The organism is Arthrobacter sp. SAFR-023 (assembly GCF_051965295.1).
Taxonomy (GTDB): Bacteria; Actinomycetota; Actinomycetes; order Actinomycetales; family Micrococcaceae; genus Arthrobacter.
In genome coordinates this window covers 1-57125 of record NZ_JBQCMF010000008.1, presented here as the reverse complement: position 1 = coordinate 57125, position 57125 = coordinate 1, and the positions used below count along the sequence as shown (strand labels likewise).

The following is a 57125-nucleotide window of genomic DNA, read 5'->3' as shown; positions in this document are numbered from 1 at the left end:
GGCGTGGACCGGCGCCTCGCCGACGACGCCCCCGGTGGCAGGGTCGAAAATGGTCCGGGTCTCGCCGGGGCCGGGGGTGATGGACGCGAGGAGGGCATCGTAGGTTTCCAAGAGGTACTCCACTTCGAGTAGGACAGTGCGCTCAGCCGGTCGGCGAGGCGGGCATGCCTAAGTGTTGTCCGTCCGCCGGGCCGCTGGCTTGTCTTTGAGTGCAGGACCCTTGACTTGGGGCGAACTGTGCACGTCACTGCTCCCCCAGTACCCCCCGACGGATGAGAGTTTTGTCCAGATATCGTGGGTTGCGGGGCCTTTTGCGGTCGATATCTGGACAAAAACTCTCTGCTTGCAGGTGCAGGGTTAGACGCCGGCGGACGCCTTGGCGGCCTCAGCCGGAGCAGCCTGGCGCCGGTCGAAGATGGTGGCGCCGACCTCCTGCTCGGCCTGGTTGTTGATGCCCAGGTCGATGCCTTTGCGTTCCCGTATCACCAGGACCGCGGCCGTTGAAACGAGGGCCACGATCAGCAGGTAAACAGACACCGAGGCCGTTGTTCCGGTGGCCTGGACCAGGGCGGTGGCGATCATCGGAGCAAAGGCGCCGCCGATGATGGCGCCGAGAGCGTAGGAGATCGCCACGCCGGAGAACCTGATGGAGGCGGGGAACAGCTCGCTGTAGAGGGCTGCCTGCGGGCCGTAGGTCAGGCCGAGCCCGACGGTGAACAGGGCAAGGCCAAGGAACAGCGCCCAGATGTTCCCGGTGTTCACCAGCCAGAACAGCGGGAACACCGTGAGGATCAGGCAGGCATAGCCGATGAGGTACGTCTTCTTGCGGCCGATGCTGTCCGCCAAGTAGCCGGAGATCAGCGTGAACAAGAACCACAGGGCAGCGGAGCCGGTCACTGCGAGGAGCACTTCCGTGCGGTCCATGGCCAGTCCGGCGGGATTGGCGGCATAGCTCAGGATGTAGCCGCCGGTGGTCATGTAGCCCGCGGCGTTGTTGCCCGCGAAGACGAGCGCCGCGATGATGACCAGCAGCCAGTGCTTCTTGAAGAGTTCGACGATCGGAACGCGGGTCTGCTGCTTCTTTTGTGCGATCTCCTCGAAGACCGGGCTTTCCTCCACGCTGCGGCGGACCATGAAGCCGACGACGATCAGGACGAAGCTGAGCAGGAACGGAATGCGCCAGCCCCACTGCACAAAGGCCGCGCCGGGGGAGACCACGCCGGACATCAGGGCCAGGACACCGGAGGCCAGCAGCATGCCCAGGGGAACGCCCAGCTGGGGGAACGCACCGAACAGGCCGCGCTTGCCGCGGGGTGCATGCTCGACCGCCATCAGGACGGCACCGCCCCACTCGCCGCCGGCCGAAATGCCCTGCAGGATGCGCAGGAGCAGCAGCAGGATGGGCGCCACAATACCCGCCGTCTCGAAGGTCGGCAGCACGCCGATGAGGGTGGTGGCTGCCCCCATCATGATCAAGGTGATGACCAGCATGGCGCGGCGGCCCAGCCGGTCCCCGAAGTGTCCGGCAAGGAAGGCGCCCAGCGGACGGAACAGGAAGCTGAGTCCCACCGAGGCGAAGGAGATGAGGATGCCAATGTCATTGCCGGCGGGTTCGAAGAACAGTTTCGCGAAGACCAGGCCCGCGGCGTTGGCGTAGATGAAGAAGTCGTACCACTCGACGGTGGTTCCGATGATGGTGGCAAACGCTACGCGGCGGTTATCCCTTGCCGAGCTGCGCTGCCCGTGCTGGACAGTACTCAATGTTTTTCCTTCAGTTGGCGTAGGGGTCGGCGATGCCGATGTATTGGGTGGTGGTGTATTCGGCGATCCCTTCGGAGCCGCCTTCGCGGCCGAGGCCGGATTGTTTGACGCCGCCGAAGGGTGCCGCGGCGTTGGAGATGACGCCGGCGTTGAAGCCGACCATGCCGAATTCGATCTGTTCGGCCACGCGCAGGAGGCGGTTGAAGTCGCGGCTGTAGAGGTAGGAGGCGAGGCCGTATTCGGTGGCGTTGGCCAGGCGGATGGCGTCGTTTTCGGTTGTGAAGGTGGTGACGGGGGCGACGGGGCCGAAGATCTCCTGGCGGAGGATCGCCGCGTCGTTGGGTACATTGCCCAGCACGGTGGGCTGGTAGAAGTAGCCGGCACCCTCGACGGGGGCGCCGCCGGTGATGGCGGTGGCTCCGGCGTCGAGGGCGGCACTCACCAAAGCGTGCACGTCGTCGCGGGCGCCGGCGTCGATGAGGGGTCCGACCTGGGTTTCCGGTTGGGTGCCTCGGCCGGTGTTCAGGGCGCCCATGGCTGCGGCGAACTTGGCGGTGAACTCGGCGGCGACGGTTTCGTGGACGAGGAAGCGGTTGGCGGCGGTGCAGGCTTCGCCCATGTTCCGCATTTTGGCGGCCATGGCCCCTTCGACGGCCTTGTCCAGGTCGGCGTCCTCGAACACGATGAATGGTGCGTTGCCGCCGAGTTCCATGGAGGTGCGCAGGACGTTCTGCGCGGCGTCGGCCATCAGGCGCTTGCCCACCGGGGTGGAGCCGGTGAAGGAGACCTTGCGCAGGCGGGAATCTTTGAGCAGGGGCCCTGAGATGCCGGAGGCGGAAGAGGACGGGACCACGTTGAGGACGCCGGCGGGCAGGCCGGCGTCGAGCATGGTCTGGGCGAAGTATTGGGCGGTGAGCGGGGTGAGTTTGGCGGGTTTGAGGACCATGGTGCAGCCGGCGGCGATGGCGGGGGCGACCTTGCGGGTGGCCATGGCGAGCGGGAAGTTCCAGGGGGTGATGAGCAGGCACGGGCCGACGGGTTTGTGCTGGACGAGAATCTTGTTCTTGCCTTCGGGGGTGGTGAGATAGCGGCCGTAGTCGCGGACGGTCTCCTCGGAGAACCAGCGCAGGAATTCGGCGCCGTAGGTGACTTCGCCGCGGGCCTCCGCGAGGGGTTTGCCCATTTCCAGGGTCATCAGCAGCGCGAAGTCCTCGGCGCGTTCGGTGACCAGGTCGAAGGCGCGGCGCAGGATCTCGGCGCGGACGCGCGGTGCGGTGCGCGCCCAGGAGGCCTGGACCGCGTCGGCTGCATCGAGGGCGGCGAGGGCGTCCTCGCTGGTGGCCGAGGCGAGGGTGGCGAGCACCTCTCCGGTGGCGGGGTCGTGCACGTCGAACGTGCCGCCTTCGGACGCATCCCGCCACTGCCCGCCAATGAGAAGGCCGGTGGGCACGGACGCGAGGAGCTGAGCCTCACGTTCGGGGGAGATGGCAGGGGAGAGTACGGGCGAAGTGGTCATGGAAAGTCTCCTCAGTGAGAGCTGGCCCAACCGACTCGCAGTTGTTGTCGTTCTGGGGCGTCAAAACGACAACAAGTGCGAGTCAGTTGGGTGGGTCAGTAGCTGGTGGGGGTGTCGGCGTCGGCGTCGGCTGCCTGGATGTACTCGGCGGCGAGTGCTTCGGAGCCGCGGGCCAGGAGGGCGACGTCGGCGCCGACCAGGATGAAGGCCGCGCCGGCGTCGAGGTAGGCGCGGGCGGTCGCCGGGGCGAAGGCGTTGACGCCGGCGGGTTTGCCGGCCGCTTTGGCGGCGGCGAGGCAGTGTTCGACGGCGGCGCGCACCTCGGGGTGCTCCTGCTGGCCGAGCAGGCCCATGGAGGCGGCGAGGTCGGAGGGGCCGACGAAGATGGCGTCCACGCCGTCGATCTTCAGGATGTCCTCCACCGCCTCAACCGCCGCGGTGGATTCGATCTGCACGGTGACGCTGACGGTCTCCGACGCCCGGGCGAGGTAGTCCGGGACCCGGTTCCAGCGGGCCGCGCGGGCCAGCGCGGAGCCGACCCCGCGGACCCCGTGGGGCGGGTAGCGGGTAGCGGCCACCGCGGCCTCCGCCTCGGCCACCGAGTTGACCATCGGGACCAGCAGGTTCTGCACGCCAAGGTCCAGGTACTGCTTGATCAGCACCGTGTCGTTCACCGGCGGCCGGACCAGGGTGTGGACCGGGTAGCCGTGGATCGCCTGGAGCTGGGCCAGGATGGATTCGAGCCCGTTCGGGCTGTGTTCGGCGTCCACCAGCAGCCAGTCCAGGCCGGATCCGGCGCAGAGCTCGGCGATGAGCGGGCTGCCGGAGCAGACCCACATCCCGGCCAGCGGCCGGGCCGCTTTACCGTTTTGATTGGCGAGGGCGTCCCGGAAGGTGTCGTCTACTCGAAGCGGCATGTGACAGTCCCCAGGGGTCCGTAATCGGCGTGGACGGTGTCGCCCTTGTAGACCCAGAGCGGGCGGGTGAAGGATCCGGCGAGGATGATGTCGCCGGCCTTCATGGAGTCCCCATGTGCGGCGATCTTGTTGGCCAGCCAATGCACGCCGTTGGCCGGGTGGTCGAGGACGCCGGCGGCCACGCCGGTTTCCTCCACAGTCTGGTTCTTGTAGAGGATGGCCGAGACCCAGCGGAGGTCGACGGCGTCCGGCTTCACCGGCCGTCCGCCCACCACCATGGCACCCATGGCCGCGTTGTCGGAGATGGTGTCCACGATGGTCCGGCCCTCCATCTCGATCCTGGAATCGAGGATCTCGAGGGCCGGAACCACGTAGTCGGTGGCGTTCAGGACGTCGAAGATGGTGCAGCCGGGGCCCTTGAGCCCGTCCTTCAGGACGAACGCCAGTTCCACCTCCACCCGTGGGTGGGTGTAGCGGTCCCATTCCACGGAGCAGCCGGTTTCGAGCACCATGTCGTCAAAGATGGCGCCATAGTCCGGTTCGGTGATGCCGGTGGCGGACTGCATGGCCTTGGACGTGAGGCCGATCTTGCGCCCCACCAGGGTCCGTCCGGCGTCCTCGTTGCGGCGCCGCCACAGCTGCTGCACCGCGTAGGAATCCTCCACCGTCATGTCCGGGTAGCGGGCAGTCAGGCGGGGCACAGGGGTGCGGGTCCGGCCGGCTTCCAGCAGCTCGTCCGCAATGGCCTCGATCGTCTTCGCGTCCAGCATCGGTTAGACCTGGGCTCCCAGCTTGAAGCCCTCCACTGCCGAGGAGGTCTCGTCCTTGCGCGTGTAGGAGAACCCGTCGGCGCCCACGGTGACGGCCATTTCGGAGGCGTCGGTGCGTTCGATGACGGGCTGCGGATTGCCGTCGAGGTCCAGGACCAGGGAAGCCTCGGTGTACCAGGACGGGACGACGGGGTTGCCCCACCAGTCGCGGCGCTGGTTGTCGTGGACATCCCACGTGACGGTGGGGTTGTCCGGGTCGCCCGTGTAGTAGTCCTGGGTGTAGATCTCGATGCGGTGGCCGTCCGGGTCCAGGATGTAGAGGTAGAACGCGTTGGAGACACCGTGCCGTCCGGGGCCGCGTTCGATCCGGTCGCTGATGCGCAGGGCGCCCATCTTGTCGCAGATCTGGATGATGTTGTGCTTCTCGTGCGTGGCGAAGGCGACGTGGTGCATGCGCGGGCCGTTGCCGCCGGTGAGGGCGGTGTCGTGCACAGTCTGCTTGCGGTGCATCCACGCGGCGTAGGTGACGCCGTCGGAGTCCTTGATGTCCTCCGAAACGCGGAAGCCGAGGTCCTCCAGGTAGGCGCGGCCGCGGGGAACGTCCGGGGTGACCTGGTTGAAGTGGTCCAGGCGCACCAGTTCACCGGCGGAGTAGAGGTCATAGCGCTGGGTGAGGCGCTCCACGTGCTCGGTCTCGTAGAAAAACTCGTAGGGGAAGCCCAGCGGGTCCTCGACGCGGACGGAGTCGCCGATGCCCTTGGTGAAGCCTTCCTTGCGGCGCTCGGTGCGGCAGCCCAGTTCCTTGTAGTACGCCTCGGCGGCGTCCACCTCAGCGGGGGACTTTACCCGGTAGGCGAAGGCTGCGACGGCGGCGATGGGTCCCTGGCGGAGCACCAGGTTGTGGTGGATGAACTCCTCGAGGGAACGGAGGTAGATGGTGTTCTCGTCCTCCTCGGTGACGTGCAGGCCCAGGACGCCGACGTAGAACTCGCGCGACTTGGCGAGGTCAGTGACCACGATTTCCATGTAGGCGCAGCGGACGATGTCCGGTGCCGGGACGCTGGGGGTGGGAACGAAGTTGGTCATGATGTTCTCTCTTCTTTGAAAGGGGGGCGGGGAATGTACGACGGCGGCCGGCTGGCTTTGCTGCTTAGGCGCCGAATTTGGGGGTGTGAACGGAGCCGAGCGTGATGTGAACGGCCTGCTGGTCGGTGTAGAAGTCGATGGAGCGGTAGCCGCCCTCGTGGCCCAGGCCGGAGGCCTTGACGCCGCCGAACGGGGTGCGGAGATCGCGGACGTTGTGGCTGTTCAGCCACACCATGCCGGCTTCGACGTTCTGTGAGAAGTTGTGGGCGCGGGTCAGGTTCTGGGTCCAGATGTAGGCCGCGAGGCCGTACTTGGTGTTGTTGGCCAGGGCGAGGGCCTCGTCGTCGTTCTCAAACGGGGTAATGGCGACGACGGGCCCGAAGATTTCCTCCTGGAAGATCCGGGCGTCGGGGGAGACGTCGGCGAAGACGGTGGGGGCGATGTAGTTGCCCTCCGGCAGGTTCTCCGGGCGTCCGCCGCCGGCGAGGAGCCGGCCTTCGGACTTGCCGATCTCCACGTAGGAGGCCACCTTCTCGTAGTGCTCCGGGTGCACCAGGGCACCCACCTGGGTCTTGGGGTCGTGGGGGTCGCCGACCACGATGTTCTTGGCGCGGGCGGCGTACTTCTCGCAGAACTCGTCGTAGATGGCGCGTTCCACCAGGATGCGGGAGCCGGCGGTGCAGCGCTCGCCGTTGAGAGAGAAGACACCGAACAGGGCGGAGTCGATCGCGGCGTCCAGGTCGGCGTCGGCGAACACGACGCAGGGGGACTTGCCGCCGAGCTCCATGGAGAGGCCCTTGAGGTTGGCGGCGGCGTTGCGGAAGATCGTCTGGCCGGTGGTGGTCTCGCCGGTGAAGGAGATCAGCGGGACGTCCGGGTGCTTGACCAGGGCGTCCCCGGCTTCCTCGCCCAGGCCGTTGACCAGGTTGAAGACGCCGTCCGGCAGTCCTGCTTCCTTGAAGATGGTGGCCCAGAGCGAGGCGGAGAGCGGGGTGAACTCGGCCGGCTTGAGGACCACGGTGTTGCCGGTGGCCAGGGCCGGGGCAAGCTTCCAGGACTCGAGCATGAACGGGGTGTTCCAGGGGGTGATGAGGCCGGCGACGCCGATCGGCTTCCGGTTCACGTAGTTGATCTGCGAACCGGGGACCTTCATGGCGTCGTCGAACTGGGCCACGATCAGGTCCGCGAAGAAGCGGAAGTTCTCCGCCGCACGCAGCGCCTGGCCCTTGGCCTGGGTGATGGGCAGGCCGGTGTCGAAGGTTTCCAGCTCGGCGAGGCGGGACTCCTGGGCTTCGACGGCGTCGGCGATCCGGTTCAGGATGCGGGCGCGTTCGCGGGGCTTCATCTTCGGCCACGGGCCGCTGGTGAACGCTTCGCGGGCTGCGGCGACGGCGAGGTCGATGTCTTCCTTCTGGCCTGCCGCGGCGGTGGCGTAGTTCTGGTTGGAGACCGGGTCCAGGACGTCGAAGGTCTTGCCGCCCACGGAATCAACGAACTTGCCGTTGATGAAGTGCTGGATGTGGGTGGGCAGGTTCTCGGGAACGTAGTGAGTGGTGGTTTCCGGAGCAGTGAACGTCATTGTTGTTTTTCCTTACTGTCTAGAGCAACGCGGGGTCAGTTACCTCCCGATGCGGGGCCGTTATTGGGCGCTAAGTGACCCCGCGTTGGTTTGGGAGAGGTACGCGTCCAGGGTGGCGCTGCGGTGGAGCCGTGCTGCTTTTTCGATGGTGTCGGCGTCGGCACCGGTTTCAATGAGCCGGAGCAAGGCCTCGTGTTCGTCCACGGACAGGTGGGCCCGGCCGGGAACAAAGCGGAACGTTGAGGACCGCAGTGATGCCAGCCGGTTCCAGCCGCGGTGGACCAGGTCAAGGATGTGCGGGTTGGGGCAGTGCTCGAACAGGACGCTGTGAAAGTCCTGGTTGAGCCGCGTGAAGCGGACGGGGTCGAAGTGCTGCAGGCACTCGCGCATCTCGGCGTTCACGGCGCGGGCCCGGGCAATGTCCGCCTCACCGATCAGCGGTGCGGACAGCGCGGTGGCCGCACCCTCCACGATGCTCAGGGTCTGCATCGTGTAGAGGTACTCGGTGGGGTCGATGCCCGCCACGGTGGCCCCGACGTTGCGTTCGAACTTCACCAGGCCTTCGGCCTCGAGCCGGCGGATCGCTTCCCGGACCGGGACCACGCTGAAGCCGAGGTCCTTGGCGATGGCGGCCAGGACCAGCCGGTAACCGGGGGTGTAGGTGCCTTCCACGATCCGCGCCTTGATGGCCTGGTAGGCCTGCTCGGACTTGCTGCCGGCAGCGATGGCGGTGCTCTCCGGGATGTTCTCGGCAGCGGGTGCGGTGGCCGTTTCAGTCATTCGCTGTGCCTGCTTCCCACTGCTTCCCACTCTTCGTACCGACTGCGCCATTCAGCGTTCAGCGGGTAGAGCCCGTCCACGCTGTGGCCCTGCTGCACCATTTCGGCGATGAAGACCTCTTCGCGTTCCTGGGCGATCGAGTCGTCGGCGACTTCCTCGGCGATGGCCGGCGGGATCACCAGGATGCCGTCGGAGTCCGCGACGATGATGTCGCCGGGCTGCACTGTGGTGCCGCCGCAGGCGATGGTGATGTCCGTGTCCCACGGGATGTGGCGGCGGCCCAGCACGGCGGGGTGTGGGTTGGAGTAGTAGGTGGGCAGCTCCATGGCGGCCACGGCGGAGAAGTCGCGGACCCCGCCGTCGGTGATGATGGCGGCAGCGCCGCGGACCTGGGCGCGCAGGGCGAGGATGTCACCGATGGTCCCGGTGCCCTTCTCCCCGCGGGCCTCCATGACCAGGATCTCGCCCTCGTTCACTGAATCGATGGCGCGCTTCTGGGCATTAAAACCGCCGCCGTGCGTCTTGAAGAGGTCTTCGCGGTTGGGCACATAGCGCAGGGTCCGGGCCAGGCCCACCACCTTTCGGTCCGGGCGGGTGGCGGTCAGCCCGTCGATGCTGACGTTGTTAAGCCCGCGCTTGCGCAGCTGGGAGGACAGCGTGGCGGTGCAGACGCTCTCCAGCTTCGCCTTCAGCTCCGGGCTCAGGACGGAGGCGGCAGCCACTGAGGACGCCGAGGGAAGCCCTGCCGCCTCCCGCGAGCCGTACGCCTCTTCCCGCTGCAGGTCATCGGCCTTGGGTTGGGCACCAAACTCAGCGAACGCCGTCGTACCTTCCGTGACTGTGGTGGTGAGGCGGCCGGTGCTCAGCGCACCGTCAGTGGTGCCCACTTCGACCTCCAGCACGTCGCCGGGTACCGCGACGGAGGCGCCGGCGGGCGTGCCCGTGAGAATAATGTCCCCCTCCTCGAGGGTGAGGAGCTGGGACAGGTCCGCCACGAGGCGGGCGAACGGGAAGAGCAGGTCTTCGGTGGTGTCGTCCTGTACCAGGTCGCCGTTGTGCCAGGTGCGGATGCGCAGTTTGGCGGGGTCGACGGCGTCTGCCGGGATGAGTGCCGGGCCCACCGGGGTGAAACCGTCGCCGCCCTTCGACCGGAGGTTGGAGCCCTTGTCCGCATAGCGGAGGTCGTACACGCCCAGGTCGTTGCTGGCCGTGACCGCCGCGACGTGGCTCCAGGCGTCCTCGACGTCGACGCGGCGGGCCGCCTTGCCGATGACGATGGCGATCTCGCCCTCGTAGCCAAGGAGCTCGCAGCCGGCCGGACGTTCGACGGCGGTGCCGGTCAGGGACAGCGACGACGACGGCTTCAGGAAGTACGAGGGCTGCGCCGGAGTGCGGCCGCGCTGGGCTGCGCGGCTGGGGTAGTTGATGTGCACCGCGATCACCTTGCGTGCTGCTGCCAGGGTGTCGTCGTTGACCTGCTCCAAAGCGTTCTCCTCATCAGGTACGAAATCGTATACGAAACATACTGGACCGTGAGGACCGCTTCGTCAACCCCCGTTTTCGGGAGAGGGAAAGCTGCTTGTAACCCGGGTCGGATGTGACGTACAGTACTGAAGCATAACCACCGTTTCTATTATCGAACCATCTGTTCCAATATAGAACACGCAATCGGCGCAAGCCAGCCACACAGTGAAGTGAGGAAAGCCCGTGCAGTTCCACCACCACGGTTACGTTTCCGGTGACCCGCGCATCCAGCCGGCCGCCGGCGTCGGCATCAACCGCCCCGAAGAGCTGCCTGACGAGGTCGACGTGCTCATCGTGGGCTCCGGCCCTGCGGGCATGCTCGCAGCGGCCCAGCTCTCCCAGTTCCCGGACATCACCACGCGCATCGTGGAGCGTCGCGGCGGACGCCTGGCGATCGGCCAGGCCGACGGCATCCAGGCCCGCAGCGTCGAGACCTTCCAGGCCTTCGGCTTCGCCGAGGAGATCACCGCAGAGGCCTACCGGATCACCGAGATGGCGTTCTGGAAGCCGAGCCCGGAGAACCCGCAGCACATCTACCGCGCCGCCCGCGCGGTGGACGACGAAATGGGCATCAGCGAATTTCCGCACCTCATCGTCAACCAGGCCCGCGTGCTGGACTACTTTGCCCGCGTCATGGCCTATTCACCGGCCCGGATGACGCCCGACTATGGCTACGAGTTCAGCAGCCTTCATGTCGCGGATTCGGGCGAGTACCCCGTCACCGTGACCCTGCTCCACACCGCCGGCGAGCTGGCAGGCCAGGAGCGCGTCGTGCGGGCCAAGTACGTGGTGGGTGCTGACGGCGCCCGCAGCAAGGTCCGCGAATCAATCGGTTGCACGCTCGCCGGAGACCAGGCCAACCACGCCTGGGGCGTCATGGATGTCCTTGCGTCCACCGACTTCCCGGACATCCGCACCAAGTGCGCCATCCAGTCCCACGACGGCGGCAGCATCCTGCTGATCCCGCGCGAGGGCGGCCACCTGTTCCGGATGTACGTCGACCTCGGCGTCGTGCCCGAGAACGACAACGGCGCCATCCGCAAGACCACCATCGAGCAGATCATCGCTCACGCGAACCAGATCCTGCAGCCCTACACCCTCGACGTCCGCAACGTCGCCTGGCACAGCGTGTACGAGGTGGGCCACCGCCTCACCGACAGGTTCGACGACGTCCTGCCCGCCGAGCGGGACACCCGCACGCCGCGCGTGTTCATCACCGGCGATGCCTGCCACACGCACAGCGCGAAGGCGGGCCAGGGTATGAATGTGTCCATGCAGGACGGCTTCAACATCGGCTGGAAGCTCGGCCACGTGCTCGAGGGCCGCAGCCCGGAGTCGCTGCTCGCCACGTACTCCGCGGAGCGCCAGGTGGTCGCGAAGAACCTCATCGATTTCGACAAGGAATGGTCCACCCTCATGGCCAAGAAGCCCGAGGAGTTCGACGACCCCTCGGAGCTCGAGGACTTCTACGTGCGCACCGCGGAATTCCCGGCGGGCTTCATGACCGAATACGCGCCGTCAATGATCGTGGCAGAGGCCAAGCACCAGGAACTTGCAACCGGCTTCACGGTGGGCAAGCGCTTCAAATCCGCGCCCGTGCAGCGCGTCTGCGACACCAACCCGCTGCAGCTAGGCCACCAGGCAAAGGCAGACGGGCGCTGGCGGATCTACGTGTTCGCCGACCCCGCCGAGGCTGGCGCGCCGTCGCCGACCACCGACCTCGCGCAGTGGCTGGAGAACTCACCGGAGTCCCCGCTCGCGGCTACGCCGGAAGGCGCCGACGCCGATGCGTGGTTCGATGTGAAGGTCATCTACCAGCAGGACCACAGGGGCATCGACATCAACGCCGTCCCGTCCGTGTTCAAGCCGGAGGTCGGGCCGTTCAGGCTCACCTACCTCGAGAAGGTCTACGGCACCGACCCGAACGCCGACATCTTCGAGCTGCGCGGCCTTGACCGCGGCGGCGTCGTGGTGGTGGTGCGTCCGGACCAGTACGTGGCGAACGTCCTGCCGCTGACCGCGACGGCGGAGCTCGGGGCCTTCTTTGCGCCGCTGCTGCCGGCCCGCCAGCCCGAGCCGCCTAAGTCGGAGCCGCTGCAGTCCGCCGGCTCGGGGCTCGTCGCCCACCTGGTGTAAGGGCAGTCTGCCTTTCGCCCCCGGAGTCCGGATCCCTGCACGGGGGATCCGGACTCTTTTGTTTTCCGCCGGTCACCGACCAGTGCGCTGAAGCACAACAACTGATCGCTGCCAGACAAGCCCCGGCAGTCCGGGACTGCCAAGCTGGATTCAGCGGTGCGAGGCCATTGCCAGCACCCCTCCAACGCTCATGACCGTTAAGAAGGATCCAATGAGTATTTCAAATTCCGAGTCCCGGACTGCAGAAGCAAATCCGCGCAAGGAGCAGTCCACCGCCCTCCGCGCGGGCAGCATCGGCGTCCTGGGCATTCTCTTTTTCGTTCTTTCAGCCCAGGCTCCGCTGACCGGCATCGTCGGCGCTGCACCCCTGGCGGCTGCACTCGGCAATGGCGCCGGGGCACCGGGCGCCTACCTCGTGGTGGGCATCGTCATTGTCATCTTTGCCGTCGGGTTCGTCGCCATGAGCCGGAAGGTGCAGGCCAACGGCGCCTTTTACGCCTACATCACCGCCGCCTTCGGCAGAAAGACCGGCACAGGCGCGGCCTGGCTGGCACTCCTGGCGTACAGCACGGTGCAGGCCGCCATGTACGGACTCTATGGTGCTGCCTTCTCCGGCCTGCTGGGTTCCGCCGGCGTGACCGTTCCATGGTGGCTTCTTGCCGTTGCCACCATGGCAGGCGTGCAGGTTCTTGGGTCGATGAACATCGAACTCGGCGCCCGCGTCCTGGCTGTCCTCGTGGGCCTGGAGGTGGCGATTCTGCTGCTGTTCGGTCTCACCGTCCTGCTGAGGGGCGGAGGCCCCGAAGGCCTCAACATGGCAGCCTCATTTTCCCCCGAAGCGATCGCAAGCGGCGCCCCGGGAGTGGCCATCATGTTCGCCGTGGCGTCCATGTTCGGCTTCGAGTCGACTGCCATCTACTCAGCCGAGGCCAAGGATCCCCACCGGACGGTGGCCCGGGCAACGTACCTCTCCGTGGGCATCATCGCCGTGTTTTTCGCCTTCATCACCTGGATGCTGGTGAGCTTCTACGGGCCCTCGCACGTCATCGACGCCGCCGGAGCTGCCCTCGAGTCAGGGGACGCCACCTCGTTCGTCATTGGCCCCCTGGTTGAGCTGTTCGGGCCCTGGGCCGGCGTGACCGCCGGAATCCTCCTGGTGACGTCCCTGCTCGCAGGCATCATCGCCTTCCACAACGGGATCAACCGCTACCTCCACTCGCTGGCCCTGCGTGGTTCCCTGCCCGCCGTCCTGGCGCGGACCAACAGGCACCGCGCCCCTGCAAACGCCGCCTGGGTCCAGACGAGCGTCGCCGTGCTGCTCGTGGCACCGTTCGCGGTGCTGGGAATGGACCCGGTCCTGACGCTCTTCTCGTGGTTCAGCGGGCTGGCTGTTGCGGCGCTGCTGGTGCTGTACATGCTCTGCTCCCTGGCCGTTGTCGCGTTCTTCCGGCGCGAACGGGTGCCGGGGCAACTCTGGCAGACCCTCATCGCACCGGCGCTCGCGTCGCTGCTGCTGGCATGGGTCCTCTACCTGGTGGTCAGCAACTTCACCTCCCTCATCGGCGGCAGTGCCGAAACAGCCCTCGGGCTGCTGGTTGCCGTCCCGGTGATGTTCGTGGCCGGGTTGCTGGCGGAAATCGTAGTGGAGAAGCGGGCAGGGACCTTAGAGCCGGAGTTCGCCGGGTAGCGGGCGTTCGACGGCGGCAGCACCCGTTCCGCTGCGGCGGCCTCGCCCCGCGAGGCCGCCCGCCAGCAGCAGAAGTGCGGCAAGGCCGGCCCCTGCGGCGGCGGCCGCCGCTAACCCGGCCGGCCACTGCCCGCTAATCCCCAGGAACGCCGGCACCGTTGCCGAGGCCTGGCTGGTGAGCACAAGGGACCAGCCGATCAGGGGTGCCATCCGCTCGAAGCCCAACGCCATGTGAAGAAAGAACAGCAGCCACAAGTAGGTCCAGCAGAGCCACAGGACGGCAAGCAGCGGATCCTCCCCGGACCACGCCGCCGCGAGCAGGATGCCGCAGGCGGCCACCATCCCGCAGAACCAGCCGAGCCCTTTGGATCCGAGCTGCAACAGGAAGTCCAGGCCCACGTAGACATACGTCAGCCCGAACAGGAACATCCCGGCGGCCCCCAGCAGGGACTGCGTCCCGCCTCCCTCGGTGACGGTCAGATGAGCAACACCCAGTATGAGCTGGGCGTTCCCGATGACCAGACTGAAGACGGCAGCGTCCCGGCGGGGGATCTGGTTCAAGGCGGCCAGCCCGTTCAGCAACAGTGCAGCTCCGGAGAGGAGCAGGCAAACATACGCCATCAGTAGCCCTTTCCGGCCTGCGGCGTTCTGGATTGAGTTCTCATTTTGTGGAATTTTTCTGTCACAATACGGAGAATAAGCGATTTCGGTGCCGCCGCCTATCAAGCGGCGGTCTTAATCGGTAAGGTTGAAAGGTCAACCATAGGCGGCTGAAAATATCCTTTTGGCCGTTGCTCGCGGATTTAAGGACAGATTCATGGATGCACGGCTGGAAGCCGTCAGGGACACGGTACTGGCGCGGAACCCCGGTGAGTCTGAGTTCCACCAGGCGGTGGTCGAGGTGTTCGAAAGCCTTGGCCCGGTCCACGACCGCCACCCCGAGTTCCTGGAAGCCGCTATCCTGGAACGGCTCTGCGAGCCCGAACGGCAGATCATCTTCCGGGTGCCGTGGACCGACGATTCAGGCCGCGTGCAGATCAACCGCGGCTTCCGCGTGGAGTTCAATTCAGCGCTCGGCCCCTACAAGGGCGGGCTCCGGTTCCACCCCTCCGTTTACCTCGGGATCGTGAAATTCCTCGGCTTCGAGCAGATTTTCAAGAACGCGCTGACCGGCATGCCCATCGGCGGCGGCAAGGGCGGTTCCGACTTCGACCCCCGCGGCCGCAGTGACGCCGAAGTCATGCGCTTCTGCCAGTCGTTCATGACCGAGCTCTACCGCCACATCGGCGAGTACACCGATGTCCCGGCCGGCGACATCGGTGTGGGCGGCCGCGAAATCGGTTACCTCTTTGGCCAGTACAAACGAATCACCAACCGCTACGAATCAGGCGTGCTGACCGGCAAGGGCATCTCCTGGGGAGGTTCCCTGGTCCGGCCCGAAGCCACCGGCTTCGGCACGGTGATCTTTACCGAGGAGATGCTCAAGACCCGGGGCTCATCCTTCGATGGGCAGCGCGTGGTGGTTTCCGGCTCCGGCAATGTGGCCATCAATGCCATCGCCAAGGCCCAGGCGCTCGGCGCCAGCGTGGTGGCCTGCTCCGACTCCTCCGGGTACGTCGTGGACGAGGCGGGGATCGACGTCGGGCTCCTCCGCCAGGTCAAGGAAGTGGAACGCGGGCGTCTCAAGGACTATGCACTGCGCCGTTCCGGCGTTTCCTATGTGGAGGCCGGCTCCGTCTGGGACGTCGATGCGACCGTTGCCCTGCCGTGCGCCACGCAGAACGAGCTCGACGGCGGTGCTGCCGCCCGGCTGGTCCGCAACGGGCTGCTCGCCGTCGGTGAAGGCGCCAACATGCCCTCCACCCGGGACGCCGTGGCGGTGTTCCAGGAGGCGGGCGTGCTGTTCGGGCCCGGCAAGGCCGCCAACGCAGGCGGCGTGGCCACATCGGCGCTGGAGATGCAGCAGAACGCGAGCCGCGACTCCTGGTCCTTCGACCACACGGAACAGCGCCTTACGGACATCATGGTGGGAATCCACCACCGCTGCGCCTCCACCGCGGACGAGTACGGTGACCCCGGCAACTACGTGCTGGGCGCAAACATCGGCGGCTTCGTCAAAGTGGCGGACGCGATGCTCGCCCAGGGTCTGATCTAGGCGGGGTCTGATTAAGGCGCCGGCTACCTAGGCGCCGCGCCGCCAGTCGCTGGGGGACTCGCCAAAGGCCTCGCGGAACGTGCGGCTGAAATGCGCCGCGTCCAGGAAGCCCCACCGCGCTGCCACGGCTCCCACTGAGGTGCCCGAGTGCAGCGGGTCCCTGAGGTCCCGGCGGACCCGATCCAGCCGGCGGCTGCGGATCCAGCTGGCAACAGTGCTGCCGGACTCGTGGAAGACGTTGTGCAGGTGGCGGGTCGAAATGAAATGTGCTGCGGCAATGCTGGCCGGCGAAAGCTGCGGGTCGGCGAGGTTCTGCTCAATGTATTCGCGGACCGACGTCGCCAGCATTGCCTGGGGCTTCATGCTGTCGGCAGCCAGATCCAGTTCCGAATGGAGCATGGTGGTCACAAGGTCCAGGGTGTTGGCAGCGAGCCGGGAACCGCTCGGCCCGCCGAGTGCCTCCAAATTGCCGGCAAGCTGCGTGATGAACGGCCCCACAATGCCCGCCAGGCTGGACTCGCCGGCCAGCCGGACGGCTGACAGCTGCCCCACACAGTCCGGCGGCAGCGACAGGGAGTCGTGCGGGAACATGACCACCACCACGCGGGCCTGCTCTTCGAACGCCAGGGTGTACGGGCGGTTGGTGTCATAGATGGCGAGGTCGCCGGGGCGGAGCACGGCCTCGCGGTTGTCCTGGATGAGGAGGCCGGTGCCCTCCAGCTGAAGGTTGAGCTTGAAATAACGCTGGTCGGACTGGGCCAGAAGCGCGGGTGTGCGGTGGACGCTGTGGCCCGAAGCCGACACCTCCACGATGCACGTGCGGTCCAACACCCTGGAGCGCATGCGGCCGCGGAACCGATCGGGCCGGGCCGTTTCGGCGGCCAGCGGCACGAAGGACTGGGCCACGAGGTGCCTCCAGTGGTCAAAGGAGGTGGCCACGCTGGAGGTGAGGGTCTGGTCCGCGGGACGGGCCGTGGTTGCTGGCATGAACATTCCTGACGCCGGTTCGCTGTCTGTTAGCGGGTCCCCAACACTGTGTCCTGGAACACAGTCATTTCAGGTTAACGGCGAAATCCCGCCCTGTCATCTTTTTTCAACACATGGCGAATAAAGATTTTGTGAAGAAGGGCGGTCGGCCCTTACCTGTTCTTGCCCCGGGCTGCCACGGCCCAGCGGTCCACGAGTCCGCCGCCGCGCACCACTGCGACATCATCCACCAGGTTCATCGCGAGGCATACGTGGTTGGGGATGACGCGCAACCTGTCGCCGATGGCCGGCAGGGTTCCGCGCTGAGGCCAGTCGACGGTTGCGTGGTGCTCCGACAGTGCGGTGATCCGGGCGTCCGGATAGTCCATCAGCCGTCCGAAGCCGCTTGCCCACGCGGGCCGGTCACTGCCGAGAACCTTGCTGCCGGCGTCAATGATGAAACGTGCCGGTCCGTCCGCGGGGGTTGCGTGGTGGCTGACCACCGTGGCCGCCACTGTCAGTGCGATGTCCTCGGCGGCGCACCGCCCCAGCTCCAGCTGCTGGGCGTCGCCAAAGACGTACACGCCAGGGCGCACCTCGGTGGCAGCCGAATTCCCGGTCAGCATCGCCGTCGGGGTGGAGCCGCCGCTGCGGCAGGTGACATCGAATCCCGCCGCCGCCAGAACCTCGGACGCCCGGTTCAGGGCGTGCTCCTCCTGCCTGGCCGCCTCGACCGGCATGCCCGGTGCGTAGCTGTGTCCCGGGAAGGTGAACACGCCGGCGACCTTCAGCCCGGCGCGCGCTGCTGCCTCTGCGACCGGTGCGACGGATTCCGGGCGGACGCCGCTCCGGTGGTGGCCGCTGTCGACTTCCACCAGGGCGCTGATGCTCCCCGCGGCACTGCCCAGGCCGGATCCCAGGGCCGTTGCTCCCTCCACGGAGTCGATGCCAACGGTGATCTGCGCAGTTTGTGACAGGCGCCGAAGCCGCTCGGACTTCTGCGGCGAAAGCCAGAGGGGGTAGGCGATGAAGAGGTTGTCGACTCCGGCAACGGCAAACACTTCGGCTTCGCCGATGGTGGCCACTGTCAGTCCGGAGGCTCCGGCTGCGATCTGGCGGGCGGCGATTTCGGGAATCTTGTGGGTTTTGGCATGCGGGCGCAGATTCAGGCCCCGCGCCCGGACGGCTGATGCCATCCGCTCAATGTTCCGGTCGAGAATGTCGACGTCGATCAAGATTTCCGGGGTATCGATTTCGTGCGGGATGGTCACTGCCGGCGTCTCCTGGTTGTTCTCGCTCAATGCTGGCCCGTCAGCAGGGCAAGGAATCCCTCGAGCTGCCCGTCCAGGCCGAGCTCCGTCTCGCCCTCCGGAAGCAGCGCGGCCGCGATCTGGGCGCCCAGCAGCATGTTGAGCAGCTGCCCGGCCAGGCTGTCGTCGTCGACGGCGGTACTCACGTCGCCGCTGTCCCGGGCCTCCCCGAGATAGCGCCGGATGGCATCCCGCCACTGCTGCATCGATTCCCGGTGGATCTGCGCCTTGCCGGGGTCGTTGATGGCCTTCTGCCAGAAGGGGATGACGATCCGGGCTTCGTTGATCCGTTCCTCATCGAGCGGGAGCACTTCGACGCAGAAGGCCCGCAGGGCCGCCAGTCCCGAAAGTCCCGCGGTGACTTCGGCGATGCGTTCGTTGGTCCGGTTGAAGACGTGGCCGAAGGCGAAGGTCAGCAGCGTGTCCTTGGTGGGAAAGTACGGTTTCAGGGCCCCGTTGGCGAAGCCCGCCTCCGTGGCGATTTCCCGCATCGTGGCGCTCTCAATGCCCATCCGGGCGATGATCCGCCAAGTCGCATCCACCAGTTCCAGGCGGCGCTCATCGTGGTCAACAATCTTTGGCACGCGGCCACTCCCAGTAAATATTTTTCGCCCAGACCCTTGTGAGCCATCTTACGTTCGCTTATTCTCTACAACTATAGAAAATAAACATCCGACCCGCCAGGGTCATGGACAAAGGCCGCTATGACGCTCTCCACCACAGAAACAGCCAGCCCGTTCCGCCTTGCCTCAGCCGCGGAGATCAGCGAGGTGCAGGGCATTCTCCGCTCGGGGGGTCTCCTTGGTCCGGAGAAGCGCATCGCCTACCTGGGCCTCCTTGACCCTGCCCGGGGAACCGGCCCTGCCCGGGGAACCGGCCCTGACGGGGGAACCGGAACAGAGGCGGACCGCCGTTTCCGGGCCTTCATCCACGATGTTTCGGGCGGCCGGCCCCAGGACGTCACCGTCTCGGTCACCAGCGGCACGGTGATCTCCGCCGTCGAACTCGACACTGCTGCCACCGGCGAACTGCCGGTCCTCGAAGAGGAGTTCGAGGTGGTGGAGCAGCTGCTGGCCACCGACGGGCGGTGGCTGAAAGCCCTTGCCGCACGGAACCTGGACGTCAGCAAGGTGCGCGTCGCACCGCTGTCCGCCGGCGTCTTCGAATACGCGGAGGAGAAGGGCCGCCGGATCCTGCGCGGGCTCGCCTTCGTGCAGGAGTTTCCGGAGGACAGCGCCTGGGCCCACCCGGTTGACGGGCTGGTGGCCTACGTGGACGTGGTCAGCAAGGAAGTCACCCAGGTGATCGACCTTGGCCCGATGCCCATCCCGACAGAGCACGGCAACTACACCGATCCCGAGCTCACGGGCCCGCTCCGTACCACCCAGAAGCCCATCAGCATCACCCAGCCCGAAGGCCCCAGCTTTACGGTGACCGGCGGCAACCACATCGAGTGGGAGAAATGGAGCCTGGACGTTGGATTCGACGTCCGCGAGGGCGTGGTGCTGCACAACATCGGCTTCCGGGACGGGGACCGGCTCCGGCCCATCATCAACCGCGCGTCGATCGCCGAGATGGTGGTCCCGTACGGTGATCCGTCCCCGATCAGGTCCTGGCAGAACTACTTCGATACGGGGGAGTACCTCGTGGGCCAGTTCGCCAACTCCCTCGAACTCGGCTGCGACTGCCTCGGCGACATCACCTACCTGAGCCCCGTCATCAGCGACGCCTTCGGCAACCCCCGCGAGATCCGCAACGGCATCTGCATGCACGAGGAGGACTGGGGCATCCTGGCCAAGCACAGCGACCTCTGGTCCGGCATCAACTACACCCGGCGGAACCGCCGCATGGTGATCTCCTTCTTCACCACCATCGGCAACTACGACTACGGCTTCTACTGGTACCTCTACCTCGACGGCACCATCGAATTCGAAGCCAAGGCCACCGGCATCGTCTTCACGTCCGCCTTCCCGGAAGGCGGCTCGGACAACATCTCCCAGTTGGCACCGGGCCTCGGGGCACCGTTCCACCAGCACATCTTCAGCGCCCGCCTCGACATGGCCATCGACGGCTTCACCAACAGGGTGGAGGAAGAGGACGTGGTCCGCCAGGCCATGGGCCCGGGCAATGAGCGCGGCAACGCGTTCTCCCGGAAGCGCACCGTGCTGACCCGTGAGTCCGAGGCCGTCCGGGAGGGTGATGCCCGGACCGGCCGGACGTGGATCATCTCCAACCCCGAATCGCGTAATCGTCTGGGCGAGCCGGTGGGCTACAAGCTGCACTCCTACAACCAGCCCACGCTGATGGCTGACCCCGAGTCCTCCATTGCCCGGCGGGCCGCGTTTGCCACCAAGGACCTGTGGGTCACCCGCTACGCCGAGGACGAGCGCTACCCGACCGGAGACTTCGTCAACCAGCATTCCGGCGGCGCGGGCCTGCCCGCCTACATCGCCCAGGACCGCGACATCGACGGCCAGGACATCGTTGTGTGGCACACCTTCGGGCTGACGCACTTCCCGCGCGCGGAGGACTGGCCCATCATGCCGGTGGACACCGTCGGCTTCAAGCTCCGCCCCGAGGGCTTCTTCGACCGCAGCCCGGTCCTGGACGTCCCGGCCAACTCCAGCCAGTCCGGCTCCCACTGCCACGGCTAGGTTCACGCCGTGACCGCACTGCAGCTGCACTCCCGCACCGTCTCTGCGGTGACCGCCGCGTCCTGCGCGGTGCACCTGTGGCTCATTGCGGGAAACCACCACGGCCCCTGGCTGGGCATCGTGATGCTCGCGATGGTCGGGGTCTGCCTGCCGTGCGCTGGGCACCTGTGGCGCGGCAGCCGGGAGCCTGCCCTGCGTCAGGTGATGGGCTGCGCCCTGGCTATGACGGCATTACATGCGGTCCTGCTGCTGGGGGCGCCAGCGTTAGCCGGGGGAGGCGCGTCCCGCCACACACATTCCGGAGCGACGGCGATGGCACCTGGCACGGGCTTGTTTGGATCGGACGCTGAAGGCCTGCTGGCCGTCGTCGTCCTGGAAATTACGACGGCGTTCCTCGCCGCGACGCTGCTCGCCCGCCTTCGCTCGGTCCCAAATCCCAAGTGAGTAGCAGCACAGGGCGTTCCCAGCGCTGGGAACGCCCTGTGCTGCTACTGAGTTGGGGGCGGAGGCTTACGGCGCCAGCCGGCGGAACTCCGAGCCGAAATGCACCAGCGGATCCGGAACCTCGGACGGTGCGGCCCCACTACCCATCGCCACCACCTCGCCCACAACAAGCAGGTGGGTGGCGGCAGAATGGACAGAAACGGTGCGCAGCTCAAAATAGGCCAGGCAGCCGTCAATGATCGCCGATCCCGTGGCCGGCCCGCGCCGGAAAGGCACCTGCGCGAGCAGTCCGTGCAGCGGCGTCCCCGGACTCGCCAGCCACGTCGCCGTGCCCTGGTGCTTGCCGGACAGCACGCTAAGTGCCCACGTCCCCGCTTCCTCCACCGCTTCACCAATGCGGGATTCCGCGAACAGGCTGACCAGCATGGTGGGCGGGTCGTAGGACACCGAGAGGAAGCCGCTGACCGTGGCAGCGTAGTCCCTGTTCCGCAGCCGGGTGGAAACCATGGCGACGCCGGCGGTGAGGTCCGAACTCAGCCTGCGGTACAGGTCCACGTCGGAATCCGACGGCGGCCCCTCGCCCAACTGCCGCGCGTCCAGCGGCCCTGAAGTTTCCATGACGCCCATCGTGCCACGTGGGGCCGCCGTTATGCCTGTTGACAATGTGGCGGATCCACTACGGCTGTGGCGCAGCCAACGCAATGGCAACCCAGCATCTGTAAGCCAATGGCCCGCCGTCGTTAACCCTGCGTTCACCTCCGACCCCAAAACTTGTTACCTGCGGCCCATAACTTCATTGAAGGTACAAAAAGTACGAATCTCCCGTACGGGCGTCTCCGGTCCGCACCGCATCAGAAACCCTGGAAGGGGTACACCCAGTGAAGGCACTCCGCTTCGGCCGCCACGCGGCAATCGCTGTCATCGCCGCTGGCGCACTCGCGCTCACCGCCTGTGGTTCAGACAACGCCACGAACACCGCCCCGGCAGGCAGCGCCTCCGCCGCCGGCACCAAGGTCACCGGCACCCTGACCGGCATCGGCTCCTCCGCGCAGGGCGCGGCCATGGACGTGTGGAAGACCAACTTCGCCTCCGCGAACCAGGGCGCCACCGTGCAGTACTCCCCGGACGGCTCCGGCGCCGGGCGCAAGGCCATCGTCGACGGTTCGGCTCAGTTCGCCGGTTCCGACGCCTACCTGAAGGACGAGGAACTGGCAGCGGCCAAGAAGGTGTGCGGGCCTGCGGGTGCCATCGAGATCCCCGTCTACATCTCGCCGATCGCCATTGCCTTCAACCTGCCGGACATCACCGAGCTGAAGCTGGACGCCCCCACCGCGGCCAAGATCTTCCGTGGCGAGATTGCCAAGTGGAACGACCCCGCCATTGTGGCCCTGAACCCGGACGCCAAGCTCCCGGACCTCGCCGTCACCCCGGTGAGCCGCTCTGACGACTCCGGCACCACCAAGAACTTCACCGAGTACCTCTCCGCCGCGGCTCCCGATGTCTGGAAGGACAAGGCCGACGGCATCTGGCCTGCATCCCTCAAGGGCGAGAACGCCAAGGGCACGTCCGGCGTCGTTAAGACCGTCACCGACACCCCGGGCGCCGTGGCCTACGCCGACGACTCCGCCGTTGGCGGCAAGCTGGGCATCGCCCAGATCAAGGTCGGTTCCGAGTTCGTCAAGATCTCCCCGGAAGCTGCTTCCAAGGCAGTCGACGCCGGCAAGCCCGTTGAAGGCCGCGCCGATACCAGCGGCGCCATCAAGCTCGACCGCACCACCACCGAGGCCGGTGCCTACCCGGTGGTCCTGGTTTCCTACCACATCGTCTGCTCCACCTACGACAAGCAGGAAACCGTGGACCTGGTCAAGGCTTTCGAGACCTACGTAGTGTCCGAAGAGGGCCAGAAGGCGGCCGCCGAGTCCGCCAAGTCGGCTCCGATCTCCGCCACGCTGGCCGAGAAGGCTGTCAAGGCCATCGAAACCATCAAGGTCAAGTCGTAACGACTCACCTATTCGCCGAGGTTCCCCGCCCAGCCGCCAGGCAGGGCGGGGAACTTAGCCGTGTAAAGCGCGGTTTCAGCACCATCCACATTTCTGCACCACCAACACCGAAGGGCCGGGTATGACCACCACCTCCCTGACCAGTTCCCGAGGCGCCGGCCGCGCCGGGGACAAAGTCTTCTCCGGAGCGGCCCTGGCGGCAGGCTGCCTGATCCTTGCCGTTCTTTTCGGCGTGGCGCTCTTCCTTGTCATCCAGGCGATTCCCGCCTTCACCGCCCCCGCCGCGGACATCCAGGGCGGGGAAGGCTTCTTCGCCTACATCTGGCCAATCGTCGTCGGCACCCTCATTGCTGCCGTCATCGCCCTGGCCATCGCCACGCCGGTGTCCGTCGGAGTTGCCCTCTTCATCTCGCACTTCGCCCCTCGCGGCCTCGCGTCCGGCCTCGGCTACGTCATTGACCTGCTCGCCGCGATCCCCTCCGTGGTTTACGGTGCCTGGGGCGCGGCCTTCCTGGCCCCCCAGATTTCGCCTGCGTACGGCTGGCTCGCCACCAACATGGGCTGGCTGCCCATCTTCCAGGGACCTGCCTCCGCCACCGGCAAAACCATCCTGACAGCCGGCATCGTGCTGTCCGTCATGGTCATCCCCATCATCACGTCGCTGTCCCGCGAGATCTTCCTGCAGACCCCCAAGCTTCACGAGGAAGCGGCCCTCGCACTGGGCGCCACGCGCTGGGAAATGATCAAGATGTCGGTGCTGCCCTTCGCGCGACCGGGCATCATCAGTGCCGTCATGCTGGGCCTCGGCCGCGCCCTGGGCGAAACCATGGCAGTGGCGCTCGTGCTGTCCTCCGGCGCACTCACCGCCAGCCTGATCCAGTCCGGCAACCAGACCATCGCCGCCGAGATCGCCCTGAACTTCCCCGAGGCCAGCGGCCTCAAGGTGAGCACCCTGATCGCCGCGGGCCTGGTCCTGTTCGTGATCACCCTCGCCGTCAACATCCTCGCCCGGTGGATCATCAGCCGGCACAAAGAATTCTCGGGAGCCAACTAAATGACCTCCACCCTGACCCCGGTCCGCAAGCGGTCAGCCCTGACCAAGGGCCAGCTGCCCAAGTACGCCCCTTACGTGGTCCTGGGCGTCGCGCTGGTCCTCGGAGCTGCCATCCTCGCCCTGATCGGCTTCAATGTCTTCGGCTGGGGAGTGGTCTCCGCCATCCTGTTCGCCGCAGGACTCGTCGCCTGGAGCGCCGCGGTTGAGGGGTCGCGCAAGGCCAGGGACAAGCTAGCCACCTGCCTCGTGGTGGGCGCATTCCTGATCGCCCTGCTGCCGCTGATCTCCGTCATTTGGACCGTCATGGTCAACGGCATCCCGGGCCTGCTCAACCCCGGCTTCCTGGGGACGTCGATGAACGGCGTCACCGGCGTGTACGACAACAGGGCGGCCGAAGGCACCGGGCCCGTTATCGGCGGCATCTACCACGCCCTCATCGGCACCCTGCAGATCACCCTGCTGGCCACCGTCATCTCCGTTCCGGTGGGCCTCCTGACGGCGATTTACCTCGTCGAGTACGGCAACGACCGGCCGCTGGCCCGCGCCATCACGTTCTTTGTGGACGTCATGACAGGCATCCCGTCCATCGTCGCCGGCCTCTTCGCTGCCGCGTTCTTCTTCGCGGTGGTGGGCCCCGGCACCAAGACCGGCGCCGTCGCCGCCGTCGCGCTGTCCGTGCTGATGATCCCGGTGGTGGTCCGCTCCAGCGAGGAAATGCTGAAGATCGTGCCCAACGAGCTCCGCGAGGCGGCCTACGCCCTCGGCGTCCGCAAGTGGCGGACCATCCTCAAGGTGGTCATTCCGACGGCGATCTCCGGCATTGCGTCCGGCGTCACCCTGGCGATCGCCCGGGTCATCGGCGAGACTGCGCCCATCCTGGTGACCGCAGGGTTTGCGACGAGCATCAACAACAACGTGTTCGGCGGATGGATGGCGTCCCTGCCCACGTTCATCTACACGCAGATCCTGAACCCCACCTCCCCGTCCAACCCCGATCCGTCGTCGCAACGGGCATGGGGTGCGGCCCTGGTCCTCATCATCCTGGTGATGCTGCTCAACCTCGGCGCCCGCCTCATTGCCCGGGTCTTCGCCCCGAAGACAGGCCGCCGCTAGTACGGACCGGCTATACCGGACCGTATTTCGGCTCGAGAAGCCGGGATCTAGACTTCATTTCATACGAGCAAGTTAAAGGAACATCATGTCCAAGCGCATCGACGTCAAAGACCTGAACGTGTACTACGGCAATTTCCTGGCCGTGGAAGACGTCAGCATCAACATCGAGGCCAAGTCCGTCACGGCTTTCATCGGTCCCTCGGGCTGCGGCAAGTCCACCTTCCTGCGCACGCTCAACCGCATGCACGAGGTGCTGCCCGGCGCACGCGTCGAAGGTGAGGTCCTGCTCGACGGCGACAACCTGTACGGACCCGGCGTGGACCCGGTGACCGTGCGCTCCCAGATCGGCATGGTGTTCCAGCGGCCCAACCCGTTCCCCACCATGTCCATCCGGGACAACGTCCTGGCCGGCGTGAAACTGAACAACCAGAAGATCTCCAAGGGCGAGGCCGATGCCCTGGTGGAGCGCTCACTCCTCGGCGCCAACCTCTGGAACGAGGTAAAGGACCGCCTGGAGAAGCCGGGCTCGGGACTGTCAGGCGGCCAGCAGCAGCGCCTCTGCATCGCCCGCGCCATTGCCGTGGAGCCGCAGGTGATCCTCATGGATGAGCCGTGTTCCGCCCTGGACCCGATCTCCACCCTGGCCGTTGAGGACCTCATCAACGAGCTCAAGGACCAGTACACCGTGGTGATCGTGACCCACAACATGCAGCAGGCGGCCCGCGTCTCGGACAAGACGGCGTTCTTCAACATCGCCGGCACCGGCAAGCCGGGCAAGCTCATCGAGTTCGCCGAGACCAGCACCATCTTCAACAACCCGAGCCAGAAGGCCACCGAGGACTACGTCTCCGGCCGCTTCGGATAGTCCCCCCGACCGGTTCTCTACACCAACGCGGGGTCATTTAGCGCCCAATTCGGACCTCCGAATGGGCGCTAAATGACCCCGCGTTGCTGTTTCAGACGCCGATCAGCGGGGAGAGCGCCAGCTCCAGGACGAAGGCGCCCGCGGCGGTGGCTGCCGGCGTCAGGACCCACAGCGACAGGATCCGGGTGACCAGCTTGCGGTGGCTGGTGGCGAACTGCTGGTTTTCCCCCGCGCCGAGCACGGCGGACGTGACCGTGTGGGTGGTGGAAACCGGCCAGTGGAGCCCGATGGCGCCAATAAACAGCAGGAGCGCACTGAAGCCCTGGGCCACCACGCCGCGCAACGGATCGATCCGGGTGAGCCGGTAGCCAATGGTGTGCGAGATGCGCCAGCCGCCGAACAGCGTGCCCACCGTGATCATCACTGCGGACAGCAGAGCCACCCACATCGGAAGCGAGCCGCCGTCGGAATAGCCGGCCGCCAGCAGTGCCAGGATGAGCACTGCGCTGACCCGCTGGCCGTCCTGCAGGCCGTGGCCAAAGGCCACGGCGCCGGCGGCGATCGACTGCGCAGCCCGGAAACGCTTGTTAACCACGCTCGGCTGGGTGTAGCGCGCGGCCCAGGTCACGGGAAAGACCAGCAGGTAGGCGGCGATGAAGGCTACAACCGGCGAGAGGGCCAAGGGGAGGATCACTTGGAAGAGGAGTGACTGGTCCACCCCGCCCACGGAGTTGCCGCCCACCACCGCGCTGGCGGTTCCGGCACCCGCAAGTCCGCCCACCAGGGCATGCGTGGAGGAGGACGGAACGCCACGCCACCACAGGAAAATACCCCAGGCACACGCGCTGGCGAGGCCGGCGGCGATGATGGTCAGGCCGCTGTTCCCGGGAGGAAGGGCCACCCAGTTCTGGCTGATCGCCACGGCCAGTCCGGCGCTGAGCAAGGCGCCTATGAGGTTGAAAAGGGCGGCAAGCAGGACGGCGATGGTGGGGGTCAGGGCACGCGTCCGCACGGCCAGGGCAACGGACGTGGACACATCCCGGAAGCCGTTGATGAAGGCAAATGCCGCGCCGAGGAGAACCACCAGGACGAAGATGAAGAGCGTCACTCAGGATTCCTTGACGATGATGCTGCCCACCTGCGTGGCGATCCGGCGCATGTCCTTAGTGACGTCGACCAGCTGGTTGGCGATGTCCCGGTTGCGGGCATACTGGGCTGATTTCATTTCCTTGAGCATGTCCGCGACCCAGACACGGTGCGTGCGTTCAGCCCGCTTGGCCAGACGAAGGACCTCGATCCAGTAGTCCTCAAGGTCGTCCAGATTGTTCAGGCGGCGCATTGCGTCAGCCGTCAGCTCGGCCTGGCGGCTGATGATTTCAAGCTGGTCGGCCGCGCGTTTCGGCAGCCGGTCCAGGTTGTAGAGCGCCACCAACTCGGCGGCGGCGTCCAGCTTTTCAATGGCTTCGTTCAGGCTCTGCGAGAGGGCATACATGTCCTCGCGGGGGAGCGGATTCACAAAGCTGGTGCGCATGTGTGTCAGGAGGGCGAAGTGCAGCTCGGCCGACTTTGCCTCGTGGTTGTGCATGTCCTCCACCAGCCGGTGGTGCTCGGAGGACGGTGCGCCGAGGATTTCCGCCATGGTGGCGCTGGCGAAAACGATCTGCCGGGCCAGCTGCGAAAGTAGGTTCAGGCCTGCGGGCTCCTGGGGAAAAAGGCGCAGCTTCATCAGTACCGGTCTCCGGAGGATCGTCAGGGCGGGACGCCGCGGGAGTTCTTGACTTGACGTCCGAGCCGCAGCTAGTCAGTACTTTACCGGCACCTGCGTTGGGGCATAAAAATGGTGCCGAACCGGATACGCCTCTCGGCGGTAGGCCGCTCTAGGCGGCTAAATGTTGAAGCCCGGGGGTTTCGCGGTTCGGCACCTATTTCAGTGTTCTACTTTGGTTGGGCCAAGTCAACATTGACAGATTGAGGCTGATGGGTCAGTCAAGCTCACCCAGCCGCCAGGCGTTGGCGGCGTGTTCCAGGTCCTCTGCGGTCTTCACGAGCAGGTGCGAGTTGCGCGTCAGCTTGCGCGCGTGGCTCTCGTTCGAATGCTCCGCGCCATCCGCCAGCGTGGCCTGGCCGAGTGCCACCACGCGGCAGAAAGCAGCAGAGCGCTCCAGCGCAACATCGAACTCTCCGTCGAAGGCCCCGGACAGGATCGCGTCCGCCATTGTCTTCATTTCATCGGCACCGGGCGGCTCGGCGGCGCCGGCCACCACATGGGAGACCTGGGCGGTGTCCTTGCCGGCCTTGAAATAGACGGAGATGCGCTCGGGATCCTGCACCGTTGCCGCGCGGAGGGCGTACAGCCGCCACAGGGCGCCGGGCAGCGAGCGAGCCGGGCTTTCCGCCCACATCTCCGCTATTGCCTCAAGGCCCTGCTCATCGGCCAGCTTCACGAGCCGCTTGGTGATGACGGGATCATCGCTGTCCCGCCCGTGGCGCACAAGGGCCTGGGCGGCCAGGTGCGCAGCTTCCGAGACGCGCGCCGGATCGGCGCCGCCTGCAAAAGGTTCGAAATCAATGGGCGCAAAAGGCTTCGGTTTGTGGTGCCGCTCCGCCCCGCCCGGGCCGCTGGTTCCTGCGTTCTGGCTCATGGTCCCACGCTACTCCTGCAGGGAACCGGAATCGAGCGTCCCTTCCAGTGTCTGCATTTCCCGGAAACGGCATCCATCGGGCACCTGAAGCCCTTGCTGGCGGCCGTCAAAAACACGTTCGACGGCGACGGCGGGGCGCCGTGCTGAAGTCGCCACCGTCTGGGGTACAGTATTAAACGTTCAGAAATGGACTGGAACTGTTTCGCGTTTGCAGGCTTTTGTGGCCCGCATTCCAGCAGGCAGTTTGGGCCTTTAGCTCAGTTGGTAGAGCATCGGACTTTTAATCCGTGGGTCGTGGGTTCGATCCCCACAGGGCCCACTCTTTTAGCGAAGAGTGGAAAGTCCCCGGCTTCCTGGCAACAGGAAGCCGGGGATTTTTTATGTGCGGGATTATCGGAAACGGATCTAGAGGAAACGGCGGCTAGCTTGCTGCCGGCAGGGCGTCCTCCGTGGCCACAATGCCTTGACGCTCCCGTGCCGGGCAGCCCAGCGTGCCCGTTTCCGCTTCCGGGAAGGCGCCGTTTGCTGCGGCCTGCGCTTCCACCCCTGCCGTCAGGTCGAGCCCGAACAGCGTTTCGAGGGCAGCCATGTACTCGTCCTGCCTGCCGGCTGCCGCCAGTTCGCGCCCCCGCGAGGTTGGCACATGCAGGAGCTGCCGCACTACCCGCCGGAGGGCGAATTCCACCGCTTCTGCTGTGGCCGTGCAGCCGTGCTGGTTCTTCACCCGCGCCACTTCATCAGCCAGTACCGACTGCATGTGGCCACGCAGCGCTATGATCGCCGGATCCAGAAGCCGCGCCTGCCGGTCCTCCTCAAACCTCATGGCGGCCTGCCGGACAAGCTCACCGGCCTGGCGGACGACGTCGGTTTGTTCACGCGGCGAGGCCAGCCGCACATGCTCCAGCGTGATGAGGTCTAGCCCGGGCAGTTCGCCTACTTTCGGCTCAAAGTCCCGGCTCAGGGCGAGATCGACGACGACGAGCGGGGCGGGAACGCCCTGCCGGAAGCTCCGAAAGTCCTCCGGGCTGAGCCTGGGGCCGCGGCCGCTGCAGCCGATTACCACATCCGCTCCGCGGACGGCAGAGGGCAGATCCTCGGCGGCCAGGCCGGTGGCGCCCCGGGCTGACGCGAAGGCCTCGGCCCGTCCGGACCAGGAAAACACGGACACCGCAGAACACGCCCTTGCCGCCAGGAGCGCAAGGGTAGAGCCGGCGTAGGCCCCGGTGCCGATGACCACCACGGACAGTCCGGAAAGGCCCTGGCGTTCGAGCTTGGATTGGGTGATGTCCAGTGCAACGGACACCATGGAGCGGCCTGCCTCACCCAGGGCCGTCAGCGAGCCAACTTCGCGGGCGGCACGGGAGGCCGCCTGGAAGAGCCGGACCAGGGCGCCGCTGGCCGCTCCCTCCTCCTGTGCGGAGGCCAGCGAGCGGCGCAGTTGGCCGGCGATTTCGCGTTCGCCCACCACTGCCGAGTCGAGGCCGGCGCCCACCGAGAAGAGATGCTCAGTCATGGCGGTGCCGGTCAGGCAGTCAAGGGCCCGCTCGAGTTCCTCGGGCGAAATACCTGAACATGTGCTGATGACGCCCAACACGCGCTTCCTGGTGATGTCCGGATCCGCGGCCGGAGCGACGTCGCAATAGACTTCGAACCGGTTGCACGTGGCGAGCACCACTGCTCCCGCAACGCCGTCCACGTCCGCAATAGCGCCGGAAGTAATACGGATGGGTCCCGAACCGAGCCGGGCCAGGAACTCCAGGCCGGATCCCCGGCCTTCCTCGCCGCCAACCGGTCCGGGACCCCCGTCACCGTACCAGGGCAAGGAACCCCGGTACGGTGTGCGGGCATGATGGGAAACCACAAGACCAAACTGCCGTTCCGTCGGGGGTAATCCTTCTATGGACCCCCCTGCACCCTGCAACAATTCGGCCCCCTTCTGCCGCAACGTTCCCCACCCTGTCCTGCCGCGGACGCTTGGTTGCCGCCCCGGGTGGTGGCCGCCGCTTAATGCCTAAGAGGCCACCGTTTGCCGGACCGGTCCCGGCAGTGGCCGCCGCTTAGAGGACACCGCTGGATTGTCGCTGGGGCCAGGCGCCGTTGCCTGGCCCCAGAGCCAAGAGACCTTGCAGAAAGGATGGGGTAACCACCTTGGGAAATTCTTGGCGGGCGGGGCGGCCTGCATTCTGCAACGATGTAGCAAAGAGGAAGGTAGCCGGGAGATATGCCCGGGGGAAAAGTGTGCCGTGAAAGGGGCTTTGCATGGCCGTGACAATGAACGAGGTTGCCCGCGCGGCCGGAGTTTCCCTGAAAACTGTGTCGAACGTGCTCAACAACTATGAGTTCATCAGGCCAGCCACACGGCAGAAAGTGCTGGACGCCATCGCCGAGCTCGGGTACGAGGCCAACTTGACGGCACGGAGCCTGCGTTCCGGGAAGTCCCGCATGCTGGGCCTGGTGGTGTCCGACCTTTCCGTGCCGTATTACGCGGAGCTTGCTTCCCGGCTGATGACGGTGGCAGCCGGCCGGGACTACCGCGTCCTGGTGGAACAGTCAGCGGCCACTGAGTCCAACGAGCTGAGTGCCCTGCAGGGATCCCTCAGCCAGCTGACGGACGGGCTCCTGTTCACTCCGTTGGTTCTCGACGCGGACGCTGTGGCCGCGGCCCGGCGCGGCACCAAGCCCCTCGTGATGCTCGGCGAACACATCGACGACCCCCGGTTCGACCAAGTCACCATGAAGAATGTGGGCGCGGCCAAGGCCATGACTGGACACCTGCTGGCGGGCGGCCGGCGTCGTATTGCGGTGATAGGTGCTTCCCCCGGGGACCGTGCCGGTTCGCCCGGCCTTCGGCTGGCCGGATACCGGGAGGCGCTGGCCGAGGCGGGAGTCCACTTTGACCCGGCCCTGATTGTCCCTGCGGAGTGGCGCCGTGACGGGGGCGCGTCCGCGGTGGCCAGGCTGCTTGAGGGCCGCCAGCCGTTCGACGCCGTCTTTGGACTCAATGACGCCCTGGCCCTGGGTGCCATGCACGAACTGCTGCTCCGCGGGGTAAGGGTGCCCGAGGACGCGGCCGTGGCCGGGTTCGACGACATCGATGAGGCGCGGTTCTCGTCCCCGTCGCTGACCACTGTTGCTCCCGGCATGAACGAGATCGCGGAGCGGTCCGTGCAGCTGCTGATCGACCGGATCGAGGGGACCGAGAAGGCCGCGGGGGGCGTGCACGCGGAAGCGGAATTCGAATTGCGAATCCGGGCCTCGGCCCCCTAGAGCCGCGGTAGGGTTTCGCATTCCGGGTTTCACAGGCTCCGCGAACGGGTACGTCACCGTCACCGGCACAGTGAAGGGAAGGTGCACCATGATTGCTCTGCTCGTTATTGACATGCAGAACGCGTACTTCGAAGCGCCGGAACTGGCAGCCCAGCAGGAGCGGCTCGTCACCTCATGCAACAGGCTGCTGGAGGGCTTCACCTCCAGCGGACACAAGGCGCTGCTGGTTGGCACCGAACACGAGCGGGACAAGTCAACGTGGACGCTGAGCATGCTCGACGACGACCAGGGCTTCATTTTCCGCGGCAGCGAGCAGGCAGAGGCTGTGCCAGGCCTGGCCACAGACGGCCTGCCCCAGCTGAGCAAAACGCGGGACAGCGCCTTTGTTGGCACCAACCTGCTGTCCCGGCTGCGGAACTGGGGCGCCGACGAAGTGGTGCTGGCCGGGGTCTCCACGCACAACTGCATCGCCCAGACCGGAGCGGACGCTTTCGCCCACAACATCCGGGTTACGTACGCGGAGGACGCCATGGCGTCGGAGGACAGCCAGGACGCCAAGGACATGCTGCGCATCCTGTCCACCACGTATCGCCAGCCGGTCCGGTCGAGCGACGAGATCCTTGCCCGGCTCAGCGGCGACCGCTAAGAGCCGGACCTGACTCTGCCGAAACGTAGTGGAAACGTAGGGGGCCTACTCTGGGTCCCACACAGACCCGCCGGCCGTCGAAGGGATCCTCATGCATCTGCTGCCCCGTGAGCAGGAAAAGCTCATGATCGTGGTCGCCGCCGACCTCGCCCGCAGGCGCCAGGGGCGCGGGCTCAAACTGAATTACCCGGAGGCCGTGGCCATCATCAGCTACGAGCTGATCGAGGGTGCCCGGGACGGCCGCACCGTGGCCGAGCTCATGAGCTACGGCACCACGCTGCTCAGCCGCGACGACGTCATGGAGGGCGTGCCGGAGATGATCCACGATGTCCAGATCGAGGCCACTTTTCCTGATGGCACGAAGCTCGTCACAGTCCACAACCCCATCCGATAGGGGTGCGCCATGATTCCCGGAGAGTACGTCCTGCGTCCTGAACCGCTGGTGATTAACGCGGGCCGCGAGGCGGTCGACGTCGTTGTCCTCAACACCGGTGACCGGCCCGTGCAGGTGGGCTCGCACTACCACTTCGCGGAGGCGAACCCGGCGCTGGAATTCGACCGCGACGCCGCCTACGGGCGGCGCCTGGACATTCCTGCCGGCACCGCAGCACGGTTCGAACCGGGCGACGGGAAGACTGTCCGGCTGATCAGGCTGGCCGGAAGCCGGGAGGTCTACGGCCTGAGCAACGCAGTGAACGGCAGCCTCGACGACGGCGCTGGCCATGCCGGCATTGACCGGGACGGGGGAGACCGATGAGTTTCGAGTTGTCCCGCAGGCAGTACGCGGACCTTTACGGCCCGACGACGGGAGATGCCATCCGTCTCGCCGACACCGATCTGTTCCTGGAGATCGAGAAGGACCTCACGAACTATGGCGAGGAAGTGGTCTTCGGCGGCGGCAAGGTCATTCGGGACGGCATGGGCCAGAACGGCCAGTCCACCCGGGACGGAGGCCCTGACGGTGGCGTGCCGGATACCGTCATCACCAACGTCGTGGTGCTGGATTACACGGGCATCTACAAGGCGGACGTGGCCCTGAAGGACGGCCACATCTTCCGGATCGGCAAGGCCGGAAACCCGCAGATTGCCGACGGCGTGGACATCATCATCGGCGCCAGTACGGAGATCATCGCGGGGGAACGCAAGATCCTTACCGCCGGGGGAGTGGACTCGCACATCCACTTTATTTCGGCGGACCAGGTGGCCACTGCCCTATGCAGCGGCGTGACCACCATGGTGGGCGGCGGCACCGGACCCGCCGAGGGCACCAAGGCCACCACCGTCACCCCGGGAAAATGGCACATCCACCGCATGCTGCAGGCAGCCGAGGGTTTTCCGGTCAACATCGGGCTCCTGGGCAAGGGGCACGCCTCCGCCGTCGAACCGTTGGCCGAGCAGATCCGCGCGGGCGCGGTGGGCCTGAAGGTCCACGAGGACTGGGGTTCCACCACGTCATCGATCGACACCTCACTAAAGGTTGCGGATGAGTATGACGTCCAGGTGGCCATCCACACTGACACGCTGAACGAATGCGGTTTCGTGGAGGACACCATCCGGGCCATCGACGGGCGCGTCATCCACACGTTCCACACCGAAGGCGCCGGAGGCGGGCACGCGCCGGACATCATCAAGATCGCCGGCCTGCCGAACGTGCTTCCCGCGTCCACGAATCCCACGCTGCCCTACACTCGGAACACCATCGAAGAGCACCTGGACATGCTCATGGTGTGCCACCACCTCAATCCGGACATCCCGGAGGATGTGGCCTTCGCAGATTCCCGCATCCGCGCCGAGACCATCGCGGCGGAGGACGTCCTGCAGGACCTCGGGGTCTTCGCCATCACGTCGTCGGACTCCCAGGCCATGGGGCGCGTGGGCGAGGTGATCACCCGTACCTGGCAGGTGGCGGACAAGATGAAGAAGCAGCGCGGCGTCCTGAAGGACCCTGCCGGGGCCGCCCACGGTGCAGCATCTGGCTCCGGCACGGAGAGCGACAACTTCCGGCTGAAGCGCTACGTGGCGAAGTACACCATCAACCCGGCCATCGCCCAGGGCATGGCTGATTCCATCGGCTCCGTTGAGGAGGGCAAGTTCGCCGACCTGGTGCTCTGGGATCCGGCGTTCTTTGGTGTGAAGCCCGAACTGGTCATCAAGGGAGGCCAAATTGCCTATGCCCTGATGGGCGACGCCAACGCCTCGATCCCCACACCCCAGCCGCGCACCATGCGGCCCATGTTCGCTGCCCACGGCAAGGCCCTGCAGCAGTCGTCCATCACCTTCCTCTCCCAGGCGGCCATCGACGCCGGCGTGCCGGAGGATCTGGGCCTGGAGAAGGTCATCCGGCCGGTCTCCGGCATCCGGACCCTGACCAAAGTGGACCTGAAGCACAACGACGCCACGCCTGACATCCAGGTGGACCCGGAAACGTACGCGGTGACCGTGGACGGGGAAGAGGTCACCTGCGAGCCGTCGGACGTACTGCCCATGGCGCAGCGGTACTTCCTCTTCTAGGAGTTCAGATGATCATCGAGAAAGTCCTCGGCAACCTGCACGACCAGCCTGCCGAATCCTACTCCGGCCTGCACCGGGAGAAGGTGGTGCTGCCGAGCGCCCAACTGGTCAAACGGATCCAGCGTGTCACCACCGACCACGGCAAGGAGATCGGCATCAGGCTTCCTGCCGGCTCGGCTGACCTCCGTGACGGCGACGTGCTGCACGTGGCTGAAACGAACATGATCGTGGTCTCCGTGCTGCCCACCGACGTCCTGGTGATCGCACCACGGAGCATCCACGAGATGGGCATAGTGGCGCATTCCCTCGGCAACCGGCACCTGCAGGCACAGTTTTTCGACGCATTGTCCGAGTACGGCGCCGAAGTCATGGTGTGCGCTTACGACCACACCGTCGAGGACTATCTCAAACACGTCGGAGTGCCCTACGACCGGCAGGAACGCGTCATGCCAGTGCCTTTCCGCCATGCCGAACACTCGCACTGACACCTATCAGCTGGCGCTTCGGCAGCTGACTGATTCCGCGCTGCCTACTGGGGCTTTTGCGCACTCGTTGGGGTTTGAGACCTATATCGAGCGGGGGGTGGTTCGGGATGAGGAGTCCTTTGGGGTGTGGCTGGCTGCGTTTTTGGGGCAGCAGCTGACTTATTCGGATGCCTTGGCGATTCGTTTTCTGTATGAGGGGGTGCCTGTGGGGGAGCTGGATGGGTTGCTTACTGCTCAGCTTTTGCCTCGGCAGGTGCGGGAGGCGAGCGTCAAGATGGGTGGGCGGCTGATTGAGATCGGTGCCGAGGTCTTTTCCTCGGGGGAGCTGGACGCATACCGGGCGCTGGTGAGCGGCGGCCGGGCTGCAGGCCATCAGCCGCTGGCGTTCGCCGTCGTCGCCCGTTCCCTGGGGGTTCCGCAGGCGGAGGCGACCGGCGCGTACCTTTTCGCTGCCGTCACCTCCCTGACGCAGAACGCCGTCCGGGCCATCCCTCTCGGGCAGGCCGCCGGCCAGCGGGTGCTGCGGAACGCGCACGACGGCGTTGCTGCCGCTGTCGAGCGGGCCGCCCGCCTGACGCCGGACGACTTCGGGGCGGTCAGCCCCGGACTGGAGATATCGCAGATGAGGCACGAGCGCCAGCGTGCCCGCATGTTCATGAGCTAACTGTGCTTTTGATTTAGAACTGTGCTTTTTGACTTAGGAGGACAACATGACTGAGCCCATCAAGATCGGCATCGGCGGCCCCGTCGGCGCCGGAAAGACCCAGCTTGTGGAACGGCTCACGCGCCACATGAGCGCGGAAATCTCCATGGCCGCCATCACCAACGACATCTACACGATCGAGGACGCCAAGATCCTGGCAGCCAACGGCATCCTGCCCGAGGACCGCATCATCGGCGTCGAAACCGGCGGCTGCCCGCACACCGCCATCCGTGAGGACACATCCATGAACACGGCCGCCATCGAGGAACTCAAGCAGCGGCACCCAGACCTGCAGGTGATCTTTGTGGAGTCCGGTGGCGACAACCTGTCCGCCACCTTCAGCCCCGAACTGGTGGACTTCTCGATCTACATCATCGATGTGGCGCAGGGCGAGAAGATCCCCCGCAAAGCCGGCCAGGGCATGATCAAGTCCGACCTCTTCATCATCAACAAGACAGACCTCGCCCCGCACGTCGGCGCCGACCTCGCCGTCATGGAACGCGACTCCAAGGAATTCCGCGGTGCCAAGCCGTTCTGCTTCACGAACCTCAAGACGGACGAAGGCCTTGAGCACGTCATCGAATGGATCCGCCGCGATGTCCTGATGCTCGACTTAGCTCAATGAGCACGACGGCGGCAGTGCCACCGGCGGCTTCACCGGATGTAAGGGGCCGTGCCCTCGCGATGCCCGCCACGCCGCGGCCCCTTACATCCGGCTCCGCCGCCTCTGCGGTCAGGCCGCCTCGCGGTGTGCTTGAGCTGGTCATCAGCGAACGCGGAGGGCGTTCCATTGCGTCCCGGCAATTTCATGAAGGTGCGCTTCGCGTACTGCGACCTCATTTTCTGGATGACTCGGGCCAGGTTTGCTACGTCGTCGTCAATCCTGGCGGGGCATATTTGGGGGCCGACCTTTACGTCCTGGACGTGGAGGTGGGGGACCGGTCCGAGCTGCTGCTCACCACGCAGTCCGCGACGAAGATCTACCGGACCCCGGAATCGTTTGCCGAGCAGCGGATGACCGTCCGGCTCGGGCAAGGGTCACGGCTGGAGCTGGCGCCGGACCAGGTCATCGCCTACCGGGACGCCAGCTACCGGCAGAACACCCACATCACGGTGCGGCCGACGTCGAGCCTGGTGATGGCCGAGGTGATCACGCCCGGCTGGTCACCCGACGGGGCCTCATTCCGGTACGAGGAGCTGCGGCTCCGCAACGAGATCCACGTGCAGACGGACGGCGGCACCCGGCTGCTCGCCCTGGACAACCTGCTGATCCGCCCGCCCCTCGACGACATCACCGGCACGGGCTTCATGGAGGGCTACAGTCACCTGGGTTCGCTGGTGGTGGCGGACGCGCGGGTGGACCAGGCGCTCGCCGATGAGCTGCACCAGCTCGCGGAAAAGTTCGACGCCTACACAGGAATCTCGCTCAGTGCCACAATGGACGGCATCACGGCACTGGTGCTCCGGTCCCTGTCGAACAGCACTGAAAAACTCAATACGCTACTGGGTGGCTGCAGTGGCCTTCTCCGTCAACGCTGGTACGGCCAGGCGCCCCTGAACCTGAGGAAGTACTAATGACTACCTTGACCCAGTTCGCCGCCATGTACCGCGAGCGGGAGCAGTTACCGCTCCGGACACGCCTGCTGGCCACCTTTTCCGCGGTGGGCATCCTGCACCTTGCCGCCGTCGTTCTTCTGGTCGCCGGTACCGCGGCGTCGGGGCAGCCACTGGCGTTCGGGCTGGTGTTTACGGCGTACCTGGCGGGCATCAAGCACAGTTACGACTGGGACCACATCGCCGCGATCGACAACTCCACCCGGAAGTTCGTGGCGCAGCGGCAGGATCCCACCAGTGTGGGATTCGCCTTCAGCCTGGGGCACAGTTCGGTGGTGATCCTGGCCGGCGCCCTGGTGGTCTCCGGGGTGTCGCTGGTGGGCAGGTTCATGACCGAGGGCAGCACCGGAAACCTGGTCCTGGGGCTGATTGGCAGTGGGGTGTCCGGCCTCTTCCTGCTGGCCATGGGGCTCTTCAACGGGTCTGCGTTTCTCGGTGCGGCCCGGCACTACCGCAGGGTCCGTGGCGGCGGAGCGGTGCTGCCGGAGGAGCTCGAAGCCAAGGGCTTTGTGGCCCGCCTTCTGGCCCGGCCGCTGTCAAAGGTGCGGCGACCCAGGAACGTGTACGTGATTGGCTTCCTGTTCGGGCTCGGTTTTGATACCGCCACCACCATTGGGCTCCTGGTGATGACGACGGCGGCCTCCTTGGCGGGCGTTTCGCCCGTCGCGCTACTGGCTCTGCCACTCGCGTTCACCGCCGCCATGACGCTGTGCGACACCACGAACGGCGTTGCCATGATGCGGATGTACAAGTCGGCCATCCATGACCCCCTGCGCAAACTTGGGTTCAACGCCGTCATCACGGGCCTCTCGGCCCTCTCCGCGCTTTTCGTTGCCGTGATAACCCTTGGCGCTTTCCTCAACGCGGCGTTCGGGCTGAAGGACCCGCTCACCGCCTGGCTGGGCGCCATCGATCTGGGCGATGCCGGGTTGCTGCTGGTGGCTGCATTCCTGGCGCTGTGGGGTGCGGCGTCGTTGCGCGGGCGTCGGCGGGCTGTTTCCCAGGCCCGAGCCTAGCCGCGCAAGCTCCGCGGCCAGGCGTACGCCCCAGCTGTCATAGCCGCGATCTCTCAGGCGACCGCGGCGGCCGGCACATCCTCAGGCGCCGCCGCGTCCTCCGGCAGGTCCGCGAGGAGTTCGGCCGCCGTGGGCGGGTTGGCTCCCGGGCGGCGCACGGTGATCGCGGCGGCCTTCGAGGCAGTGCGTCCCAGGGTTTCCAATACGGCCGGTGCCAGGCCGTCCGCTCCGCGCGCAAGCAGCCCGTAGATCAGCGCCGCCATGTACGAATCCCCGGCGCCGATGGTGTCCGCCACTGCGGACCGGACGGCCGGTACCACCAGCTGCAGCTCCGGGGTGGCCAGCAGTGACCCCTCGGAACCGCGGGTGACCACCGCGAGCCCCGCACCCAGCTCGAGGATCCGCGCCGCGGCGTCCTCCAGCTGCAGGCCGGGATAGAGCCAGCGGGCATCCTCGTCGCTCAGCTTGACCACGTCGGTGAGCGGTACCAGCTCCTCGAAGATGCTCCGGGCCTCGGCATGGCTGCCGAGGAGTGCCGGGCGGATGTTGGGATCGTAGGTGACCACGCATTCGCGGTGCGACTGCTCCAGGAGGGTCCTGACAGCTGCTGCCCCGGGAGCCAGGAAGGTCGCGATGGAGCCGGTGTGGAGCACCTTGGGAAGGGATGCCGGTGCCACTGGCGGCAGTTCCCAGCGGATGTCGAAGTCGTAGGTGGCGGAACCGTCGGCGTCCAGCGTCGCCGTGGCCGTCGCCGTCCTGCCCGGTGTCCTCGAACCGGGCAGGAGCGCGACGCCGGCACGCTGCAGGTGCGCCTCGATGGCCCGCCCGCGGTCGTCGTCGCCGATCGAGGTGAGGAGCGCGGTCCGGATGCCGAGCCGGCCCAGCCCGTAAGCGACGTTCGCCGGCGATCCGCCGGGGTGCTCGACGGTTCCGTCTGCGGACGCGACGACGTCCACCAGGGCTTCACCGATGACGATGACTTCCGGGCTTGCCGCGCTGGATCCTAAGCTGGCAGGTCCTGCGTTCACGGTGCCGAGGGTGCCGGTGCCTGTGTTCGGGGTGCCGGGGGTGGAGGTTGGATTCACGGTGGGGCCTTTCATGGAGCCGTCCGCGGGCCGGTTTCGGCCCGCGGACGGATGTGGGGAGTGCTGTGTTGCTGGTGGTGCTGGTTCTGGGAGGCGTGCCCGGTCAGGCCGTGGCGGCACCGGTCATGATCGCCACGGCGTCGGTCATGCTGTGCGACTGCGGCGTGATGGTGGCCGCGCACTTTCCGAGCCGCTGGATGTGGATCCGGTCCGCCACGTCAAACACATGCGGCATGTTGTGGCTGATCAGGATCACCGGCAGCCCCCGGTCCCGGAGGTCGCGGACCAGTTGCAGGACCTGGTTCGATTCCCGGACGCCGAGTGCGGCCGTCGGCTCATCGAGGACGACCACCTTGGAGCCGAACGCCGCGGCGCGGGCCACGGCCACAGCCTGGCGCTGGCCGCCGGACAGGTTCTCCACCGGCACTGTCACGTCCTGAAGTGTCGAGATGCCCAGCCGGGTCAGTTCCTCCTTGGCCTTGCGGCGCATGCCCTTGGTGTCCAGGACGCGGAAGAGCTTGCCCAGCGGGCCGGCAAGCCGTTCTTCACGGCCCAGGAACAGGTTGGAGGCGACGTCGAGCGCCGGTGAGACCGCGAGGTTCTGATAAACGGTTTCGATGCCGTGGACGCGGGCATCCTGCGGGCGCTTGAAGTGGACTGGTTGGCCGGAAACGAACAACTCGCCCGAGTCCGGGACCTCGGCACCGGTGAGGCACTTGATGAGCGTGGACTTTCCGGCACCGTTGTCGCCGATGATCGCGAGAACTTCGCCCGGGTAGAGGTCAAGGCTGACGCCGTCCAGGCCCACGACACGGCCGAAGGTCTTGACGAGGTTCCTGGCTTGCAGGATGGGTTGGCGGACCTCAGTCTTGGCCGGCTGGAATTCTGTGGCGGTCATGATTTCACCTTTCGGATCCACTGGTCGATCGACACAGCGAGGATGATGAGGACGCCCACGGCGAGGGTCTGGTAGAGCACATCGAGGCCAGCCAGCGAGAGGCCGTTGCGGAACACCCCGACGATCAGCGCACCGAGGAGGGAGCCCCAGATGGAGCCGCGACCGCCAAAGAGGCTGGTTCCGCCAATCACGACGGCGGTGATGGAGTCGAGGTTCAGGTCCACGCCGGCGTTGGGGCTGGCCGCGTTCGTGCGGCCAATCTGGATCCACGCGCCGACGGCCAGCACGGCCCCCGCTGCAAGGTAAACGCTCATCAGGACGCGGTTCACCGGGATACCAGCCAGACGGGCGGCTTCCTTGTCATCGCCTACCGCGTAGACGTGCCGGCCCCAGGCGGTCTTTCCGAGGATGAACGCCACCGCGATGTAGAGCAGGAGCATCATGACCACGCCGGTAGAGATCCGCACGGGGCCAACCGGGAACGTGCTGCCCATCCACGTCAGCAGGCCGGGCATGCTGGAGCCGCGGACGGTGGAGCCACCGGAGTAGAGGAGCGTCACGGCGATGAAAATGTTAAGCGTTCCCAGCGTGACGATGAACGGGGGGAGCCGGAACCTGGTGACCAGGAAACCGTTCAGCGCCCCGGCTGCCAGGCCCACGACGAGGCCCAGGAGGAGAGCGAGCGGGGCGGGCACGCCGCTGCCGACGGCCAGTTGCGCCACCACCATGGAGGACAGGATCATGACCGCACCGACGGAGAGGTCGATTCCGGCGGTCAGGATGATGAGCGTCTGGGCGATGGCGAGCGTGCCCACAACCGAAACCTGCTGCGTGATCAGGGACAGGTTCTCGACCCGCAGGAACCTCTCATTGAGGAGGCCGAAGACCACCACAGCAACAAGCAGGACAATGGCCGGGCTTAGTGCTGGATAGCGGTGGAGGATGTTGCGGATTCGGCTGAGCGGGGTCTGGCGGCCGAGGAATTCCTCGGCCGGGTCTGCATGCCCTGCTGCGGGCGGGCCTGCGGTTTGTTGCTGGGTCATTGTTGCTCCTGAACTTCAAGGTCCTGCTGGGGGCTGGTTCGGCTGGGGCTGGGGCTGGTGCGGCGCCTGCTGTTTCTGCCGGGGAATCTCCTGTGGCCGTGAACCGCGGGAAAATACTGCATGTTCAGCACCTTCCCGCGGTGCGAGGCCCAGGCTGGCTACTTGCCCCAGCAGATCTTGGCGGCCTCGGACGTTGTGATGCTCTTGACGCCGTCGGCGGCCTTGTCCGTGACGAGCTCTACGCCGGTGTTGAAGAAGTCCAGCCCTGCTGAATTGGCTGGCTTCTGGCCGGTCTTGGCGAGGTCAACGATGGCTTTGACGCCCAGTTCCGCCATCTTGACCGGGTACTGCTGGGCGGTTGCACCAATGACGCCGGCCTTGACGTTGTTGACGCCGGAGCAGCCGCCGTCCACCGAAACCACCAGGACGTCCTTTTCCTTGCCTGCGGACTTGAGCGCCTCGAAAGCGCCCGCCGCGGCAGGTTCGTTAATGGTGTAGACAACATTGACGTTCGGGTTCTTGGCCAGGAGGGTCTCCATGGCGGTCCGGCCGCCGTCCTCGGCGCCCTGGGTTGCCTGGCTGCCCACGATCTCGTAGTCGCCGCCCTTGCCGCCGGTGTACTTGCCGGTCTTGGCCTCGTCACCGTTCTTCTTCTTGTCCGCAGTGTCGATGCCGAGGCCGCTGAGGAAACCCTGGTCCCGGTTGTAGTCCACGGAGACCACCTTGTCGTCGAACAGGTCCAGCAGCGCGATGGTGGCCTTCTTTCCGCCAAGTTGCGCGGCGGTCCACTTGCCGATCAGTTCACCAGCGGCGAAGTTGTCGGTGGCGAATGTGATGTCGGCGGCGTCCGCGGGGTCCGGCGGAGTATCCAGGGCGATAACGAACAGGCCGGCGTCCTTGGCCTTTTTCAGCGCATCGACGACCGAAGGGCCGTTGGGCGTGATCAGAATGCCTTTATCGCCCTTGGAGATTGCGTTTTCGATCGCCTGGATCTGCGTTTCTTCGTCGCCGTCGGCCTTGCCGGCTGCGAGCTTCAGGTCCACGCCGTCGGCTTCGGCGGCCTTCTTTGCGCCGTCTTGCATGGAAACGAAGAACGGGTTCGACGTGGTTTTCACGATGAGGGACACGCCGACCTTCTCGGCCGAGGAGCTCCCGGCTGACGAGGTGGTTGGCGAACTCCCGCCGCAAGCGGTGAGGCTGAGCGTGCCGAGGGTCAGGACTGCACCGATGGCAAGCAGGCGGTGGGTGACTGTCCGCGGGGCTTTGGAACTCAACATTGAATCTCCTGGTTTCATGGCACTTCTGGTGCCTGACAACGATGTCATGCATCATGTAATCAAGCTCACAGGGTACAGTCAAGAGAAATTCGATGATGAAGGACCAAAGAATGACAACGATGTCTAATCGTTACCAGCCTGAGACAACAAAGAGCCGCCCCACGATGCGGCACGTCGCTGCACTGGCCGGCGTCGGCATCAAGACCGTCTCGCGGGTGATGAACGATGAGCCGGGGGTGTCCGAGGCAACCCGCCAGCGGGTACTCGGCGCCTCCCAGCAGCTCAATTACCAGCTGGACATGGCAGCGGGAAGCCTTCGCCGGGCCGGCCGCCAGACCCTTTCGATCGGTCTCCTGTTGCCAAGTGTGTCGAACCCCTTTAGCGGCGAGATTCACCGCGCCCTGGAGGATGCCCTGACCGCCCGAGGTATTGCAGTCTTCGCGGCCAGCCTGGACGACGACCCCGAACGGGAGAAGGCATTGGTCGCCGCTTTCCTGGGCAGGCGCGTGGATGGACTGGTCCTGACGCCCATCGCCAAGAGCCAGTCCTACGTCATTCCGGAGCATTCACGGGACCTGCCCATGGTCTTCATTGACCGCGAACCCGTCGGCATCGAGGCGGACGCCGTGGTGACGGACAACGCGGTGGGAGCTGCCAGAGCCGCCGCCCACCTGATCGCGCGGGGTCACACGAAGCTTGCCTATCTGGGCGACCGCACCGACATCCAGACCGCCCGGGAACGCCGTCGCGGCTTCATCGAAGAACTCGGCAGGGCGGGGATATCCACCTCCACGGTTCCGGTCCGCGAAGGGCTCCATGACGAGGAGTCCGCGCGCAAGGCGGCGGTGGAGCTGCTCAGCTCCGAGGACCCGCCCACGGCCATCTTCTCTAGCCAGAACCTCGTCACATTCGGAGTTATGCGCGCCCTGAAGGAGCTCGGCGCAAGCAGGAAAGTGGCAGTCGTGGGGTTCGACGACTTTACCCTCGCGGACATGATGGACCCCGGAATTACCGTTATCGCGCAGCACCCCGAGAGGATCGGAAAGCTCGCCGCCGAGCGGCTCTTGGCGCGGATCGACGGCGACGACAGCGCCCCGAAGACGTACGTCGTTCCCACGGAACTCATTGAGCGCGGATCAGGGGAACTCCGCCCGCCGCGCTGAGCAACCCAACCTTCGTGCCACCACGATTTCAACCACCCATACCTAACCTTCAAGAGGGGAAAACCATGACAAAAACGCTGTACGCAGAATTCACCGTCAAGCCCGGCAGCGAAGACCGGGTCGCGGAAATGATGCGCGAACTGACCGAGCACGTCCGCCGGGAGCCGGGCAACCAGCTGTTCCTGCCGTACACCCGGGAAACCAACCCCCGGGAGTACTTCGTCTTCGAGGTGTACGACGGCGATGCCGCCTTCCAAGAGCACATCAGCGCCGATTACGGCGCCCGGTTCAACGCGGAGCTCGCGGATCACATCGAGGAGGATGGCTCCGTGCTGACCTGGCTGCATCCGGTCCACTAGGCCACGCACCGCCTGCCGGGCCAGCTCGGCGCTACGCGCAACGCGAAGAGGCCAGAAAGCAGCACGAAGAAGGCCGGTATCCGCAGTTCTTGCGGACACCGGCCTTCCGTGCGCCTGACTTCTCCCGGGGCGGGCCCTTACTTCCTGTTCTTAGCCGGCGCCTGCACTGCCTGGAACATGGATTGGCTAAGCGGCGTGACCGTCAGCGACTTCAGCCGGGCCGTGCCGCCTTCAGCGAAGAGTGCCACCTGGTTGGCGCCCTGCGGTGAAAGGGCCTGTTCCGGGAAGACCTGGTCCGTGATGGTCCGCAGGCCGTTCTGGGCGAACACCTCCACCGAGGACCGGTCCACATAGATCCGCAGCGTCACGTTGCCGCTGGCGTCCACGGACACGGGGGCGGAGTCAACCGAAACGAAGAGCGGATGGAAGTCCGTCATGCCGGAGTTGCTCCGGTCCACGTACAGTTCTCCGGTTGCCTTGTCGTAGCCGATGACAGTCGACTTGCTGCCGTTCCCCAGCACGGTGATCCCCGCCTTGGACGCTGATCCAGGGGAGAAGGTCACATCGATCCGCTGCACGTCGCCGGATGCCGCTGCCGGCAGCGCGTGGGTGCCGGCGGGAATGTTCCGCGCCCGCTTTTCGGCGTAGCTTTCCTTCCCGGCGAGGCCATCCACCTGCTGGACGGCCTTTTGCGTCAGCCGAGGACCGCTGGCCGTATGCGTCAGGGCCACTTCGCGCGGCAGGGACATTGCGCTGCGCCAGGGAGAAGTAGGAATGTTGTTGGCGTAGTCCCAGTTGTTCATCCAGCCGAGCATGATCCGCTTGTTCTGGGGCATGTTGCTGAAGGATACGGACGCGTAGTAGTCCCGGCCGTAATCCAGCCAGTCGTACGTCTGCACCCGGGGGGTCGCAGGACGCGGTGAGGCGACGAACTCGTCCGCCAGGATGTGGCCCCAGCCAAAGCGGTTGTTGTCCACCACGCGGATGCTGGCCTGCTGCCCCTTGAACTCGGAGACGTTCCACGACGCCCAGTCCAGGACCTCGCTGTTGGCCCCGGTGGCCGTCCTGACCACCTTGCCGTCCACCACGAGATTGACGGTGGTCTCATCGGAACGGGGCACGGCGGCCTGGTCGGTCAGCATGACGTGGTCCAGAGTGAGGTGACCCCAGCCGCCGGTGGCCTGGTCCACGACCCGCAGCTGTGCCTGCTGCCCCGCGAATTCGGACACGTCCCAGCCCTTCCAGTTCAGGGCGCCCGCGTCGTCCCCGGCGAGGCTGCGTACAACGTTTCCGTTCACCAGCAGCTGGACTTCCAGCGTCTGCCCGGAGCCCGCTGTGCGGTGTCCGCCGCCCACCAGCATGCTCATGAAGTTCCGGTTCACCGTGAACGACGGCGACGTCAGGCTTCCCTGCCTGTCGTCGCCCGGCGCTCCTCCCGTATCGAACGTGTTAATCCGTTTGGCTCCGATATAGAAGTCGCCGCCGGTGGTTGCGGGCTGGAACACCGGTGCCAGATCCCCGGTTCCTGTCCACCCGGCGTCGGCCAGCGTGGAGGCGTCCGGTACCTCAAAGCCGTTGAACAGCAGGTCCCCGGCCGGAGGGGTGTTGTCCAGCTTGTCCGAAACCCGCGGATGCTGTCCGCCGCCCACCAGGAAGTTGAGGTAATCGCTGGCCACGGTGAACTGCGGCGAGTTCATCGAGCCCACCGGCCAGTCGCCGTCGTTGAAGGAATTGATCAGGCCGGCGCCGGCAAAGCCGGTGACGCCGTTCTGGCCGGGGAGGGTGCCGGCCGCGGGTGCCCCGGCGAAGGGCCCGTCCTTCGGGTTGCCGGGTTCGTTGTTTACCGTCCAGCCGCTGTACGTGCCGTCGTTGAAGCCTGCCAGGGGAGTGCCCGCGGGCAGGGCGTCGCTGGCCTTCGTGGTTTCTGATGTGAAGGTGGTGCCGTCAAAGTCGCCCACGAAATACTGCCCGGCCGAGCCTCCCGCCACGCCTCCTGGGTTGATGTTGACCACCATCACCCATTTGACGTTCGCGGGGTCGCCGTCGACCGCAAGCGGGAACAGGTCGGGGCATTCCCAGAGCCCGCCCGTGGCATTCGCCGGGCCGAACTCGCTGAGCTGCGTCCAGTCCTTGAGGTTGCCGGACTTGTACAGCACCACCTTGTGCTCGGTGGCCTCGACGGCGGCCATCACCCAGTAGCCGCCCCCGCCGGGGGAGTCGTACCAGAACACCTTCGGGTCGCGGAAGTTTGCCGAGTTGCGGTTGAGCACCGGGTTGCCGCTGTACTTGGTCCAGGTTTTGCCCTCGTCCAGGCTGTACGCGAGGGATTGGGCCTGCAGTCCCTTATAGGGCGAGGCGTCCTTGTAGGCACTGGTGAAGATGGCCACCAGCGGAGGGTTCTCTGGCGTGCCGAGGCCGGAGCTGTTGTTCTTGTCCACCACCACGCTGCCGGAGAAGATGTCCTGCTGGTCGTCAGTGGCGATGGCCAGCGGCTGCTCCTTCCAGTGCACCAGGTCTGTTGAGGTGGCATGGCCCCAGGACATGTTGCCCCACTGATTGCCGGACGGATTGTGCTGGTAGTAGAGGTGGTAGACGCCCTTGTAGAACACCATTCCGTTGGGATCGTTCATCCAGTTCTGCTGTGGCGTGTAATGGTAGGCCGGCCGGAACTGCTCGTCACCGGAGGTCCCGGCAGCCGTCGCTGTTCCGGTTCCGGCCAGAACCGAGGCCAGGCTGAGACCTGCCACGGTCAGCGCAGTGCATAGCTGGAGCCTGCTGAATTTTCTCTGGTGCATAGTGCTGGTATCGCCCTTCATCGCGCGTGCCTTCTGCCCTTCCCCCAAACCGGCGGGCAGGTAGACAACGTTGTCAGTCACTGGAACGCTAGGGGATGTCCACAAGACAAGTCAACGGATTCGTCGGCAGTGCCTGGATCCTGTGTTTTGACCCTGTGGGCCGCCGTGAACTGGCGCTTGGATCCCGCCTGTCAGCCCCGGGTTGAGGTGCGGTGACCACGCGGGTCGGCGGTACTTCGCTGTGGGAGGCGGTTTAGACACCGTTGTCAGGGGCTAACGAGCACCGAGCGTGGCGGCCGCCGAGCGCAGCAGTCGGCCGTCGAAGTTCCACCGGGCACCGTTGCTAGGGTGGAATCATGAATCGCAGCTTCCTCGCCATGTCCATGCTTCCTGTTGTTGTCCTGCTGGCGGGCTGCGCCCAGGCCGAAGAGGCAGCCCAGAACGCGGCGAGCTCGGCGGTCTCCCAGGTTGCCAACGCCGCGGCCGAGCAGGTGAAGGGCCAGATCTGCAACTTGATCGAAGACGGCCTGGTCAGCGCCTCGGACAAGGCAGCACTCGGGGGCCTTGTGGCCGGCGCCGAGACCGCTGGCGTCCCCGCCGAAATCACCGGGCCCATGAAGGCGATCGCCCAGGCCGGTGACCAGGTCCCCAGCGATTCTGTCCGCGAACTTCAGAAGGCGTGCACTGCCGCTTGAGGCCTGGCCCCCACGACACCCACCAGGCTCTCTGCCCGGGACAGCCAGCGTAGCCTGCAATAATCGGAACCAGCAGTTGCGGGGGTTGCTGAAACGGCCGGCCGCGACGGGCAGCAGCGTTAGTTTCGGGCCGATTACAGCAGACGAGGCGGATATATGAAGGCTCCCAGCCAGCAGCACGCGACTTCCCCTGAAACACCTTCCCCTGAAGCCTCCCCTGAACCCTCTCCCTCCGAAGCGCCGGCGGGCCGCGGAGCGCCGGTAACCAACACCGCGGTCAATCCCGAGCTGCTGCGATGGCTGGCGGAGGCGTACGGCGTTGGCACGTCCTACCAAGGGTGGGACGGGGAGCCGCATGACGTAGCGGCCGGCACCCTGATCCGCGTCCTGGCCGCGCTGGGCGTCGACGCCCATACGGACCAGCTGATCCAGCACGAATTGGCCGAGGCAGAATTGGCGCCGTGGCGCCGGATGCTGCCGCCCGCCGTCGTAGTTCAGGATGGGGCGCCGGGGCAGGTGAGTGTCCATGTTCCGCACGGTTCTCCCGTCCGGATGTGGGCCGTCACGGAGGACGGGCGCGAGCTGGAGGTTGTCCAGGAGGACATCTGGGTGGAGCCCCGGGAGGTGGACGGCGTTCTGACCGGCAGGGCCACGTTCGCCGTGCCGCAGAACACCGGCCTTGGATGGCACACCCTGCGTGCCGAGGCGGCCGGAGTGGTTGCGGAGGCCACGCTGGTGGTGACGCCCGCCAGGCTGTCCACGGCGGCCGACCTTGAGCAGCGCCGGGGCTGGGGGCTGGCGACGCAGCTGTACTCCGTCCGTTCCAAACGTTCCTGGGGTGTGGGCGATTTTGCCGACCTGGCCGAGCTCGCCGCGGTGGCCGGAGCGCGCGGGGCCGACTACGTGCTGGTCAATCCGCTGCATGCGGCCGACCCCGTGCCGCCCCTGGAGCCGTCCCCGTATTCACCGTCGACCCGCCGGTTCTTCAACCCGCTGTACCTGCGGATCGAGGCCATTCCGGAACTTGCGTACCTGAAGCCGAAGAAGCAGGCCCTGATTCAGAGCCTTATGAAGCAGGCGCGGAAGCTGAACAAGGATGCCATCAGGCTTGACCGGGACAAGGTCTATTCCGCCAAGCTGGCCGCGCTCGAGCTGATCTTTGGCGTCCGCCGTTCGCCGTCGCGGCAGCTCGCGTTTGAGGACTACTGCCGCCGGGCCGGCGCCGGCCTGGATGACTTTGCCCTCTGGTGCGCGATCCGTGAGGATCTCGACGCCGATGACCCTTTTTGGACCGACCCAACGGCTGCGCTCAACTCGCCTTTGGCTGAGAAGCTCCGGGGCGAGCTGGCCGAACGGATTGAGTTCCACCGCTGGCTGCAGTGGCTCTGCGACGAGCAGCTCGAATCCGCGCAGCAGGCCGCGCGCAACGCCGGGATGCGCCTGGGCGTGGTGAACGACCTTGCCGTTGGCGTGGACCTCCAGAGTTCCGATGCCTGGACGCTGCAGGGCGTCCTCGCTCCCGGCGTCAGCGTCGGCGCGCCGCCGGACATGTACAACCAGCTGGGCCAGGACTGGCACCAGCCGCCATGGCACCCCACCCGTCTTGCCGAGGCCGGCTACAAGCCGTTCCGGGAGATGCTCGCAACGGTGCTGCGGCATTCGGGCGGCATCCGGGTGGACCACATCCTCGGCTTCTTCCGGCTCTGGTGGGTACCGGAAGGGAACTCGCCGGCGGACGGCGCCTACGTCCGGTTCGACCACGATGCCATGATCGGCATCCTCGCCCTGGAAGCGCACCGTGCCGGCGCCGTGGTGATCGGTGAGGACCTTGGCACCTTCGAGCCGTGGGTCCGCGATTACCTCGCAGCGCGGGGCATCCTGGGCACCTCGATCCTGTGGTTTGAGAACGACGGCGACGCCCCGCTGCCTCCCGAACGGTACCGGCTGCAGGCCCTCTCCAGCGTGAACACGCACGACCTGCCGCCCACCGCCGGCTACCTCGCCGGCGACCACGTGACGCTGCGCAACGCTCTGGGGCTGCTGGAACGTTCTGCCGAGGACGAGCGCCTGGAGCACAATGCCAAGCTGGAAAAAATGATGGACCTGCTCCGGCAGCGCGGCCTCCTTTCGGCCGGCGACGCCGGCTCGGAACAGGAACGGATCGAGGCGCTGCACCGACTGCTCGCGCAGACCCCGTCCGTCCTTCTTGGGGTGGCCCTCGTGGACGCGGTCGGCGAACGGAGGGTCCAGAACCAGCCCGGAACCACCTCGGCCCAGTACCCCAACTGGCAGGTGCCACTTGCCAACTCCGACGGCGACTCCGTGCTGATCGACAGCCTTGAGGGTGACGACCGGTTCAACTCCCTGCTCGCGGCGGTCGAGAAGGCCGTGCGCGCCTGAGCCTGAGCCGCCCGCCGGGGTGTGAACCTGGGCCTGAGCCCGGGGCTACTGCCTGGCTGGCAGTAGCCCCGGGCGGTGGGCAAGCTAGCTGGCCGTGATGACGTGGGTGGTATGGCTGTACCGGAAGGTGACCGGGCCGCCGTCGTGATTCAGCACGATATTGGAACCGTTCGGCGCGCCGTCCTGGCCGTAGTTTTCATCCCAGGAACCGTTGATGGCCGCCTTGAATTCATACTGCCCGGCCGGAAGGTCTGCCGTGAGTTTCCACTGGCGGTCCGCCGCATCAAAGGTCATGAACGCCGCCTGACACGCCGGCTGCCAGTCATCCGCGCAGCCCATCTCGCTGTTCAGGCTTCCCGCCACCGTGACCGAGTCGGGCTGTGGTGCGGCGCCCACCACCACCGTCCGGACATTGCTCACCACATTTGATCCGTCCAGCATTGCCCGGTACTTCACGTCGGTACCGTCGTCGAGGCCCAGGGCGGCCAAGTCGTCCGCCACCGTGTAGGCCGGGGACGAATCATCGGCTGAGCCGATGGCTGTCCACGCCCCGCCCGCGACGCTGCGCTCAAACCGCACCACATGGCTGGCCTTCTCCGGGTCCGCCGTGGCAACCACTTCCACGTTCCCCTGGACGGTGCTGCCCTCGGCCGGCTGCTGGATGCTCAGCGCCGGGTCCGGTACCACGGCGGACCGGGAGGCGCTGACAGACGTGCGGCCGGCGTTGTTCAGGACGACGGCCCGGTACTCCACGGCAGTGCCGGCGTTCAGTCCCGAAACGTCGTGGAAGACCCGGTAAGGTGCGGTGTCATCGGTGCCCACGCGCCCCCATTTGCCGCCCGGCGTCCGGGCCTCAAAGGTGACCTCGTAGAAGGAGCTGCCGTCGACGTCGGCCGCCACCTGGATGCGGCCGTTATCCCCGGCGGACGCGGCGGTAGCCGCAGCCGAAACGGGAGCTTGCAGCTCGACGGGGGGCGCCGCCTTCTCGCGGGGGATCCGGCCCGAGGACCGGTAGACGACGGCGGATAGAGGCGGCACCGTGACGGTCAGCTTGCCGTCGGCTGAGGTCTTGGAGTTTTCGGCTGCGTCGCCGTAGATGAGGCTGTAATTGCGTTTGGCGATGTAGGTGGGAACAGCGGCGGTCTGCGGTTCCACGCTGTTGTTCAGCACCACCACGTACTCACGCTGGTCCTTGGCGCCGGTGCGCGAGAACGCGTAGATGCCGGGCCCGTCCGACGCGTAGCGGTGCTGGTGGGCGCCGTCGCGCAGGGCGGGGTGCTCCCTGGTCAGCTGCGCGAGTTCGCGGATCTTGGCGTAGAGGGGATGCCCGGTGTTGAAGTTGTCCGTGGCGTGGGTGGCGTCCGTGCCGAGGAGTTCGTCGTCGAGATAGTCGGGTACCTTGCTGGCGAACAGGGTCTGGCGGGCGTCCTGGTCCCCGCCGGGCCCCGTGAAGCCCTGCTCGTCACCGTAGTAGACCACGGGGTTTCCGCGGGAAAAGTACATGAGCTCGTGGGCGAGTTCGTCGCGGCCCACGCGTTCGGCGTCGTCCGCGTCAGGGTTGTCGGTACTGATGAAGCTGCCGATCCGGCCCATGTCGTGGTTCCCCAGGAACGTCGGCAGCTGATAGACGTTGGAATCCGCGTCCGTGTACCAGTCGTCGGCTGCGAAGAAGGTTTCCAGCGCTTTGGCGTTCTGGCTTTTCGAGGCGAAATTGCGCGCCGCGTCCTGGAACGGGAAGTCGAGGACCGCCTGCATCCTGTTGCGGGTGGTGAACTGGCTCGTGAAGCTCTTGGAGGTGTCGAAGACTTCGCCGAACATGAAGAACTCGTCCCTGCCGTGCTCCTTGGCGTAGGCGAGAACGTCCGGCCCGAACTGCTGCCAGAATTCGTCATTGACGTGCTTCATCGTGTCGATGCGGAACCCGTCCACGCCGAAGTCCCGGATCCACGTCTCGTAGATGTCCGTCATGCCGGCCACCACCGTCGGGTGTTCGGTGAACAGGTCGTCAAGGCCGAAGAAGTCGCCGTAGAAGGAGTTTTCGCCGGCGAAGGTGGTGTCCCCGCGGTTGTGGTAGAGCGTCGGGTCGTTGAGCCAGTCCGGGACCTTGAGGTTCTGTTCCGCCGGATCAAGCACCGGTGTATACGGGAAGGAGGTCCCGGCATCGAGCTTGGGGAAGTCCGCGCGGCCGGCGAAATCCCGGTCATCGAAAGCGTTGCCCGAGGCGGTGCGGTACGGCTCCTTGTCCTTGGAGACGTACCCGGTGCGGGCACCCTCTTTGTAGCCGATGACGTCCGCGGTGTGGTTGGTGATGATGTCGAAGTACACCTTCATGCCGCGCGAGTGGGCCTCGTCGATCAGCGTTTTCAGTTCGGCGTTGGTGCCCAGGTGCGGATCGATCTGGGTGAAGTCCGTGACCCAGTAGCCGTGGTAACCGGCGGAACTGTCCTCGGGCTGGACCGCCTTATTCTTGAAGCTCGGGGTCAGCCAGATCGCCGTGGTCCCGAGCCCCTGGATGTAGTCGATCTTGTCCAGGAGGCCGTTCAGGTCTCCGCCGTTATAGAAGCCCTTGCGGCTGGGGTCGAAGCCGGAGACCATCGGATCCGGTCCGAGGCCGCCCTGGTCGTTGCCGGCGTCGCCGTTGCTGAATCTGTCCGCCATGACGAAGTAGAAGTTCTCGCCGGTGACGGGAGTTCGCAGCGAATGGCCCCCTGTTCCCGATTTAGTGTCCGACGGCGGGTCCGGGCTTTTGTTGGCGGCCGCGGTTTGGGCGGAGGCTTGCGTCGGCAAGTCTGCTGCGGTTGGCAAAGCGGCCGTGGTTGGCGTGGCCTGCGCGGGTACGGCCGACGCAGCCAGCAGGAGGAGTGCGCTCGCTGCCGCCAGAGTTGTTCGGGCGGACTTGGTGGGAACGCTGGCGCGGCGCGTGGACGTCAGGCGCAGGGAATTCAGGCGAGGAACGGTGAGCATGTTGGACCTTCCGCGAAGCAACGCTGCTTGTCCGGGCGGGGCTGCCCGGAATCCGTTGAATGCCGACGCGTCCAAGACAAGCGCATTCACCGCCACAGCCTGTGATGCGGCCGTATTGGCAATGACTAATCTTGTATTGGCTTTGTCGATTGCCGTTTAGCTTGCCACAATCAGGGCCGTGGGGGAACCCGTCACGAGGCGGTCGATGGAGCCGTGCGGAAGGCCGGTTCGGGGGTCCAGCCGGAAGGTTGTGATGTCGTGGGAGCGCTCGTGGGCCACGTGAAGCCATTCGCCGTGGACCAGGTGGTGGCGGGGCCAGTCGCCGCCGCTGGCGAAGTCGCGGACCGGGCTAGGCAGACTGCCCTCGGCCGACGGAGTCACTTCCAGCACGCTGATCCGGTTGGATCCTCGTACGCCGACATAAGCGAAGCGCCCGTCCGCCGACCAGGCAATTTCGGCGGCAGAGTCCCCGTCCTTCGCGCCGTCGGAGGTGGCGGCACCCTGGCTGACCAGCTCGAACTTCCCTGATGATGAGGCCGCCCGGGCCGCAAAGACCTCGATGGAATACTCGGAGACCACGAACACCGTTCCATCGGAGTGCTGCACCAGGTGGCGGGGACCGCTGTCCTTCGGAAGCACCACCTCGTGGTCCAGTGCCAGGCCCGTAGCGGGGGCGTGGGTCCACACGCGGAGGAGGTCGTGGCCGAGGTCGGTGGTCATGATCCGGCCGTCACCGAGTACCAGGCTCGCATGGGCCCGGCTGGGGCGGTTGTCCAGGTGCGGATCGCTGGATGGTGCCGCCGGAAGGCGGCTGGCGATGCCGCCGTCGTCCGCCAGTTCGTACAGCAACACCTGGCCGTCACCCCAGCAGGCAACGATCAGGAACTTGCCCTGTGGATCGACAGTGACGTGGCAGGCGGCTTCGCCTGCCGCCCAGGGCTCGCCGACTGCTTCGAGGCCGAACTCTCCCCGCCGCCGGTACGCCTGAACGGTTTTGGTGTTCTCGCCGACGGCGTAAAGCATCGGGAGTTGCCGGTGCACAGCGACGAACGACGGCGAGTCAGCCTTTGCGGCCGTACCGCGCCAGGTTAGCGTCCCGTCGGGGTTGGCCGATACGGCCCCGATCCCTGCACCGTGGCCGGCGCTGTCCGCGGTGTAGGAGCCGGTCCAGATGAGCGTGTGGGCTTCGCTGTGGGTCATCATCCCATCCTGCCAATAATTGCCGGATTGGGTGTCGGATAACATGGAATTTTCAAGGCCAGTTTCAGAACTGGGAACGTTTGAGATTACCGGAGGTGAGAACAATTCACGCAATTCCAGCCTGGGTTCTTTCTACCGGCCGCCGTACGGACCGCCAAGGCTAGTCGGACATATGCACGGAGCGCCCATCATTCAACCGAAGGACGCATCCATGCCTATTCGATCATTGCTCTCGCGTTCCAAGGTCATCGGCAGGCTGCGCGCCGCCGGCTCTGTTTTCGCCGAAGACGAAGCGGACCTCCTCCTTTCCGCAGGCCTTGCCCCCAATGAGCTGACCAACGCCGTGCAGCGGCGGGTCGAGGGGTTTCCTCTTGAGCATATTCTCGGCTGGGCAGAGTTTTGCGGCCTGCGGATCAGGGTGGGGGCCGGAGTATTTGTGCCGCGACGCCGGACGGAACTGCTGGTCCGCGAGGCAGCTGCACTCCTGAGCGCCGCGGGGGCAGGGCCCGCGGAGAGATTGCCCTCGAGCAAGCCAGTTGTTGTTGACCTGTGCTGTGGCTCCGGAGCCGTAGGCACCGCGTTGGCGGTGCTGGCGCCCGTCATCGAGCTACATGCTTCCGACGTCGACCCTGCTGCCGTGCGTTGTGCCCGCCTCAACGTCCTGCCCGTGGGCGGCGCAGTCCATGAGGGCGATCTCTACTCGGCACTGCCGGACCACCTTCGAGGCAACGTTGACCTTCTGGCGGTCAATGCGCCGTACGTGCCCACGGCGTCCATCAGCAGCATGCCTCACGAGGCCCGAGTTCACGAGCCCCGGGTGTCGCTCGACGGCGGGCCCGACGGCCTCGACATCCAGCGCCGGGTGATTGCGGGAGCGGGTGCCTGGCTCAGGCAAGGTGGGCACCTCCTTATCGAAACGAGCCGGCTGCAGGCTCCGCATACAGCCACGGCCATGGTCAGTGCAGGCTTGAGCCCTCGGATCGCCACGTCAGCCGAACTGGACGCCACAGCAGTGATCGGGAAGCTGCTCTAAGTCTGGAACCTGCTGTCACTCTTGCGCGGGCTGACTCTCGTGAAGCTGCCGTCACTTCATGTTTTGTGGTGGTGGTTTTGTCGGGGTTGTTGGCGGGGGTCGATGTGTGGTGGCGGGATGAACCATGGGATTCCGTTTTTGACGTGGATTTTCCACTGTTCCTTGTGGATTAGATGGTGGTGGTGGGTGCAGAGGAGGACGCCGTTGTCGGTGCTGGTGGTTCCGCCTTGTGACCAGTAGGTGATGTGGTGGGCTTCGCACCAGGATGCGGGGATGGTGCAGTTGGGGAAGGCGCAGCCTTGGTCTCGGGCGTTGAGGGCTTTGCGGATGTGGGGCGGGAAGACGCGGGTGGTGCGGCCGATGTCGAGGATGCGTCCTTGGGAGCCGAGGAGGACTGGGATGATGTCGGCGTCGCAGGCGATTTTGCGGATGGTGGAGGCGGTGACGGGGCCGGTGTAGGTGAAGGTCCCGCTGCCGGTGGGGCCGACAGGCGCGGTGGCGGCCCAGTTGATGCCAGGGAGGGTGGTGACGGGAGGCCAGGTGCCGGTGCCCGCCAGCGGTTCGGGATCGTTGCTCTGCCGGGTATCCGGCGCGGGCTGGGGTTTCTTGGTCTGCCAGGTGTCGTCTGTTGGCCGGGCGGTGTCCGTGGGCTGCGTGCCGGGGTGGTTTCCGTTCGGAGCGTAGCGCGGGCCGTGGGCGGCGGTGGTTTTGATGCTGTTGAGGAGGTCTTGGTAGCCGATGGTGACCATGACTTGGGGGCGGAGTCCTCCGGTGGTGGGCAGGGTGCCGGCGGCGAGGGCTGCCTTGGTCGCGCCGACGAGGCCGTCGAGGCGTTGCTGGGCGGGGGTGCGGCGGTCCAGGTCCGGTTCCGGGGCGGCGGCGTTGAAGACCGTGTCGAGGTCGATGGCGGCGCTGTCAGTGTTGGTGGCGTCGCTGTTGGTGGTGTCCGGGGTGGTGGTGCGGGGGTTGGTGGCGGTGTTCATGACGGTGGTGAGGACTTCGTATTGGTCGG

Annotated in this window: 50 protein-coding genes and 1 tRNA gene (1 of these 51 running past the window's edge); 25 read left to right on the top strand and 26 right to left on the bottom strand. The window is 66.1% G+C overall.

Annotated features, from left to right (window positions below):
* From ACTHQX_RS10280 to ACTHQX_RS10240, 9 genes are all read right to left on the bottom strand, one after another.
* Positions 1-111, bottom strand: the start of a protein-coding gene (locus ACTHQX_RS10280; protein WP_440157357.1) for an aldehyde dehydrogenase family protein. Its footprint begins 1299 nt before the window's first position; only the first 111 of its 1410 coding nucleotides appear in the window; its start codon is at positions 109-111; the stop codon falls past the left edge of the window.
* A 246-nt stretch (positions 112-357) separates the two neighbouring features.
* Positions 358-1761, bottom strand: a complete 1404-nt coding sequence (locus ACTHQX_RS10275) for an MFS transporter (RefSeq protein WP_440157355.1) — start codon at positions 1759-1761, stop codon at positions 358-360.
* Positions 1762-1771: 10 nt separating this feature from the next.
* Complete coding sequence (locus tag ACTHQX_RS10270; RefSeq protein ID WP_440157353.1) at positions 1772-3277, bottom strand: NAD-dependent succinate-semialdehyde dehydrogenase; 1506 nt, start codon at positions 3275-3277, stop codon at positions 1772-1774.
* Positions 3278-3372: 95 nt separating this feature from the next.
* The gene (locus ACTHQX_RS10265; protein ID WP_440157351.1) at positions 3373-4194 is read right to left on the bottom strand and encodes an HpcH/HpaI aldolase family protein; all 822 of its coding nucleotides are present in this window, start codon (positions 4192-4194) and stop codon (positions 3373-3375) included.
* On the bottom strand, positions 4179-4964 hold the full coding sequence (gene hpaH, locus ACTHQX_RS10260) for a 2-oxo-hept-4-ene-1,7-dioate hydratase (RefSeq protein WP_236806285.1): 786 nt from the start codon (positions 4962-4964) through the stop codon (positions 4179-4181). Before hpaH ends, ACTHQX_RS10265 begins: the two co-directional genes overlap by 16 nt.
* 3 nt (positions 4965-4967) lie before the next feature.
* On the bottom strand, positions 4968-6050 hold the full coding sequence (hpaD, locus tag ACTHQX_RS10255) for a 3,4-dihydroxyphenylacetate 2,3-dioxygenase (protein WP_440157349.1): 1083 nt from the start codon (positions 6048-6050) through the stop codon (positions 4968-4970).
* Positions 6051-6114: 64 nt separating this feature from the next.
* Positions 6115-7629: a 5-carboxymethyl-2-hydroxymuconate semialdehyde dehydrogenase gene (gene hpaE / locus ACTHQX_RS10250; protein WP_440157347.1), complete on the bottom strand. Its 1515-nt coding sequence runs from the start codon at positions 7627-7629 to the stop codon at positions 6115-6117.
* 60 nt (positions 7630-7689) lie between these two features.
* A complete protein-coding gene (locus ACTHQX_RS10245) occupies positions 7690-8409 on the bottom strand; it encodes a GntR family transcriptional regulator (RefSeq protein WP_440157345.1) in 720 nt (239 codons plus the stop codon).
* Positions 8406-9893: a fumarylacetoacetate hydrolase family protein gene (locus tag ACTHQX_RS10240; RefSeq protein ID WP_440157343.1), complete on the bottom strand. Its 1488-nt coding sequence runs from the start codon at positions 9891-9893 to the stop codon at positions 8406-8408. Before ACTHQX_RS10240 ends, ACTHQX_RS10245 begins: the two co-directional genes overlap by 4 nt.
* Positions 9894-10116: 223 nt before the next feature.
* Here ACTHQX_RS10240 and ACTHQX_RS10235 point away from each other — a divergent pair, with 223 nt between their 5' ends.
* On the top strand, positions 10117-12069 hold the full coding sequence (locus ACTHQX_RS10235; protein ID WP_440157341.1) for an FAD-binding monooxygenase: 1953 nt from the start codon (positions 10117-10119) through the stop codon (positions 12067-12069).
* A gap of 211 nt (positions 12070-12280) precedes the next feature.
* A complete protein-coding gene (locus ACTHQX_RS10230; RefSeq protein WP_440157339.1) occupies positions 12281-13756 on the top strand; it encodes an APC family permease in 1476 nt (491 codons plus the stop codon).
* Here ACTHQX_RS10230 and ACTHQX_RS10225 read toward each other — a convergent pair.
* Positions 13733-14377 carry an AmiS/UreI family transporter gene (locus ACTHQX_RS10225; protein WP_440157337.1) on the bottom strand — a complete coding sequence of 215 codons (645 nt, stop codon included), beginning with the start codon at positions 14375-14377 and terminating at the stop codon, positions 13733-13735. The genes ACTHQX_RS10230 and ACTHQX_RS10225 overlap by 24 nt on opposite strands.
* A gap of 196 nt (positions 14378-14573) precedes the next feature.
* Here ACTHQX_RS10225 and gdhA point away from each other — a divergent pair, with 196 nt between their 5' ends.
* A complete protein-coding gene (gene gdhA / locus ACTHQX_RS10220) occupies positions 14574-15911 on the top strand; it encodes an NADP-specific glutamate dehydrogenase (RefSeq protein WP_440157335.1) in 1338 nt (445 codons plus the stop codon).
* A 27-nt stretch (positions 15912-15938) separates the two neighbouring features.
* Here gdhA and ACTHQX_RS10215 read toward each other — a convergent pair whose 3' ends face one another.
* The 3 genes from ACTHQX_RS10215 to ACTHQX_RS10205 all read right to left on the bottom strand — a co-directional run bounded on the left by ACTHQX_RS10215 (position 15939) and on the right by ACTHQX_RS10205 (position 18771).
* The gene (locus ACTHQX_RS10215) at positions 15939-16898 is read right to left on the bottom strand and encodes a helix-turn-helix domain-containing protein (protein ID WP_236806293.1); all 960 of its coding nucleotides are present in this window, start codon (positions 16896-16898) and stop codon (positions 15939-15941) included.
* A 152-nt stretch (positions 16899-17050) separates the two neighbouring features.
* On the bottom strand, positions 17051-18178 hold the full coding sequence (locus ACTHQX_RS10210) for a D-TA family PLP-dependent enzyme (protein WP_440157332.1): 1128 nt from the start codon (positions 18176-18178) through the stop codon (positions 17051-17053).
* On the bottom strand, positions 18175-18771 hold the full coding sequence (locus tag ACTHQX_RS10205) for a TetR/AcrR family transcriptional regulator (RefSeq protein ID WP_236806295.1): 597 nt from the start codon (positions 18769-18771) through the stop codon (positions 18175-18177). The genes ACTHQX_RS10210 and ACTHQX_RS10205 overlap by 4 nt, the downstream gene beginning before the upstream one ends.
* A 120-nt stretch (positions 18772-18891) precedes the next feature.
* Here ACTHQX_RS10205 and ACTHQX_RS10200 point away from each other — a divergent pair, with 120 nt between their 5' ends.
* Entirely contained in the window at positions 18892-20841 is a 1950-nt protein-coding gene (locus ACTHQX_RS10200) for a primary-amine oxidase (RefSeq protein ID WP_440157330.1), read from the top strand.
* 9 nt (positions 20842-20850) lie between these two features.
* The gene (locus tag ACTHQX_RS10195) at positions 20851-21285 is read left to right on the top strand and encodes a hypothetical protein (RefSeq protein WP_440157328.1); all 435 of its coding nucleotides are present in this window, start codon (positions 20851-20853) and stop codon (positions 21283-21285) included.
* A 66-nt stretch (positions 21286-21351) separates the two neighbouring features.
* On the opposite strand, the gene ACTHQX_RS10190 is transcribed toward ACTHQX_RS10195, so the two are convergent.
* Positions 21352-21903 carry a flavin reductase family protein gene (locus ACTHQX_RS10190; protein ID WP_440157326.1) on the bottom strand — a complete coding sequence of 184 codons (552 nt, stop codon included), beginning with the start codon at positions 21901-21903 and terminating at the stop codon, positions 21352-21354.
* A 260-nt stretch (positions 21904-22163) separates the two neighbouring features.
* Between ACTHQX_RS10190 and pstS the strand changes: the two genes are divergently transcribed.
* From pstS to pstB, 4 genes are all read left to right on the top strand, one after another.
* A complete protein-coding gene (gene pstS / locus ACTHQX_RS10185) occupies positions 22164-23285 on the top strand; it encodes a phosphate ABC transporter substrate-binding protein PstS (protein WP_440157324.1) in 1122 nt (373 codons plus the stop codon).
* A 121-nt stretch (positions 23286-23406) separates the two neighbouring features.
* Positions 23407-24339, top strand: a complete 933-nt coding sequence (pstC, locus tag ACTHQX_RS10180) for a phosphate ABC transporter permease subunit PstC (protein ID WP_440157322.1) — start codon at positions 23407-23409, stop codon at positions 24337-24339.
* Positions 24340-25452, top strand: coding sequence for a phosphate ABC transporter permease PstA (gene pstA / locus ACTHQX_RS10175; protein WP_440157320.1), 1113 nt, complete (start codon positions 24340-24342; stop codon positions 25450-25452).
* An 85-nt stretch (positions 25453-25537) separates the two neighbouring features.
* Complete coding sequence (gene pstB, locus ACTHQX_RS10170) at positions 25538-26317, top strand: phosphate ABC transporter ATP-binding protein PstB (protein ID WP_440157318.1); 780 nt, start codon at positions 25538-25540, stop codon at positions 26315-26317.
* Positions 26318-26408: 91 nt separating this feature from the next.
* Here pstB and ACTHQX_RS10165 read toward each other — a convergent pair whose 3' ends face one another.
* The 3 genes from ACTHQX_RS10165 to ACTHQX_RS10155 all read right to left on the bottom strand — a co-directional run bounded on the left by ACTHQX_RS10165 (position 26409) and on the right by ACTHQX_RS10155 (position 28959).
* Entirely contained in the window at positions 26409-27425 is a 1017-nt protein-coding gene (locus ACTHQX_RS10165; protein WP_440157316.1) for an anion permease, read from the bottom strand.
* On the bottom strand, positions 27426-28043 hold the full coding sequence (locus tag ACTHQX_RS10160) for a DUF47 domain-containing protein (protein ID WP_440157314.1): 618 nt from the start codon (positions 28041-28043) through the stop codon (positions 27426-27428).
* A gap of 256 nt (positions 28044-28299) precedes the next feature.
* The gene (locus ACTHQX_RS10155; protein WP_102972823.1) at positions 28300-28959 is read right to left on the bottom strand and encodes a hypothetical protein; all 660 of its coding nucleotides are present in this window, start codon (positions 28957-28959) and stop codon (positions 28300-28302) included.
* A 246-nt stretch (positions 28960-29205) separates the two neighbouring features.
* Between ACTHQX_RS10155 and ACTHQX_RS10150 the strand changes: the two genes are divergently transcribed.
* Positions 29206-29278: transfer RNA gene (locus tag ACTHQX_RS10150), tRNA-Lys, on the top strand.
* 102 nt (positions 29279-29380) lie between these two features.
* Here ACTHQX_RS10150 and ACTHQX_RS10145 read toward each other — a convergent pair.
* Positions 29381-30718, bottom strand: a complete 1338-nt coding sequence (locus ACTHQX_RS10145; protein ID WP_440157556.1) for a glutamyl-tRNA reductase — start codon at positions 30716-30718, stop codon at positions 29381-29383.
* Between the two features lie 500 nt (positions 30719-31218).
* Here ACTHQX_RS10145 and ACTHQX_RS10140 point away from each other — a divergent pair, with 500 nt between their 5' ends.
* From ACTHQX_RS10140 to ACTHQX_RS10095, 10 genes are all read left to right on the top strand, one after another.
* On the top strand, positions 31219-32226 hold the full coding sequence (locus ACTHQX_RS10140) for a LacI family DNA-binding transcriptional regulator (protein WP_440157312.1): 1008 nt from the start codon (positions 31219-31221) through the stop codon (positions 32224-32226).
* Between the two features lie 88 nt (positions 32227-32314).
* A complete protein-coding gene (locus ACTHQX_RS10135; protein WP_440157310.1) occupies positions 32315-32872 on the top strand; it encodes a cysteine hydrolase family protein in 558 nt (185 codons plus the stop codon).
* 91 nt (positions 32873-32963) lie between these two features.
* Entirely contained in the window at positions 32964-33266 is a 303-nt protein-coding gene (locus ACTHQX_RS10130) for an urease subunit gamma (protein WP_214857918.1), read from the top strand.
* Positions 33267-33275: 9 nt separating this feature from the next.
* Positions 33276-33629 carry an urease subunit beta gene (locus ACTHQX_RS10125; protein WP_440157308.1) on the top strand — a complete coding sequence of 118 codons (354 nt, stop codon included), beginning with the start codon at positions 33276-33278 and terminating at the stop codon, positions 33627-33629.
* Positions 33626-35383, top strand: coding sequence for an urease subunit alpha (gene ureC / locus ACTHQX_RS10120; protein WP_440157306.1), 1758 nt, complete (start codon positions 33626-33628; stop codon positions 35381-35383). Before ACTHQX_RS10125 ends, ureC begins: the two co-directional genes overlap by 4 nt.
* An 8-nt stretch (positions 35384-35391) precedes the next feature.
* Positions 35392-35868, top strand: coding sequence for an urease accessory protein UreE (ureE, locus tag ACTHQX_RS10115; protein WP_440157304.1), 477 nt, complete (start codon positions 35392-35394; stop codon positions 35866-35868).
* On the top strand, positions 35849-36532 hold the full coding sequence (locus tag ACTHQX_RS10110) for an urease accessory protein UreF (protein WP_440157303.1): 684 nt from the start codon (positions 35849-35851) through the stop codon (positions 36530-36532). The genes ureE and ACTHQX_RS10110 overlap by 20 nt, the downstream gene beginning before the upstream one ends.
* A gap of 46 nt (positions 36533-36578) precedes the next feature.
* On the top strand, positions 36579-37196 hold the full coding sequence (gene ureG / locus ACTHQX_RS10105; protein WP_440157301.1) for an urease accessory protein UreG: 618 nt from the start codon (positions 36579-36581) through the stop codon (positions 37194-37196).
* A gap of 164 nt (positions 37197-37360) precedes the next feature.
* Positions 37361-38146 carry an urease accessory protein UreD gene (locus ACTHQX_RS10100; RefSeq protein WP_440157554.1) on the top strand — a complete coding sequence of 262 codons (786 nt, stop codon included), beginning with the start codon at positions 37361-37363 and terminating at the stop codon, positions 38144-38146.
* Complete coding sequence (locus ACTHQX_RS10095) at positions 38146-39201, top strand: HoxN/HupN/NixA family nickel/cobalt transporter (RefSeq protein ID WP_440157299.1); 1056 nt, start codon at positions 38146-38148, stop codon at positions 39199-39201. The genes ACTHQX_RS10100 and ACTHQX_RS10095 overlap by 1 nt, the downstream gene beginning before the upstream one ends.
* Before the next feature lie 53 nt (positions 39202-39254).
* Here ACTHQX_RS10095 and ACTHQX_RS10090 read toward each other — a convergent pair whose 3' ends face one another.
* The 4 genes from ACTHQX_RS10090 to ACTHQX_RS10075 form a co-directional block, all read right to left on the bottom strand.
* On the bottom strand, positions 39255-40229 hold the full coding sequence (locus tag ACTHQX_RS10090) for a carbohydrate kinase family protein (protein WP_440157552.1): 975 nt from the start codon (positions 40227-40229) through the stop codon (positions 39255-39257).
* Between the two features lie 160 nt (positions 40230-40389).
* On the bottom strand, positions 40390-41184 hold the full coding sequence (locus ACTHQX_RS10085) for an ATP-binding cassette domain-containing protein (RefSeq protein WP_440157297.1): 795 nt from the start codon (positions 41182-41184) through the stop codon (positions 40390-40392).
* On the bottom strand, positions 41181-42227 hold the full coding sequence (locus ACTHQX_RS10080) for an ABC transporter permease (RefSeq protein ID WP_440157295.1): 1047 nt from the start codon (positions 42225-42227) through the stop codon (positions 41181-41183). Before ACTHQX_RS10080 ends, ACTHQX_RS10085 begins: the two co-directional genes overlap by 4 nt.
* Before the next feature lie 158 nt (positions 42228-42385).
* Complete coding sequence (locus ACTHQX_RS10075) at positions 42386-43504, bottom strand: substrate-binding domain-containing protein (protein WP_440157293.1); 1119 nt, start codon at positions 43502-43504, stop codon at positions 42386-42388.
* A gap of 164 nt (positions 43505-43668) precedes the next feature.
* On the opposite strand from ACTHQX_RS10075, the gene ACTHQX_RS10070 reads away from it, so the two are divergent.
* Together ACTHQX_RS10070 and ACTHQX_RS10065 are read left to right on the top strand one after the other, a co-directional pair.
* Complete coding sequence (locus tag ACTHQX_RS10070; protein ID WP_440157550.1) at positions 43669-44667, top strand: LacI family DNA-binding transcriptional regulator; 999 nt, start codon at positions 43669-43671, stop codon at positions 44665-44667.
* A 65-nt stretch (positions 44668-44732) separates the two neighbouring features.
* Positions 44733-45026: a putative quinol monooxygenase gene (locus ACTHQX_RS10065; RefSeq protein ID WP_440157291.1), complete on the top strand. Its 294-nt coding sequence runs from the start codon at positions 44733-44735 to the stop codon at positions 45024-45026.
* Between the two features lie 137 nt (positions 45027-45163).
* Here the strand turns inward: ACTHQX_RS10065 and ACTHQX_RS10060 are convergent, their stop codons facing one another.
* Positions 45164-47842 carry a GH32 C-terminal domain-containing protein gene (locus tag ACTHQX_RS10060; RefSeq protein WP_440157548.1) on the bottom strand — a complete coding sequence of 893 codons (2679 nt, stop codon included), beginning with the start codon at positions 47840-47842 and terminating at the stop codon, positions 45164-45166.
* 335 nt (positions 47843-48177) lie between these two features.
* Between ACTHQX_RS10060 and ACTHQX_RS10055 the strand changes: the two genes are divergently transcribed.
* Together ACTHQX_RS10055 and malQ are read left to right on the top strand one after the other, a co-directional pair.
* Positions 48178-48516 carry a hypothetical protein gene (locus ACTHQX_RS10055; RefSeq protein WP_440157289.1) on the top strand — a complete coding sequence of 113 codons (339 nt, stop codon included), beginning with the start codon at positions 48178-48180 and terminating at the stop codon, positions 48514-48516.
* A gap of 156 nt (positions 48517-48672) precedes the next feature.
* Positions 48673-50916 (top strand): 4-alpha-glucanotransferase, encoded by a 2244-nt coding sequence (malQ, locus tag ACTHQX_RS10050; RefSeq protein WP_440157287.1) that lies wholly within the window; start codon positions 48673-48675, stop codon positions 50914-50916.
* 84 nt (positions 50917-51000) lie between these two features.
* Here malQ and ACTHQX_RS10045 read toward each other — a convergent pair whose 3' ends face one another.
* The gene (locus ACTHQX_RS10045) at positions 51001-53880 is read right to left on the bottom strand and encodes an alpha-amylase family glycosyl hydrolase (protein WP_440157285.1); all 2880 of its coding nucleotides are present in this window, start codon (positions 53878-53880) and stop codon (positions 51001-51003) included.
* 156 nt (positions 53881-54036) lie between these two features.
* A complete protein-coding gene (locus tag ACTHQX_RS10040; protein ID WP_440157283.1) occupies positions 54037-55080 on the bottom strand; it encodes a lactonase family protein in 1044 nt (347 codons plus the stop codon).
* A 211-nt stretch (positions 55081-55291) separates the two neighbouring features.
* On the opposite strand from ACTHQX_RS10040, the gene ACTHQX_RS10035 reads away from it, so the two are divergent.
* Positions 55292-56113, top strand: coding sequence for a putative protein N(5)-glutamine methyltransferase (locus tag ACTHQX_RS10035; RefSeq protein ID WP_440157281.1), 822 nt, complete (start codon positions 55292-55294; stop codon positions 56111-56113).
* Between the two features lie 56 nt (positions 56114-56169).
* On the opposite strand, the gene ACTHQX_RS10030 is transcribed toward ACTHQX_RS10035, so the two are convergent.
* On the bottom strand, positions 56170-57125 hold a 956-nt coding region (locus tag ACTHQX_RS10030; RefSeq protein ID WP_440157279.1), incomplete at its 5' end, for a DUF222 domain-containing protein.

Excerpts from the sequence above, each read along its gene's own strand:
- ACTHQX_RS10035 (WP_440157281.1), top strand. The coding sequence starts at position 55,292 with ATGCCTATTCGATCATTGCTCTCGCGTTCCAAGGTCATCGGCAGGCTG.
- ACTHQX_RS10200 (WP_440157330.1), top strand. The coding sequence starts at position 18,892 with ATGACGCTCTCCACCACAGAAACAGCCAGCCCGTTCCGCCTTGCCTCA.
- malQ (WP_440157287.1), top strand. The coding sequence starts at position 48,673 with ATGAAGGCTCCCAGCCAGCAGCACGCGACTTCCCCTGAAACACCTTCC.
- ACTHQX_RS10080 (WP_440157295.1), bottom strand. The coding sequence starts at position 42,227 with ATGACCCAGCAACAAACCGCAGGCCCGCCCGCAGCAGGGCATGCAGAC.
- ACTHQX_RS10125 (WP_440157308.1), top strand. The coding sequence starts at position 33,276 with ATGATTCCCGGAGAGTACGTCCTGCGTCCTGAACCGCTGGTGATTAAC.
- ACTHQX_RS10225 (WP_440157337.1), bottom strand. The coding sequence starts at position 14,377 with ATGGCGTATGTTTGCCTGCTCCTCTCCGGAGCTGCACTGTTGCTGAAC.
- gdhA (WP_440157335.1), top strand. The coding sequence starts at position 14,574 with ATGGATGCACGGCTGGAAGCCGTCAGGGACACGGTACTGGCGCGGAAC.
- ACTHQX_RS10245 (WP_440157345.1), bottom strand. The coding sequence starts at position 8,409 with ATGACTGAAACGGCCACCGCACCCGCTGCCGAGAACATCCCGGAGAGC.
- hpaD (WP_440157349.1), bottom strand. The coding sequence starts at position 6,050 with ATGACCAACTTCGTTCCCACCCCCAGCGTCCCGGCACCGGACATCGTC.
- pstB (WP_440157318.1), top strand. The coding sequence starts at position 25,538 with ATGTCCAAGCGCATCGACGTCAAAGACCTGAACGTGTACTACGGCAAT.
- ACTHQX_RS10230 (WP_440157339.1), top strand. The coding sequence starts at position 12,281 with ATGAGTATTTCAAATTCCGAGTCCCGGACTGCAGAAGCAAATCCGCGC.
- ureC (WP_440157306.1), top strand. The coding sequence starts at position 33,626 with ATGAGTTTCGAGTTGTCCCGCAGGCAGTACGCGGACCTTTACGGCCCG.
- ACTHQX_RS10040 (WP_440157283.1), bottom strand. The coding sequence starts at position 55,080 with ATGACCCACAGCGAAGCCCACACGCTCATCTGGACCGGCTCCTACACC.
- ACTHQX_RS10130 (WP_214857918.1), top strand. The coding sequence starts at position 32,964 with ATGCATCTGCTGCCCCGTGAGCAGGAAAAGCTCATGATCGTGGTCGCC.
- ACTHQX_RS10085 (WP_440157297.1), bottom strand. The coding sequence starts at position 41,184 with ATGACCGCCACAGAATTCCAGCCGGCCAAGACTGAGGTCCGCCAACCC.
- hpaH (WP_236806285.1), bottom strand. The coding sequence starts at position 4,964 with ATGCTGGACGCGAAGACGATCGAGGCCATTGCGGACGAGCTGCTGGAA.
- ACTHQX_RS10215 (WP_236806293.1), bottom strand. The coding sequence starts at position 16,898 with ATGCCAGCAACCACGGCCCGTCCCGCGGACCAGACCCTCACCTCCAGC.
- ACTHQX_RS10045 (WP_440157285.1), bottom strand. The coding sequence starts at position 53,880 with ATGCTCACCGTTCCTCGCCTGAATTCCCTGCGCCTGACGTCCACGCGC.
- ACTHQX_RS10055 (WP_440157289.1), top strand. The coding sequence starts at position 48,178 with ATGAATCGCAGCTTCCTCGCCATGTCCATGCTTCCTGTTGTTGTCCTG.
- ACTHQX_RS10160 (WP_440157314.1), bottom strand. The coding sequence starts at position 28,043 with ATGAAGCTGCGCCTTTTTCCCCAGGAGCCCGCAGGCCTGAACCTACTT.
- pstC (WP_440157322.1), top strand. The coding sequence starts at position 23,407 with ATGACCACCACCTCCCTGACCAGTTCCCGAGGCGCCGGCCGCGCCGGG.
- ACTHQX_RS10190 (WP_440157326.1), bottom strand. The coding sequence starts at position 21,903 with ATGGAAACTTCAGGGCCGCTGGACGCGCGGCAGTTGGGCGAGGGGCCG.
- ACTHQX_RS10265 (WP_440157351.1), bottom strand. The coding sequence starts at position 4,194 with ATGCCGCTTCGAGTAGACGACACCTTCCGGGACGCCCTCGCCAATCAA.
- ACTHQX_RS10155 (WP_102972823.1), bottom strand. The coding sequence starts at position 28,959 with ATGAGCCAGAACGCAGGAACCAGCGGCCCGGGCGGGGCGGAGCGGCAC.
- ACTHQX_RS10110 (WP_440157303.1), top strand. The coding sequence starts at position 35,849 with ATGCCGAACACTCGCACTGACACCTATCAGCTGGCGCTTCGGCAGCTG.
- ureG (WP_440157301.1), top strand. The coding sequence starts at position 36,579 with ATGACTGAGCCCATCAAGATCGGCATCGGCGGCCCCGTCGGCGCCGGA.
- ACTHQX_RS10070 (WP_440157550.1), top strand. The coding sequence starts at position 43,669 with ATGCGGCACGTCGCTGCACTGGCCGGCGTCGGCATCAAGACCGTCTCG.
- pstA (WP_440157320.1), top strand. The coding sequence starts at position 24,340 with ATGACCTCCACCCTGACCCCGGTCCGCAAGCGGTCAGCCCTGACCAAG.
- ACTHQX_RS10270 (WP_440157353.1), bottom strand. The coding sequence starts at position 3,277 with ATGACCACTTCGCCCGTACTCTCCCCTGCCATCTCCCCCGAACGTGAG.
- ACTHQX_RS10140 (WP_440157312.1), top strand. The coding sequence starts at position 31,219 with ATGGCCGTGACAATGAACGAGGTTGCCCGCGCGGCCGGAGTTTCCCTG.
- ACTHQX_RS10065 (WP_440157291.1), top strand. The coding sequence starts at position 44,733 with ATGACAAAAACGCTGTACGCAGAATTCACCGTCAAGCCCGGCAGCGAA.
- ACTHQX_RS10135 (WP_440157310.1), top strand. The coding sequence starts at position 32,315 with ATGATTGCTCTGCTCGTTATTGACATGCAGAACGCGTACTTCGAAGCG.
- ACTHQX_RS10095 (WP_440157299.1), top strand. The coding sequence starts at position 38,146 with ATGACTACCTTGACCCAGTTCGCCGCCATGTACCGCGAGCGGGAGCAG.
- hpaE (WP_440157347.1), bottom strand. The coding sequence starts at position 7,629 with ATGACGTTCACTGCTCCGGAAACCACCACTCACTACGTTCCCGAGAAC.
- ureE (WP_440157304.1), top strand. The coding sequence starts at position 35,392 with ATGATCATCGAGAAAGTCCTCGGCAACCTGCACGACCAGCCTGCCGAA.
- ACTHQX_RS10075 (WP_440157293.1), bottom strand. The coding sequence starts at position 43,504 with ATGTTGAGTTCCAAAGCCCCGCGGACAGTCACCCACCGCCTGCTTGCC.
- ACTHQX_RS10060 (WP_440157548.1), bottom strand. The coding sequence starts at position 47,842 with ATGAAGGGCGATACCAGCACTATGCACCAGAGAAAATTCAGCAGGCTC.